This window comes from Bacillus sp. OV322 (genome assembly GCF_900112495.1).
GTDB lineage: Bacteria > Bacillota > Bacilli > Bacillales > DSM-1321 > Peribacillus.
The window spans coordinates 1-57,446 of the sequence record NZ_FOMA01000013.1 but is presented as its reverse complement, the minus strand read 5'-3'; the positions used below and the strand labels follow the sequence as shown (position 1 = coordinate 57,446).

Sequence of the window (57,446 nt, the reverse complement as noted above, 5' to 3'; positions counted from 1 at the left end):
CGAAGAAATGTTTGACTTGCTCATTTGCTTTTAGAGTGTGTGCTCACTATTTTAAAACGTTGGCGCTTAGTTTTGTTCAGTTTTCAAAGAGCAATTGTTTTTGAAACAACTCATTTATCTTATCACTAATCATTACATTAAGTCAACAACTTTTTTAATTTTTTTCAAAATCTTAAGGTGTTTGAAACTTGTTCGTAACAACAGATATAAATATAACACCATAATAAAAAGTGCGCAATACCTTTTCGTAAAAACTTTGCTAAAATAATAAAAAATATTCATTTCATGCTTTTTAAGCAATGTTTAGTGCCTATTATAAACAAAGAAAAAGACCAATTCCTTTATGTCTGCCTGACAAAACCCGCGGGCGGACTGTAAGAATTGGTCTTTTTTACGTTTTAACGGTGGCGCATAAGCGGGAACAGCAGCACATCACGGATGGAAGGAGAATTCGTCAATAGCATAACTAAACGGTCTACTCCTATTCCGAGTCCGCCCGTTGGCGGCATGCCATATTCAAGCGCTTCGATGAAGTCTTCATCCATTTCATGCGCTTCATCATTGCCCTCTTCGCGTTCTTTTAACTGAGCCTCAAAACGCTGGCGCTGATCAATCGGATCATTCAGTTCTGTAAATGCATTTGCATGCTCACGGCCGACTATGAATAATTCAAAACGGTCTGTAAATCTTGGATCTTTTTCATTTTTCTTTGCCAGAGGAGAAATCTCGACAGGATGGCCGAAAATAAATGTTGGCTGAATCAGCTTTTCTTCCACAACCTGCTCGAAGAATTCATTAACAATATGACCGAACTCCATATTAGCTTTCACTTCAATGCCGTGATCTTTGGCAAGCTGATGCGCTTCTTCTTTGGTCATTTCTTTCCAGAAGTCAACACCTGTGTATTCTTTAACAGCGTCGACCATGTGAAGTCTTTTCCATTCAGGCTTCAGGTCAATTTCATTTTCCCCATATTGAATGGTAGTAGAACCAAGTACATTCTCTGCGATATGTGCAATTAAGTTTTCAGTAAGGCTCATGATATCTTTATAGTCTGCGTATGCTTCATATAACTCAATCAAAGTAAACTCAGGGTTGTGTCTGGTGGAAACTCCTTCGTTTCTGAAAACACGGCCGATTTCATATACCTTTTCCAGGCCGCCGACAATAAGGCGCTTCAGATGCAATTCAATGGCAATCCTTAAATTCAAAGGCATATCAAGTGCATTGTGATGTGTCAGGAATGGACGGGCAGCCGCTCCGCCTGCAACAGAATGAAGCAGTGGGGTTTCTACTTCTAAATATCCGTGGTCATCAAGATAGCGGCGCATAGCTTGTACAATCTTACTGCGCATAATTAGCGTGCTTTTGCTTTCTTCGTTCGTAATTAAATCCACATATCTCTTGCGGTAGCGTTCTTCCACATCTTTAAGGCCATGGAATTTATCAGGAAGCGGGCGGAGTGCCTTGGTAAGGAAAACAAATTCCTTAGCTTTAATTGAAAGCTCGCCGACTTTTGTTTTAAATACCAATCCCTTAATACCGACTAAATCGCCAAGGTCGGTTTGTTCAAAAAGTTTATATTGCTCTTCCCCGACTGCATCAAGACGGACATAGATTTGAATCTGGCCGCTAATATCCTGAATATGAGCAAATCCCGCCTTGCCTTTTCCGCGCTTCGTCATGACACGCCCAGCAATAGTTACTTCTATATTTTTTTCGTCCAGATCTTCTTTGCTTTCTTCTCCAAATTCTTTCACGACTTCCTCAGTAAGGTGAGTGCGTTCGAATTTGCTTCCGAACGGGTCTTTTCCTTCATTGATTAAAGCCTGCATTTTTTCCCGTCTTACTTTGAGCTGGTCGTTTAATTCTTCGCTCATTTATAATCATCTCCATCTTGTTATTCAAAACTTATATATAAGTGAAATTTGCATCCTTACTTATTTTCACACAAAGTAAAGTAATCGAACAGTACTTTAGCCCAAAAATCTGACTCTTCCGCCTAAATAAAAACTGCCAGAGAAACCTGGCAGTGATTGTAAGCGTATTATAGGTAAAAAGAACAAGGCATGTCAACTTTTTATACAACCTGAACGTTTTGTTCAGCAGCTTCCACTTCACCGACAAGGGTGTATAAAAGTGTATGGACATCTTCCCGCGTGTTGCATTCATTAATGCCTTTTCTGGCTTTTCCATTTCCGCGCACGCCTTTTAGGTACCAGGCGGCATGCTTACGCATTTCGCGGACCGCAATATATTCATTTTTAAGTGCGATCAGGCGGTCCAGGTGCAGCATGCAGACATCCATCTTTTCGCGCACGGATGGCTCATCAACCGTCACTCCTGTTTCAAGGTACTTCACTGTACGGTAGATCATCCACGGATTTCCAAGTGCCGCGCGGCCTATCATGACTCCATCTGCTCCTGTTTCTTTAATCATTCTTTCCGCATCCTGAGGCGTTTCCACATCTCCGTTGCCAATTACAGGGATATTCACAGAGTTCTTCACTTCGCGGATTATATCCCAGTTTGCCTTTCCTTCATACATTTGCACACGGGTGCGACCATGAAGAGAAACGGCTTTTCCGCCAGCACGTTCGACAGCCTGGGCATTCCGCACCGCATAAATGTGGTCTTCATCCCAGCCCATACGCATTTTTACAGTAACCGGCTTATCAACAGCATCTGTTACAGCTGATACCATTTCGTATATTTTATCCGGATCCAGAAGCCATTTGGCGCCTGCATCACATTTTGTGATTTTCGGAACCGGGCAGCCCATATTAATATCAATGATATCTGCTGTTGTGTTTTTATCTACAAACTGTGCAGCTTCTACAAGGGTTTCTTTTTCTCCTCCGAAGATCTGCAGGCTCAGCGGTTTTTCTCTTTCGTCTATATATAGCATATTCATTGTTTTTGCATTTTGAAGTACGATTCCCTTATCACTGACCATCTCAGCACAGACCAGGCCTGCGCCGAATTCTTTAACTGTGAGACGAAAAGCGGAGTTGCAAACACCAGCCATTGGAGCAAGCACAACCCGGTTTTTCATTTCGATATCACCTATTTTAAACACCATAAAGCCTCCTTGAGCCTTAATTATTGCTTCTATCTATCTTCAGGCGGTTCTAATTCCTCCAAGGAAACATGGAGGTTATCGGCAACCTTCACTAAAAAGCTCTCAGTCGGTGTACGATTGCCCCTCTCCACTTCACCCAGCAAGGAAACTGACACACCTAGTTCTTTAGCAAATTCCTCTTGTGTAAAACCTTTCAGCTTTCGAAAAGCGCGAATACGCCTTCCCCATTTTTCTGCTTCCATAATCGAACTCCTTCTTTATCCTTATCCTGCATATTATCAAGAATAACTCTTAAAGGGGTCTCCATCTTCGGCAGAGTGATGTGCGGATCTATTTCCAGCAATGGAATGATGACAAAGGCTCTATCTAAAATCCGAGGATGAGGAATAATAAGATCCTCTGTTTCAATATTTTCGTGATTATACAGTAAAATGTCAAGGTCTAAAGTCCGCGGCCCCCACCTGATTACCCTTTTTCTTCCAAGTTGTTTTTCTATTTGCAGACAATAAGCCAATAATTCATCCGCTTTAAGAGAGGTTTCCGCTTTTATCACTGCGTTTAAAAAATCTTCCTGATCTAAAAATCCCACTGGATCAGTTTCATATAAAGAAGAACTGTCGATGACCTGTATCCCGCTGTGGTTTTGAAGAAGCCTCAAGGCGTCCGCAAAAATTTCCTTCCGATTTCCCATATTGGACCCTATAGAAATGTATACAATATTCTCCAAATCATCGGCTCCTTGTAATTTCTACAGCTACGGATTGGTAATGCCCGGGTATCGGCGGATCAGGCTTAATGACTTTGACCGTGACAGACTGGATTTTAGGAAACTTTGACAGCATTTCTTTTGCAATGTTTTCTGCGATCGACTCCACTAGCTTAAACGTCTTGCCCTCCACAATATCCTTGCACACCTGATAGATCTCTCCGTAGTTGACTGAATCCTCAAGGCTGTCGCTGTTTCCGGCAGCGGATAAATCCGTTTCAGCCACTACATCGACCGCAAAACGCTGGCCCAGCCTGTTTTCTTCAGGAAAAACACCATGATAACCGTAGAATTCCATTCTATTTAAATAAATCTTATCCACTATATTCACCCTTTCCAACCAGAACATCCATCATTCTTGCCATCCTCGCCATTTCTTTGACATCATGCACCCTCACCATGTGGCAGCCTTGCTGAATGCCTGAGCAGACTGTAGCGCCTGTGCCTTCAACACGCTCTTCAGGAGGCAGGTCCAAAACCTTGCCGATCATGGATTTCCTTGATGTAGCAAGCAGGACCGGATATCCAAACGATACAAGCTTATCGAGATTCTGCATCATTTCCAGATTAAGAGCGAAGTCCTTAGCAAATCCGATGCCGGGATCTAAAATAATTTTATCATCTCTGACACCTTCTTTTTTCACTAAGGCAATGCTTTCATAGAGGTCATTCCAGGCATCTCTCAGGAAATTCTTATACTCCATGTTCGGGCGGTTATGCATCAGGATTATCGGAACACCGGTTTCAGCAGCCGTCCTAGCCATTTCAGAGTCTGCCTTTGCTCCCCAGATATCATTAATGATATGTGCCCCTGCATTTACTGACTCCCTTGCTACCCTGGATTTATAGGTATCTATGGAAATGGGGATTTCGAGGTTCTTTGATATGGCTTCAATGACCGGAGCGACTCTTGCTATTTCTTCTTCATCAGTGATTTTTTTATAATTGGGCCTAGTGGATTCCCCGCCAATATCTATAATATCTGCACCATCCTCAATCATCTTTTCAGCATGGAATAATGCAGCATCAACCCGATTATACCTCCCTCCGTCCGAAAAAGAATCAGGCGTCACATTCAGAATGCCCATAATTAATGTTTTCTTGCTGTAGTCCAGTTTATAAGCGCCGCAATCAATGACAGTATTAAGATTCTTTTCCATGGTTCTCCTCCTGCATGCCTCTTAGCTGAGATTTACCAAATAGGTTTGTTTTGTAACGCTGATACTCTTTAAATAATACACGTGCCGCTTCCCCGTTTTGCCCCGGAAAAGTTTTTACGTTTTCAACATACGAAAAAGCCACGATTTCCTGTACCGAATTTGTATAAAAGAATTCATCTGCTTCCAATAGGTCCTCTGGGAGGAAGCGTCCCTCTGCAATAGGAAAGCCCATCTGTCCTGCAAGCTTGATTATCCACTGGCGGGTGATGCCATTAAGAATTCCTGTATTTATCTCAGGTGTATACAAAAAGCCCTCTTTAACCCAGAATAGGTTGGATGTAATCCCTTCTGCTATATACCCATTTTCTGTAAGAAAAATGCCTTCTATGTCTGTCTTGTTTCCTATTTCCAGTTTTGCTTTTACGTTATTTAGATAATGATGTGATTTTAAACGGATTGCCGTTTCGGGTGTATTTCGCCTTGTTTGCAGAATGACACCTTTTTTGGCCTGAAGTTCAACCGCTGATACGGCCGGAGTCATCAGCATAATCACATTGGGCGAGGTGTAGGGCACTGACTGCAGGCCAACAGGAGCCTCTCCTGCTGAAATATTAAGCCTCAATCTCGCGTTTCTGCACTCATTGGCATGCATCAATCGATCAATTATGAGCATGATTTCACCCCTTGTGCAGGAGAAATCAATATTCAGCTCATGCAGCCCTTCATTTATGCGACTTATATGGTCATCTAAAAGAAAAGGGTGGCCATCATATATGCGAAAGGTTTCAAAGAGGCCAAGCCCGTATAAAAAACCATGATCAAACGGAGAGATGGCCGCTTCTTTCTCATCTATTATTTCACCATTCATATACATATACATCAGCAGTTCACAGCTCCATTTCTTATTTTACAGGCTAACCCATTATTGTATTGTCATCCTGCTGCTTTTTATAATGATCCAAGAAATTGCGCAGCAGCTTCTTTCCATGCTCAGTCATAATGGATTCCGGGTGGAACTGTACTCCTTCTAACGGATAGGCAGTGTGGCGGATCCCCATAATTTCACCTTCCTCTGTTTCTGATGAAATAACAAAACAGTCAGGAAGCGTGCTTCGTTCCACAATGAGTGAATGGTAGCGTGTTGCCAAAAAGGAGTTTGGAATATCAGAAAAAATCGTTTTCCCATCATGGAGAATGGGAGATGTTTTTCCATGCATCAGCCGTTCTGCCCCCATAACCGTTCCTCCGAAAACCTGTGCGATGGACTGATGGCCAAGGCAGACGCCAAGGATAGGTATTTTGCCTGCAAAAAAACGGATAGCCTCCATACTGATGCCTGCTTCGTCAGGGCTGCAGGGCCCAGGGGAAATCATTAAAAAATCCGGGTCCAGTTCTTCTATTTCAGACAGGGTGATGCTGTCATTTCTTTTTACAATCAGGGTTTCACCAAGCTCCCCAAGGAATTGCACAAGGTTATATGTAAATGAATCATAGTTATCTATCATGAGAATCATCAATTAATCCGCCTTTGTTAGGTATAATTCTGCTGACTCTATCGCTTTCCAGAGTGCCGCGGCTTTTTTTAATGACTCATTATATTCATGCTTAGGGTTTGAATCAATGACAATTCCAGCCCCTGCCTGGATATGAGCCATGCCGTCCTGGACAAATACTGTCCTGATCACGATATTTAACTCCATATCTTCCGAATAGCCAATCCAGCCTATCGAACCTGTATAAACCCCTCTTCTAACAGGCTCTAATTCTTCGATAATTTCCATAGTCCTGACTTTTGGCGCTCCAGTTATTGTCCCGCCCGGAAAAACCGCCTCTATAACATCGAAAGAGCTTTTCCCCTCAGAGATTTCGCCTCTGACATTTGATACTATATGCATGACATGGGAGTATTTCTCTATCACCATAAACTCATCAACATGAATGGAGCCATATTTACATACGCGCCCCATATCATTTCTTTCTAAATCAACAAGCATCACATGCTCTGCCCGTTCTTTTTCATTCTCTATCAGTTCTTTGGCCAGCTTCTCGTCCTCTGCCTGATCTGCCCCTCTTGATCTCGTGCCGGCAATCGGTCTTGTACTAATTTCCTTACCTTTTCTTTTCACCAAAAGTTCCGGTGAACCGCATATAATCTGAAACTGGGGTGTGTGGATGTACGCCATGTAAGGTGATGGATTAATCCTTCGTAAATGTCCGTACACTTCAATAGCCGGAACAGGAAGTGCCCTAGACTGCCTGACAGACAAATTAACTTGAAAGATATCACCCTTGGCAATGTACTGGCGCACCTTTTCAACCGCCTCTCTGAACTGCCCTTCTTGTAGAGAAACCTTCAGCAAATCTGCTTCTGCGGCGCCTGCAAATCTTTCATTGGCAACCGGCTTTACGGCAGAGGTCCATTGCCTTTTCATTTCTTCAAGTCTTTTGTCAGCATCCAGACTTTCTTCCTCACATGTGTACATAAACCAGAGCCGGTTTTTTTTATGGTCAAATACTGCAACTTCATCAAACACCAAATAATACATATCCGGTGTGTTAAGGTCATCTTTTGCTAAATTTGGAAGATCCTCAATATAACGGGCATAATCATAGCTGATAAACCCCATGGCCCCGCCTTGAAAGTCGGGAAATTCTTTATTTTGCTCTGCCTCGCGTCCTGCCATCCAATTCTTTAGGGCATCAAGGGGCTTTCCGGCTGCTCTCTCACTCGATCCATCTCGATAAAAGATCTCTGTCATGTGATCTTTTCCTATTAATTCAGCCACATGATCAAGACCAGCCATGCTGAAGGATCCGCCTCTTCCGCTCTCAAGCAAGACATGCCTGTCCCTTCCAGAGGATAATGAAGTATATGCTTCAAAAAACTGATTATAAGAAAATGGTATGTATGTTGCATAAACCTTTCGTTTACCCATTTATTCATCTCCCATTTCAAGCATCCTGTCCGCCAAGTCATTTCATGTCTCAGTAACATTTTTATATTCTCATTAAGTGTAATCATTTCTACCTGAAAATTAAAGAACAAAAGCGGCGGGCAAGTGCCGGGAACTGGAACACAAACTATAAATGCCGTATAGCGAAGTAAATCCAAATGCAATGCCACAGTTAATATAGTCTATTGATTTCCTCTCCCCGCCCCCTGAGGCCAAATAATGAGGCTTTCACAGAGCAATAAAAAAAAGCCCCTAATGGAGCTTTGCTGTTGATGCGGAAATGATTAGCCCAGCCATACGGGCTATTACCCAATTTACTTATTCGAAATTATAAAGAGGTGTGCTTAAATAACGCTCGCCATTGCTCGGAATAATGGCAATGACTTTTTTTCCTTTTCCAAGCTTCTTTGCTGTTTCCAATGCAGCATAAATGGCTGCCCCAGAAGAAATGCCTCCCAGGATGCCTTCTTCTTTTGCCGCCCTGCGAGCATATTCAAATGCCTGATCATTAGTAACAGTGATAACTTCATCATATAGGCTGGTGTTTAAAATATCAGGAACAAACCCTGCTCCAATTCCCTGGATTTTATGAGGTCCTGGTTTTCCACCTGATAAAACAGGTGAATCTGTAGGCTCTACTGCATAAATCTTGATATCCGGGAATTTTTCCCTAAGCACCTCACCGGCACCAGTGATGGTTCCGCCTGTACCTACTGCCGAAATAAAGGCATCCAGCTGTCCGCCAGCTTGTTCAGCAATCTCTTTTCCTGTGGTATTTCTATGAATCTCCGGATTTGCAGCATTTTCAAATTGCTGAGGCATAAAGTATCCGTTTTCCCTGGCAAGTTCACTTGCTTTGCCAATTGCTCCCTTCATGCCATCTGGTCCAGGTGTCAGCACTAACTCAGCACCGTAGGCCCGAAGAAGATTACGGCGCTCAAGGCTCATTGTTTCGGGCATGACTAAAATCGCCCGGTATCCTTTGGCAGCTGCAACCATTGCCAAACCGATGCCGGTATTGCCGCTGGTAGGCTCAATAATCGTATCGCCTTCTTTAAGCTTGCCGCTTTGTTCCGCCGCTTCGATCATGGAAAGTGCAATCCGGTCCTTCACACTGCTTCCAGGATTCATATATTCCAATTTCAAATAAACATCTGCACTGTTTTCATCCGTCATTCTGTTTAGTTTCACTAATGGTGTCTGGCCAATTAAATCAATGATTGAATTTGCAACTCTTGTCATCTTCTCCACTCCTAATACCGACTGTTTTTATTGGTTTTATATAAAATTTACATCCTTCCAATATCAATGTCAATATTTTTGAACTATTCAGATGATTTTGAAGCGGCTAGTTTCATAACAATTTATTCTCTTGTTTACTTTTTATACTGCGTACATTATTTATTTTTACCATAATACCAATCTACCTTCATCTCATTCCAGAAGACCTTGCTTGATATCGGCATATTCAGCTGTTCTAGTGCTATTTGGCGCCTGATTTGCTTTTTAGATTCAGAGAAGCTGAATTGCTCACCTGAAATTTTTTCATGGAGATAGATAACAGCATAGCCATCCTTCAATTTAATTGGCTTACTCCAGCTGTTATTCTTTAATGCTGCAGCGGCCTTTAAATATTCTTTGGGAGCCTGTTCATTATCCGCTGATAAAAATCCCATATCTCCGCCCTGATTGGCTGTAAATTCATCCAGAGACTTCTCCATTGCTAATACAGCAAAAGTTGAACCGCCCTTCAGTTCTTTCCGTATTACGTTAGCCTGATGTTTAGAAGACACGATAATCTGCGAAAGATGATAGGCAGTTGGTATTTTATATAGTTCCTGGTTTTCCTCATAAAACTTCTTTTTTTCTTCTTCAGAAATTTTGACATCCCTTGTGAGCAGCTCCTCCAGCAGTAAATTCGACTTTATCTGCTGCTTCCACTGCTTGGCACTTTTATTGTTCTGTGCAGACGCTCCATACATTGTTTTCGTTACTTTATATTCTCTTTCGACATCATTATCCGTCACTTTTACCTTGTATTTCTCAGCAGCCTGCCGGATCACTTTATCGTCCACAAGATCGCTTAATACTTCTTTTCCATAGCGATCCTCAAGCGCTTTCATCCATACAGCCCGCGAGATCTGGGTATCCCCTACTTTGGCAACCGCCTCATCTCCGCCAAAACCAGCAGTTTTGGCAGAGTCAAGCGGCTTTATAACAAAGACGAGGATTGTCACAACATTCAACAAGATAAGCCCGGCAATTATGGACCACAGCTGTTTATGAGACAACTCTATCCCCCCGTCAGGAATTATTTGACCTGTTCTGCTAGTTCTTCTAATTCTTCTTTAGAAAAATGATATTTTTCATTGCAAAAATGGCATTGCGCCTCGGCTTGGCCGTCTGTATTGATGATATCCCGAATCTCTTCTGCACCCAGGCTGACCAGCGCATTTGAAATCCGCTCCCTTGAGCATTGGCACACAAATTGAACTGGCATGGTTTCAAGGATTTTTAAGTTATCTGCACCAAGAATTTTTTCGAGAATCTGTTCAGGTGAAAGACCTTGCTGTATCAATTTTGAAATAGGCGGAATGTTGTTCAGGCTTTCTTCAATTCGGGAAATGGTCTCTTCCTCTGCTCCCGGCATCAATTGAATGATAAAACCGCCTGATGCTAAAATGCTGTTGTCCGGATTCACCAGAACTCCTACCCCTACAGAAGAGGGAACCTGCTCTGAATTCAATAGATAGTAGGTAAAGTCCTCTCCAAGCTCTCCTGATACCAGCGGAACCTGTCCTGTAAAATGGTCTCTCAGGCCAATATCTTTTACTACAGTCAATAAGCCATCTGTACCAACAGCTCTTCTTACATCCAGCTTTCCTTTTTCATTTAAGTCGAAATGCGTCTGAGGATGTGTCACATATCCTCTCACTTCCCCATCGGCATTGCTGTCAACGAGAATGGCTCCTATAGGGCCTCCGCCTTCAATTTTTACAGTCAGTTTTTCCTCGCCTTTTAACATGGCTCCCATCATGACAGTCGCTGTCATGGCGCGTCCAAGTGCAGCTGAAGCTGTAGGCCAAGTATAATGGCGCCTTTGCGCTTCCCCAATCGTTTCTGTTGTTGAAGCTGCATAAGCGCGGATCTGGCCGTTAAATCCCAACGCCTTAACTAAGTAATCACCCATATTTAATTGCCTCCTTCGTTTATTGCTGTTTAAAATGATCTCTGTTTCTTTTATAAATAAGCTGAAGTCCTTTTAGCGTCAAAAATGGATCGACGATATCTATAACATCTGATTCAGAGGCAATAAGTCCTGCAAGCCCGCCGGTCGCAATAACTGTCGGGGAATTTGGGCTTTGCTCTTTGATTCGTGCTACAATGCCTTCAACTTGTCCTACATATCCAAACAGTATGCCGGCCTGCATGGCAGAAACTGTATTTTTGCCGATAATATCGTCTGGTCTTGCAATTTCAATTCTCGGAAGCTTAGCAGCCTTTGAATAAAGTGCTTCCGTTGAAATACCGATTCCAGGTGCTATGGCACCGCCCATATATTGTTTTTCTTCGTTAATATAACAATAAGTTGTAGCTGTTCCAAAATCCACGATAATCAGCGGGCTGCCATACTCCTGAATTCCTGCCACCGCATTAACGATACGGTCTGCTCCTACCTCACGCGGGTTTTCATACTTTATATCTAAACCTGTCTTCATCCCAGGACCCACTACTATAGGTTTAATCCGGAAATACTTTTTACACATTCTTTCCAGGGCAAACATGATCGGAGGCACGACAGAAGATATAATAATTCCGTCAAATTCCTCAAAAGATAACTCCTCATGTTCCAAAAGGGACTTAATGATCATTCCATATTCATCTTCAGTTTTATGGCGATTGGTTTCGATGCGCCAATGATGTTTTAATGTTTCGTCATCATAGACACCCAAGACCGTATTGGTATTTCCGACATCCAGTACAAAAATCATCGTTATCATCACTCCGGAAAATTATTCTCCAACATCATACCATAGAGTCTTTAGCTGCGCTATTAGTCCACCTTACTGATAGATCCCTGTAACTCAGTTTCCCCTAAATAGAGAAAAGGTATTTCCTCTGAAGGAAATACCTTTTCTTGAAAAATTAAAGTTTCTTTTCATCATCCTCATTCGGGAATGAGAATGGTTTATCCTGAGGATGTCCTTCTTCAATTGGCGGAGTTGGGATTTTATCATCCGTCACTTCATCTATATCGCCATTTGTCCGTTTATCCAAAGGTTTAAGAAGAGCTTCTTTTTCTTCTTTTTTCGGGTTGATTGTAACCTTTACATCATCATCAATGTTTCCATTAAGTGAGCTGTAATCCCGTTTAGGCAGCGTGCCATGATCATATAAATGCTTGATTTGCTCTGCATCTAATGTTTCGATATCAAGCAATGTCTTAGCAATAATATCCAGTTTATCGCGCTTATCTGTGATAATCTGCTTGGCACGGCTATAGGATTCTTTGATGATCCGCTGAATCTCAAGATCAATCTCATAAGCAATGGCATCAGAGTAATTCTGTTCATTATTAAAGTCACGCCCAAGGAAAACCTGTCCCTGTGACTGGCCAAACTGAAGAGGTCCAAGCTTATCGCTCATTCCATACTCAGTCACCATGCTCCTCGCAATGCCAGTCGCACGCTGAAAGTCATTATGGGCCCCTGTACTTACTTCGCCGAATACAACCTCTTCGGCAACACGGCCTCCGAGAAGACCTGTGATTTTATCCAGCAATTCAGGCTTAGTCATGAAGAAGCGGTCTTCCTTAGGAAGCATAACCGCATATCCGCCAGCCTGGCCGCGTGGAACAATCGTAACCTTATGGACAATTTCAGCATCATCCAGGACTAGCCCGATGATTGTATGTCCAGCTTCATGGAAGGCCACGATATTTCTTTCTTTCTTGGAAATGACCCTGCTTTTCTTGGCTGGACCGGCAATAACCCGGTCAGAGGCTTCATCAAGGTCGGACATGTCAATTTTCTTTTTGTTCTGGCGCGCTGCAACCAAAGCAGCTTCATTAAGAAGGTTTTCAAGATCTGCACCGGAGAAACCTGGAGTCCTCTGGGCAATTGCCTTCAAATCAACGTTTTCCTGTAATGGCTTATTGCGGGCATGCACCTTAAGTACCGCTTCCCGTCCTTTTACATCCGGGCGGCCGACTGTGATCTGGCGGTCAAAACGGCCAGGACGCAGCAATGCAGGATCCAGGATGTCTGCACGGTTTGTCGCTGCAATGATGATAATGCCTTCATTGCCGCCAAAGCCGTCCATTTCGACAAGGAGCTGATTCAGTGTCTGCTCGCGCTCATCGTGCCCTCCGCCTAAACCGGCTCCGCGCTGGCGTCCGACTGCATCAATTTCATCAATGAAAATGATACATGGAGAATTCTTTTTAGCGTTTTCAAATAAATCACGTACACGGGATGCACCGACACCAACAAACATTTCCACGAAATCAGAACCGCTTATTGAGAAGAAAGGCACTCCTGCTTCACCAGCAACCGCTCTCGCAAGCAAGGTTTTACCGGTTCCTGGAGGTCCTACTAAAAGTACCCCTTTAGGAATGCGGGCCCCAAGCTCTGCAAATTTACGGGGATCTTTCAGGAATTCGACAACTTCGACAAGTTCCTGTTTTTCTTCGTCAGCTCCTGCAACGTCATTAAAGCGAACTTTCTTTTTATCATCGTTGTACAGCTTCGCTTTGCTTTTCCCAAAGTTCATGACACGGCCTCCGCCGCCCTGAGCCTGATTAAGCAAGAAGAAGAACAGGATGAAGATAATGACAAACGGGATGATGGAAGTAAAGAAGGTAACCCAGCCGCTGGTTTCCTTTGCCGGCAGGACCTCAACCTTTACATCGCTTTTCTTTTCAGCCGCTTCAATGCGCGCCTGATTGTTCTCGCTGTCTGTTACATACGTTTGGAAGTAGGTGTTTTTATCATATCCGTCCAGCTGCCCTTTAACCTGGTATACATACCGTTCGGGCTGCATGGAAAATGATTTAACCTTTCCACTGTCCAAGTACTCAAAAAATTGATTTTGGGTTATATTCTTATTCGGCTCATTGTTATTATTAAAAATGCTTACAATACCAATAATGACCAAAAAGATAAGTAAATAAAATATGGTGTTACGGAAGATCCGATTCATCCCTTGCCTCCTCCCACAGGTAAACAAACTATAGTAAATACTATCATATTAAACAAATGTATTACAATTAATTTACACTGCTGTTTTATTCAGCCAAATTGCAGCACAGCCAAAGGCATGCATTACTTATTTTCGTATATTTCAGGCTTCAGCACCCCGATATACGGTAGGTTGCGATATCTTTCTGCGTAATCAAGACCGTAGCCGACAACAAATTCATCCGGAACGATAAATCCTGTATAATCCGGCTTCAGATCAGCTTTTCGTCCTGTAGGCTTATCCAGAAGAGTAACGATTTTAATGGTTTTTGCTTTTCTGTAACGGAATAATTCCACCAGATAGCTGAGCGTTAAACCGCTATCGATAATATCCTCGATAATAAGGATATCTCTTCCTTCAACAGAAGTGTCCAAATCTTTTATGATTTTGACTTCCCCTGAAGAAACCGTTGAATTCCCATAGCTCGAAACATCCATGAAATCCATTTCCAAATGTGCATCAATCCGCTTTAACAAGTCTGCCATAAAAGGCATGGCTCCTTTTAAAACACCAATGGCAAGCGGAAAGCTTTCGCTATATTCCTTTTCTAGCTGTGCCGCTAACTCTCTGATTTTCCCTTGGATTTCTTCCTCAGTAATTAGCACTTTTTCAATGTCATTTTGCATCGTCATTGTGATTGTTTGCCCCCCAGAAGATCTATGCTTTGTATATTCTAAATAAATTAAAGACATTTCATCAGTTGCACCATCAAACTCCCTGTTCGACTTTTTAAGTCCAGGCAGCCAGATAATTTCCCCCGCTTGATCTGTTACGACCGGCCACGCATTACGTTGTGACATCGGAATCTTTTCGTTAATGAAAATATCCTTCAGCTTTTTTGTGCCTCCTGATCCCTTGACTGCCATCCTGTCTCCATTGCTTCTTGTCCTGGCAATAAGAGGAAGGCGCAGCTTATCGGATTCGAAGATAAAAGAATGGTTTCCAATCGTTTTCGGAATTTCTTCTTCTATATATTGCGCTTTAATTTTATATCCATTCGGAAGAAAAGTATCACCGGGAATTTCCAGAACAACGGAATATTCAGGAGCCTGATTTGAAAAAAAACGAAAAAAGCAAGTGCCATAGGATTTTTCCGCAATCAGCCCTTCCGGAAGATGCAATTCAGCGGATGGGTGAGGATTTGAAAATAAAGCGAAAAGCTGGTCAATATGTAATGCTGAAAGCGATGAAGGTCTCTCTATATAAAGATAGTTTAATATTAGTTGAATCATCCTTCTTTGTAAAGGTTTAGGCACTGTGGAGAACTGCCTTATATCAACTGATGAAAAGTCCTGATTTTGTTCCAGCATTATCGTGCCTAATTTATCCCTGGCCATATCCAGAAGAAACTGTTCATCATCATAAATTTCTTCACTGAGCCGCTGGAAGTGCTCATGGACTTTTGGGTTTTCTCTTTTCAAAAAGGGCAGCATCGAGTGTCTGAAACGATTTCTTGTATAAATGTCCTGTTCGTTGCTCGGATCCACTCTTGGCTCGAGCCCATGACTTCTTGCATATTGCATAATTTCATCCTTAGAAACTGCAAGGAATGGCCTGACAAGCTTTGCTTTTCCAAAAGCTCTTATGACAGGTATGCCTCCCCTGGCCTTGCCTGTTGCTCCCCTAGCCATTCTCATCAGCATGGTTTCAATCTGGTCATCGGCGTGATGGCCTAGAACCAAAAGGTCCAGTTCTTTCCTTCTAATCACTTCATCAAAAAAAGCATACCGTACAGTTCTTGCTGCCAATTCAGTGCTTTCTCCAGTTTTTTGCATACGCACGGGAACATTGATCCTTTTACCCTCAAACGGAATGTTCCATGCTTGGCATATTTTCTTAACAAAGAGAAAATCCTGATAGGATTCTTCACCTCTAATCATATGGTCAATATGAGCTGCCGTTAATTCGATTTCCAGCAGTTCTCTGACAGATTTTAAAAAGTGAAGCAGAACCAATGAATCCGGCCCTCCGGAGATGCCAACCAGCAGTTTCGATTTTTTGGGAATCAGGCGATGCTTGCTGATAGCCCCGAGGATTTTTTTCTCAAACATAATGATCTTCCTTTTCAGACCCCATATATAGTTCAATATGAGCTGGTCCTTATAATACGAGTAAAAAGCAAAATGGTTTCAAAATAAATAAATATTAACTGTGAAAACATCTTTTAACTATATCATAAGAATTGTTCGTAAATATAAAGAACGTATAACAGTGAGACAACAGCAACCAGCAGGCACGTTTCAACAAAGCCGCCTTTCCCTTTTTTGTTAGCTGCCCGTTTTCTTTTCGTCCTGGAGGATGCAGACGGTTTACCGGATGCATTCACTTGTTTCTTTATTGCTGTGCCTGCAGCTTTTTCCCTTTGGCTAAGAATTCCGATCAGGCGGTCCCTCATTTCTGAAGCAGCAGAAAACCTGCCGTGCAAAGCATCTTCTAGAATTGGTTTGAATGGGCGCAATTCTTTTTTTTGCATGATTGCCTCGCTTAGCTGTTTATACCCTTCTCCATTTCTTGAAAAACGTGCAGGATATGCGGAATTGATGAAAATCATGGCCACAGCGAACAAATCATATTTGGGATCTGCTTTCCTCGACCCCAGCCCCCAATACCCGCGGTCAAAAAATTCGGTAAATTCTTTGATCGATCTCCCTTGTTTTGTTGTTCCTCCCACATCCACACAGCGTACTTTGCTCGAAGGAGAAGCTACAATCAGGTTTTCTGGTTTTAAGTCGCCAAACACCCAGCCTTGTTTATGTAAGGATTCTAAACTTGCAAGAAGCTGGAGCATGAGAATGCCGGTCCATGACGGGCCTTTCTTTTGAATGAATTCCAGAAATCCCTCCCCTTTAATATACTCCATAACATAAAAAGAAATCGGCTTTCCGTTCTTCACCCAATCATCCGCCTCCACGAAGGAAGGCCCTAGAGCAGAGCCCTGGGCCTTGGAAAACTCTTTGAGAATATTCATCTCTGAAATAATGGATGCACCGTTATCACTTATCTTTAAAGCAAATAAGGTTTTATTGTTTTCAGCCAGATAAACAATTCCATTAGCCCCATTCCCCAACTCCCTTACCACTTTGTATTGGTTTTTATTCCATTTTCCAGTGATAATGCTCCCGGGCGGTATATTACATTGATTCCTCAAAGTATTGTTCATCATCATGTGATAACAAACCCCTTAATGAACGTTTTTTATTAAAGTAATCCAACGCCTCCGCAATGGCTGGTCCTGTTGGTGTTATCCCTCCAGTTGTAAGCTTAGGGAATATTTTAGTCAGAACTTCTAATTTCGGAGTCCAATCCAGCAATTTTTCGACATCTTTCCTTTTCCCGGGAAATACGAAAACCGAAAACCGATTATCACCCATACGGGCATTCATGCTGAGGGATAGATCCAGAAGAGCATCCTTTACGGTCGGAAGCTTGTGCTTCATACTGGCACTAGTATCGACAAGAATCAGCACATCCAGCTTGCTCGTTTCTCCTAACTCATCGACTACTTCCATCACTTCGCCGCGCTTGTCCGGAGAAAGGTCCTCCATCGTGCTCGACTTCCCTAAGATTTGCTGAAGTTCTTTATTTACTACTCCCTGAATGGTTTGAGTCATTGCCTTTCTGGTCACCATCTGCACAGTTTGGGAAAGCTGCTGTGCATAGACGATTTGACTGACCCCGCCTCCGGAAGAAGCTATAGCTTCTATTTCCTGCAAGCCCTGCTCATTAATCGTATCGTTCTCCATGACTCCTATGACATTTACAGTAATCCCCTGCTCGCGTGCAAGGGCAGCCATAGCAGCGGGGTCTTGTCCCTGGTTCGAACATCCATCGGTAATAAGCAATATCTGGCGTAAAGTTCCTAGTTCCATATGATTCTCCCTTCCTATCCAAATGTGTTACCATCTTCGACGAAAAAGAGAGAATTTATACTTCTATATAAACACCCATAAAGGCGGCACCCTTCTTTTACTGTGCTTTTTTTCTGCGGGGCTGAACCGGAATCGTAGCCCACTTTGGTGTGTTATGCTTAATTTTTGCTGTTACAATCGTCATATCGTCATCAATCATTCCCTTTGCCCGAATCACTTCCTCCAGAATCAAATCAGATATCTCCTGAGGATCATCTGTTTGAAGCTCCTTGATTTTCCTCTTCATCCAGAACTCGAAGTTTTCCACTAGATTAGGGCCTTCAAAAACACCGTCACTCATCATGATCAGGATATCTCCTGCTTTCAGTTCTTCTGTCACCACATCCACATCGAAATCTTGTATAATGCCCATCGGCAAATTACTGGACTCTACCTTAATTAACTTATCACCTCTTTTAATATAGCTGGGAATGGAACAAATTTTTAAGAACCTGGCTTTGGCATCCTGCAGGTCAATCATCGCCAAATCTAATGTAGAAAAAATTTCATCTGTTGTGCGCAGTGATAATACAGAATTGACCGATTTTATGGCGATTTTCTCTTCAATTCCAGATACCAGGAATTTTTGGAGCAGTTTGAGGGTTTCCCTGCTTTCAAAGTGTGCACGTTCACCGTTCCCCATCCCATCACTGATGGCAATCGCATATTTTCCGCAGCCGATTTCCATTGTTGTGAAGCTGTCACCTGATACCAGGCCCCCGCCTTTAGCGGCATGTGCAACACCTGTTTCCACCGTGAATTTCTTGGCTGAACGGAAGGTCACTTCACATTGTCCATCAGGATATTCTGAGCATTCTTCCGTGTGGACAACAATTGTCTCGCCAAGGATGTCTGATAGCATGGGAGCAATCAATTTTTCAGCTTCTCCGCGGCCCTGGCAGTAAGGGATATTCATTTCTATATCTACATTTCCCTGTTCAAGACTATAAATTTCAATATTTCCTACATGGAGCCCAAAATCCTGTATCGCCTCCATTATCAGTTCTTCCTGCTGATGATGGTTCTGGCGCTCCCTTTGAATTTCTTTTGCAAAATCATCCATAACGGCAGATACACCTCGGAGCTGGTCAGCAACCAGTTTCCTGCTTTCATGCACCTGCTTCTTTAATTTCTGGTTTGCCTGGTAATACATCAGTTCTTGCGAAATAGCGGCAATAACCTGAGGGCTTTTGCTGCAGTATTTCCCCCATTCCCTTGCTGTATTCTGCGAGAGCTGGCCTTGGTTTTCGCTTAATTGCAGCATGATATCCTGCATTCCTTCATAGGTGGCATCAAAATTCTTTGTCCAGCATTGATCTTTTTTGAAGCATAGCTGGCACGTTTTTTCCGTCACGTTACTCAGGAAGTAATCCAGTTCCTTTTCATCTTCTTCATGACGGCCCCTTTCATCCATTTGCGTGAAGCTATTGGATAGCGCCTCAAAAACATTAGAAAACTGGGCAACCCGCTGAGCGGTTACATCCCTCACCTTCCTTGCATACTGCTGCTGTTCTGTGGAATGCTCTGCTGTTCCGGGAATATGCCTTGCGATGCCTGCAATAATCGCATAGGGAGTCAGCGTGAACAAAAGAACTGCGATAACAGATTCATATAATGTAACAGTGACATTATTTGTCCCTTCTCCATATAAACCAATCAGGAGAGTGGCAATCAGCAGGCCGAATGATACACCTATTCTTTTGCCATCCTTCAGCAGGCCGCCAAGAAGCCCGGAAAATGCAAGCAGGCTCATCTGATACAGGCTTGCTACACTTGCAAGACTGAATATCAGCCCTGTCACTACACCCACTGTTGAGCCGATGGCTGCGCCCCCTGCCATGCCGAAGAGGAGGACAAGGTACCTGGACAAAACGTGTTCAACAGATAAACCATGAATTTTCCATCCGATTGTACCTGTCATTACGGAGGCAAGCAGGATTATGATGCAGACAATTTCCTCCGTTTTAAATGATTGGGTTTTTTTTCTTACTGCCAGTAAGGGGATCGACTGTATAAAGATAAGGGTCAAAATCATGGCAAGTCCTGCTTCTACTCCTATCATCAGTCCATCATACAGTTGAATGCTGCGGTGTATGATATACTGCTCAGCTATGTTAACGAGCGAAAGGGAAATGAAAACGTATATGGACGTTGTTTTAAATTGTCCTTCCGTTCCCGGATTTTTCATTTTGATCATGAACATCAGCAAAAAGGACGATACTACTAATGTTACGCTATTTGATATGCCGACCGTAGCAGCACCTGCCAGTAATCCAATTAAAGCAAGCGGGGCACGGTCACGCCGCATTAAAAAAACGGCTGCAAAAAATGGAAGGCCAAATGGAGAAAGCTCTGAAAGAATAAGGGCCCGTCCCAGCAAAAAACCTAATATGGCCAAAGATATGCCTTTTTTCAGAAAAAAGTCTTCACTCTTCGCCTGCAGTTTATGGATCCAATTGATGGCCCCCGCCTTTGCTTCGTGTATATTTACATCAGCAATCGGCTCTATCATATTCCGTTCAATCTTTTCCATTTGTAACACTCCCCATTTCTTTTATTGTGTTTCATTATAAGTAAATAGTTTTTAATTTTTTGTCACAATTCTGAGTCCGCGAAAAAGAAATGTTCGACGTGATTCTCCCAGATGATTCATATCTATACATCATTCTGAAAGGAAAGAGCTGATTTCAAAACACCCGTTCCCAGATTTCTGCTTAAAACCAATCTTTTTATCTGATTTTTGCACAAAAAACCTGGAATAAATTGAAAACTATAAAATACCGACAAATTATATTTTTTTATTGACATTTAACCTGCAGGACGGTAAGATATAACTTGTGCTTTTAATAATATTATGGCGGCGTAGCTCAGCTGGCTAGAGCGTACGGTTCATACCCGTGAGGTCGGGGGTTCGATCCCCTCTGCCGCTATCCTTTTTGCGGCCCATTGGTCAAGCGGTTAAGACACCGCCCTTTCACGGCGGTAACACGGGTTCGAATCCCGTATGGGTCATCCTTAAAATATGAAAAGAAATCCCCGCTGTCTTACAGCGGGGATTTCTTTTTGAATCCATTAAAGAAGACTAGCCCATGAGCATGTCTCTATCTATAGGTAAATTATTCGCAGGAAAAATGCCATAATCATATTTTCAGCAGCAGATCAGCTCCGTCTTCCTCCTCTTCCTCCCCGCTTGGTTTCGGTGCTGCGTTTGAGGGAAGTTAAACGGTCTTCACTATCTTTTAAGAAACGAGCCATTTTTTGTTCAAAGTTTTCTTTAGGCACAAAATTTCCTTTTGAACGGAAGTCTTTGGAACGATTGTCATTCCCTCTGCCTTGGCGGGGGCGCGGATTATAGGAAGATTGGCCTTCCGGCTTATCTTTGGCTTTTTTAATGGAAAGTCCTATTTTTCCGTCTTTATCAACATTAATGACCTTAACTTCAACTTGATCGCCGACCTTAAGGTGATCATTGATATCTTTCACGTAATTATCGGCCACTTCGCTGATATGAACAAGCCCAGTAGTTCCTCCAGGTAATTCCACAAACGCTCCAAAATTAGTAATGCCTGTTACTTTACCTTGTAACTTGCTGCCTACTTCGATTGACATAAAAAAAATGCTCCTCCTTAGAAAAGTAAAAAATCAATATACATTATATTATAGCGAACAGAAAAAAACAGTGTCAATATTAGTCACTGTCCTGATTCTTTTTCTTTGGAAGATTAAAAATGATTTCCCCTTTATCAGATAGGAAGTAATCACGTCTTGCCAATTTGGCAATATAATCATCATCATTCAGTTTTACAATCTCTTCACGAAGATCAGATTCCCGGCTTTTGAGAGCCGTAAGCTTTTTATGGACCGCCGCTTTTTCCTGTTCCTTCTTATCTAATGCTGCAGCTTGGGTCAGGAGTGTAGTGATTGCCAGGACCGAAAGGATGGCTGCACAAACTGCATAAAAAGTAAGCCGGCGAATCAATCCTTTTCGCTTTCTCTCCACAGTTTGAACGTTCTTTTCTTGTTGGAAGACATACGGGGTTTCTAACTTAGCCACTTTCTTTTTCCTGAGGCTTCCCATTTTTATTACCACTCCTTATTCCTTTTTATTTCTCCATCGATGTAAAGTCCTAATTATAAACTTCTTTGTCCTGTCAGATAATCCTGTAACTATATTATAAGACTTCCCGACGTTATTTGTAACAAATTTCGGCAAAATATTCCATAATCCTTTCAATATCCATAAAAACGGCTTGAATATTATAAGCAAAATGAATAACACACTTTTGCAAAGCCCTTTTAAAAGTAAATAGACAGCTTTTCCAATTGCAAGGATCAAAAACAGAATGCTGGATAAAATCCATTTAATCGGCGAGATTATAAGTGCCTTAAAGGATTTCCCCGCGAACCGTGCCACTGAAACCACTGCAAAAATGAAAGCTTTGAGACCCCTCATGTACATACCCTTAAATAGACTTTGGTATGCAGCAAACCCGCACAAAAGCGCTAAAAATAAATATAGCCTAAGCTCACCCTCATTAACAGTAAAAAGAACATAAAATATGATAAGAGCCTGAACAATCCAGAAAAGAAAATCATTGATGAAGACTATCCAGCCCTGTCGCCTGGACCTTTTCAGAAAGAGATTGTAAGTATCCAGGGCAGCCCCAAAGCAGCTGCCCATTCCAATCATTGCAATAAGTGTATAGAATTGGGTGGAAAGTGTCATTTGAACAGTTTGCCAAAGAATCCTTTAGCTTTCTCCCCTGATTGCTCATCTAAATAAATCAAATCAAAGATCTTTCCCTTTATTGATACAATTCCCTTATCCACGTCCAGGTTTTTCATCTGCAGGTTTTGGCCCCTTATTGACAGAAAACCCATGGAAGTCTCCAGCAAAAATTCCTCATTATCGAAACTTTCCACATGTTTTACACCAGTAATCTCCAGTAAACGGCGGCCTCTCATAACTACATCATGTTCTGGTATGTTTCCTTTGGAGCTGTTTTGGGCTGGATCTAAATATTGGCTCATTTTCATCCCCCACATTAGCACAGTTTGTTCAAATATATGTGCACCTGCAGGAAATTAGAACAAGCCTCATCAGCCATGATTCAATCCTGGGAGAGGTTTTCCTCTTTTATTACAGTATACATATCCGCAGCATCTTCTTTGCGGGTAGTTTCCTGAATTTTTTCAATCCGGACCGTTACACGCTTTTGGCCAAATTGCACTGCAAGTTCATCGCCCATTTTAACATTGGAGCTGGCTTTTGCCTGCAGCCCATTAATGGATATTCTCCCTTTATCAGCTACTTCTTTTGCCAGTGTACGGCGCTTTATCAATCTTGAAACCTTTAGAAATTTATCCAATCTCATCGACATCTTTCCTCGCTCCTTTTATAGTCCTTTTGATTTCGCTTCATCCCAGTACTTGTCCAGCTCGGCAAGGGAGTAATCGGCGAATTGCTTATTATCGCGCGCCACACATTCTTCTATATATGAAAATCTGCGGTAGAATTTTTGATTTGCTGCATGCACCGCTTCTTCTGCCTGAATGCCATAAAATCTCGTAACGTTTACCAACGCAAAGAAGAGGTCGCCTAGTTCGTCTTTTATACGTTCCCTGTTATTAGCAACATGCAGTTCAGCTTCTACTTCCTGTACTTCTTCTTTAACCTTGTCCCATGCTTCAGAAACCTGATCCCAATCAAATCCGGCATTAGCAGCCCTGCGCTGGTATTCATTTGCTCTGATTAAGTTCGGCAGTGCTTTTCCTATGTCATCAAGCAGGGAATTAGTTTTCGGTGCACTTTCTTTTTCTGCTTCCTTTATATCCTGCCAGTTCGCCAGGACCTCTTCGACTCCATTGACTTCAACATCCCCAAATACATGCGGATGGCGGCGGACCATTTTTGAGGTCACCTCTTCAATCACGTCTTCGATAGAAAACAGGCCTTCATCTTCGCCAATCTGCGCATGAAGCATGACCTGAAGCAGCACATCGCCAAGTTCGCCTATCATTGCTTCGACATCATCCGAGTCAATGGCATCAATGAGCTCATAGACTTCTTCTATCAGGTAGGTTTTCAGGCTTTCATGGGTTTGTTTTTGATCCCATGGACATCCGCCGGGACCTCTGAGCCTGGCAATGATTTGCTTTAGCTTTGAAAACTCACGGAATTTCTTCTCTTCTTCCTTCACTGGAGGTACATATACACTTGTCAGGTTGTTTAACTCCAGATGCCGATCCAGTTCATACAAAACAGTCTTCCTGACTGATTCTTCTTTACTTCCCGCGGCCGTAACGATGAAAACCTCATGATCATCCGGCAATTTCTCCATCAGAGTCAATTTCACATCAGAAGCGACATATGCATCGTATACCTGGCCAATGATCATATGCTGCCCGATATGGATTTGTTCCACTTTTAATGCCGTTCCATCCAGCAGCTGGAACCCTTCAATCGGATCAATTTTAACAGACTGGAAAAGGGCATCCAGAAAACTCTGGCCTCCGGAAACTGTAATCTTGATGCCTTTTTCTTCTCCCTTTTCCAGAAGGAGCTGCACTGTCTTTTCGGCGACCATCGGATGGCCGGGAACCGCATATAATACTGCTTCACTTTTTGCTTTATCAAGCAGTATATCGGAAATTTCCTCATAAACCTCACTGAACCCATCGTGCTTTTCATATACAGCATCAAAGCTTTCAAATGCCATCCCTTCGGATTGCAGTTCACTTATAACAGGATGCTCAATCGTCCTGACATAGCACATTGAAGACTTCTTCAGTAATTTATAAACTCCTAAAGGAAGCTGATCAAGATCCCCCGCGCCTAATCCGATTATTACTATTTCATTTATCATAAAGACGTACTCCTTATTTCAGTTTTTCATGATGGTCCTGCATCACCTTGGCAAGCTTATCACCCATTGGCAGAATTCCCAGTTCTTCTTTATTGAACAGTTTTGCGCGCAGGATATAGGCTATGAATACAGCCCCTCCTATCCCGGCGCCTGCAAGCGCCTGGCACGCTGCGAGAACACGGCTGACCTGCAGGCCTTGAAAAAACAGATGAAATAATCCATTTACAGCCATTAAGCTAGCTGCCATTACTGCCAGACCTGTAAACACAATAAAAAGATGCCTTTTCTCCAATAGCGTGCTTTTAAGCTCTACTTTTAAAACAGCATAAAATAAAAGTGACATGAATGCAAAGGCTGCTACGGAAGCAAGAGCAGCACCGGTAATTCCATAACTCTTTACCAAAAGCAGATTGAACAGCCATTTAAAGGCGATACCAGCAAACACAATCCATACGGTCGCCCCAGTGCGCCCAAGATTTTGCAATACCGAAGCTTCCGCCATTATCAATGAAGTAAACAAGATTGAACAAGCCAGTATTCCTAAAGCGGCTGTTCCTCTTGTGTCGGTAAACAGCATATAATTGGCAGGCTTTATTATGAAAATCAGACCCGCCGATGCAGCTGCCCCGATTGTAACAGCCGACCTGAGAGAAAGATTAATTTTATTATACAATTCTTTTTTGTTTCCCATTTTCACACAGCGGGAAATGAGGGGAACCATAGAAAGTGAAATCGAATTCGAGATAACAGTGCCCAGCTGAATGAGCGGCTGCCCCCGGTCATAGACCCCTTTCCACTCTTTCGCCTCCATTTGCCCCATACCAGATTCCTTCAATAAGGAATAAAGGTGCAGCGAATCAACGAGCTGTACGAGAACCAGAATGAGACTTGTCAGGCAAAAAGAAAACCCCTGAAACAGAAGAGCCTTTGCGATTTTTAAAAAATAGCCCTTTGCAGCTCTTCCTCCCTGAAAAACAGCCCAATCACTGCGGAAAAATACAAAGCCTAAAAGTATTAAAAGGCTGACAAATCCGCCAAGAATCGAAGCGAACACTGCCCCTGTTCCTGCTGCATATAAAGACTTCCCCTGGTGAATGAGAATAAAAGACAGGATCAGAATGCCTGCCACTCTTATAATTTGTTCCAGGACCTGAGAAACGGCAGTGGGAATCATATCATGGCGCCCTTGATAAAATCCTCTAAAAACCGACAAAAAAGGCATAAGCAAAAAGTAGAAGGCTGTCATTCTTAAAAGCCCCGCAAGCCTATGATCATTCATAGAATCCGCTATCCAGTCTGAACCGAAATAAAGCCCGATAAATATCGATGCTCCAATCAGCCCGATTACAGCAAAAGATGTCTGTACAATCTCCTTTGCAGAATAATTATGTTCAGAGCTTTGAGATTCCGCAATCAGCTTAGATATCACGACAGGAAATCCCAATGTTGACAACGCTATCGCAATCCCATAAAAGGGATACACCTGCTGAAATATGTAAAACCCTATATCACCGGCAATATTCTGATAAGGAATACGATACGCCGCACTTAAAACCTTAATAAAAAGGGCAGCTGCGCTTAAAATTAAAGCTCCATGAAAAAAACTCTTAGATGCACCCAAAGGCTGACCAGCCATCCCAGAACCCCACTTCCAACATATGTGGTTGTATTATAACATAATTAGAAAAGCTGCTGTTGTACCCGTGAACCCCATCGTGAGGATCTCTTCTTTCAAGGGGGCAGGGTTTTCCCCTGGCGTCCAATGGCTCTATGTTTTCTCCAAAAAAAGAACAGCCAGAGGCTGTCCTTAGCAGGGGTATATATAAGATTGTCCGTATTATTGCTCCATTTGACGGGCAAGGAAGCTTGCGGCCGTTTCAACAGCTTTATGTTCAACTTCTCCGACTGTGCTCTCTTTAGAGTAGATGACAACTGCACCGATTGGATCTCCATTTGCAACAATAGGAGCAATGGTATAAGACTGTACATCTTCTTCATTGGAATCCGCTAATGTAATTTGGCCTTTTTCAGTGACAAGAATTGAATTGCGCTCATCCATTGTTTTTTCCACTAGTTCACTGACGCTTTTGTTTAAATAATCCTTCTTTGAACCTCCTGCAACCGCTATATATGTATCACGGTCACAGATCAAGATAGGATTGCCCAGGCTATCAAAAAGCGCTTCTGCATATTCTCTCGCAAAATCTCCAAGCTCACTGATAGGAGAATATTTCTTTAAAATAACTTCGCCATCTCTGTCCACAAAGATCTCAAGCGGATCTCCTTCTCTGATGCGAAGGGTTCTGCGAATTTCTTTCGGGATTACAACTCTTCCTAGATCATCAATTCGGCGAACTATACCAGTTGCTTTCATGTTGTGTTGCCTCGCTTTCGTTTAATTGATTTCTGATAATGACCTTTCCTTAATTGGCAGGAATCATTACCTCTGTGAAACTTAGTATTTTTCTAATGGAAAGTTCTATGCACTTTGAAAAAAATTTTCTTTATTTTAAAATATTTTCTCCGAATAGAATACCATCATATCTTTAAATAACAGCAGGAACTGTTATTTTTTTACTGTTTGATCTGCTTTCCTGACATGCTGCAAACCTTTTACAGTCTCAAATAATACATTCAGCCACTTATCCTGTACAGTGCCTTTGGTATGAAGGACTAATTTCATCCGGCTTCCATCCATGCCAAGACCTACCATGCGGCCAAATTTCGAACTTAACTGAAATACCTTCTGGCCATCTATATTGCTGCTTTCTTTTTGTGAAATTAAAATAGTGACATCCTGCTTGGATTGTTTAATGCTTTCAATACCCGCCTGTAAAGCATACACCTTTATTTCTGCAATTAAAAATAAATAGGCTACCTCATCAGGGTATTCACCAAATCGATCCAGCATTTCCTCTTGAAGCTCCTGGAATTCCTCTATGGAAGCGATTCCTCTGAACCTTTTATACATCTCAATCTTCTGGTGTCCATCAGAAATGTATGAATCCGGAATATAAGCATCAATTTCAAGGTCGATTTCGATAGACGCCCGTTCCTCAGCCGGCTTATCATTTTGTTTTGCTTCTACCGCTTCTTTTAGCATCTGAGAATACAAGTCAAAACCTACAGAATCGATGAACCCATGTTGTTCTGCTCCAAGCAGGTTGCCCGCTCCTCTAATGGAAAGGTCCCGCATGGCAATCTTGAAACCAGAACCCAATTCAGTGAATTCCTTAATGGATTGAAGCCTTTTTTCTGCGACCTCTGTCAGCACTTTGTCCTTGCGGTAGGTAAAGAAAGCATAAGCTACCCGGCTTGAGCGTCCTACACGGCCGCGCAGCTGATAAAGCTGTGAAAGGCCCATTCTATCAGCATCATGAACAATGAGGGTGTTAACATTCGGAATATCCACACCAGTTTCTATAATCGTGGTGCTTACCAGCACGTCATATTCTCCATCGAGAAATCCAACCATCACCGATTCAAGTTCCTGTTCAGTCATTTGCCCGTGAGCAAAGGCTACACGTGCTTCCGGCACCAGCATGGAAATTTCTTCTGCTTTTCTTGCTATATCTTCTACCCTGTTGTAAAGGAAGTAAACCTGCCCATCCCGCGCCAATTCCCTTTCTATCGCCTCTCTTACAAGGCCTCCGTTATACTCCATGACATAAGTCTGGATAGGGAACCGGTTCTCAGGCGGAGTCTCAATGACAGATAAGTCCCTGACGCCAAGCATGGACATATGCAGGGTTCTCGGGATTGGGGTGGCTGTTAAGGTCAGTACATCCACGTTTGTTTTCAGTTTTTTGATTTTCTCTTTATGTGTTACACCAAAGCGCTGCTCCTCATCAATGATCAGAAGACCAAGCTCGCGGTATTGAACATCCTTCGAAAGCAGGCGGTGTGTGCCGACTGCTATGTCAACAGTTCCAGCCTTTAGCCCCTTCGTAGTTTCAGTCTGCTGCTTTTTAGTGCGGAAACGGCTCAACAATCCGATAGTAATCGGGTAATCCTGGAATCTTTCCTGGAGGGTTTCAAAATGCTGCTGTGCAAGAATGGTTGTCGGAACTAAAAATGCGACTTGTTTTCCGTCCATAATGGCTTTAAATGCAGCCCGGATGGCAACTTCCGTTTTTCCGTAACCGACATCTCCGCATAGCAGGCGGTCCATTGGCCGTTCACGCTCCATGTCTTTTTTGATTTCAAGTATGGACCTTAGCTGATCATCTGTTTCGTTATAAGGGAAAGCAGTCTCAAACTCCCTCTGTAGATCCCCATCAGGTGAAAATGCATAGCCCTTTGCAGCTTCCCGCTCTGCATAAAGCTTGATTAAATCATCCGCAATATCCTCAACAGAAGACTGCACCTTGCTTTTGACTCTTTTCCAGTCCGAACCGCCAAGTTTATAAAGCTTGGGCTCTTTCCCTTCGGAGCCGACATATTTCTGCACTAAATCTATTTGGTCAACAGGCACATAAAGCTTATCGTTAGCCTGGTAGCGAATATGGAGATAATCCTTATGAACGCCATTGATACTCAAAGTCTCAATACCGAGATATTTTCCGATTCCATGGTTAACGTGAACAACATAATCGCCAGTCTTTAATTCTGAATAACTTTTTATTCTTTCGGCATTGGTAAGTTTTTGCCTTCTTGCCGTTTTCTTCACTTTTGTATTAAAAAGCTCCTGCTCTGTTATGACTGCGTATTTTTGCATAGGCAGTTCAAAGCCTGAATTCAGGCTTCCCTGGAGGATCTGCACCTTCCCCGGAAGGATTTCGCTGCCGCTTTTGAGCTCGGCTGCTTCAATCTCGTAGTCTTCTAGCACCCTGTGCAGTTTCTTGACCCTCTCTTCATCAGGGCCTAAAATAATCACTGCAAATTTCCCTTTTTTCCAGCGGTCGGTTTCCGCTTTAAACACATTCATTTGGCCATGAAAATTTTGCATCTGCTTACAGGTGAAATTAATAATATTCTGGGGATTCGTATGCGGCACATGGCGCAAGAAAAGGGATAAATAAATAAACGGCCGGTCAGAGCCTGCTATAAGCTCCGGCAAGCGGTGGGCCAGTTTGACATCATGGATGATTTGGCCTTCTGCAAGCAGATTGGTGTACCATTCTGCCTCTTCTTTTTCCAGGGAATCGCTTATTTCCTGAATACGGCTGATTTCATCAAGCATCACAATGCCGTCGCTGGGCATATAATCTATCAAACTAGCTGGTTTTTCATAGCCGAGGCTTAAGTATTTTGAGATCTGATCCGTCAGATTTCCTGTTTTAAATTGTTCTAACTCATACCCGATGGTCTGTACCAGCTGTTCCTTTGTCTTTTCATTTTTTATTTTTTTCAGGCTTTTGCTTAAGCCGCTTTCTAGCTTTTCAATAATAGAGTCAATATGTGCGGGCTCTAATAGCGTTTCAGTAACAGGACCAATGGAAACCGCCGGATGCCTCTCAATGGATCGCTGGTCTTCGAGTGAAAAAGTCCGTATGGAATCTATTTCGGTATCAAACAATTCTATCCTGACAGGATTATTTTCAGTAATCGGGTAAATATCAATGATACCGCCCCTGATGCTGAATTCACCTGGAGACGAAACCATTTCCGCCCTTGAATAGCCCATATGAACAAAAGTCTGGAGCGTGTTCTCCACTTCGATGTCTTCGCCAACCTTAAGGTCAAGCTGATACCTTTTCCAAAGCTCCTTAGGAGGAAGCAGTTTCCTTAATCCCGGAATCGGTACGATAATGACTCCTTTTTTGCCATGTGTCCAATGGTTCAGCGCTTCTACACGCTGCGCTCTTAATTCTGGACTTGAAACGCTAAGTTCTGCAGCAATCAGCTCATTTGCCGGATATATAAATAATTCTTCCTCAGAAATAAAGCCGGACAAATCCTCTTGAAGCTTCTGTGCCTGCAAAAGGTTATGTGTGACCACCAGGATAGATTTTTTTGTTTCCGCATAAACTGAAGCAATCAGCACTGATCTGGAAGAACCAGATAATCCAGAAACCAATTGCTCCCTTAACCCCTCATCTATTCCCGTTATTAATGAGCGGACATCCTCGTGTTTGGAAAACAGATTTTGCAATCCTTTCACACTCTGCCCCTCCCCTCTCAATAAATAAAATAATATGTCCCCAGGATTGCTCCCAGGTACGTTCTATAGTTTTAACGCATTTATATACCCATGGTATTTTTCAAAACCTCATAAAGGAAATAAACGAATCCAGCCTGGATGCGTCTTTAATTAGGCTGTGTTCGTAAACTTTGCTGCTACCTGAACAAGGGGGTGATTTCCGTTCCGGGATGCTCGCTCTCCGCGGGACGGACGTGAGCCTCTAAAGCAATGCTTGCGGGGTCTCACCTTCCCGTTAATCCCGCAGAAGTCTTGCACCTTACACACCAATCAACCAGGTTTAACAACAGGTTCACTTCACAGTACATATTAAAAAACAGCATTCTATAAGAAAAGAGCCTTTAACTAAATTGGAGCAAACGGAAAAATGCTTTGGATTTGTCCCAAAGCTGATTTCCATTAATGAATAATATAATCGTTTTGATGCAATCCAGGATTTTTTTGCAGTGATTCCTGGCAGTCTGCACATATGGATTTAACATATATATCTCCTGAAGAATCATAAACAATCATTTCCTGGCGTTCTTCATCATTAAGTTTATCAAAACCTAATTGTTCTATATCCAAAACCTGCTGGTGTATGCTTCCAAGCTTCATTCCGCAATGTCTACAATTATAATGGAGAGCCATATCGCTAACCCCCTAGTCTCTTTTTATGGTTAGTATTCACCAAAAAAAGGGGGATTTATTCATATGGCTAGCGGATACCTTCCAAATTGGATGGTTTTTGATCAGTTAAATTCATTCATTACCTGAAGAAACGGCTTTTTAACCCATTCTTCGCAAGCATTCACACTTTTATCGACTGCTTCGCTCATGACTGGCCACTCTTCCTTTGTAAATCTGCCGAGGACATAATCCGTAACAGGTATTCTTCCTTCTGGCCTGCCAATTCCAATCCGGATTCTGTTGAACTCCTGGGTGCCCATATGGGCAATGGTGGATTTTATTCCATTGTGTCCCCCTGCACTTCCTTTTTGCCGCAACCTGATTTTCCCTGCAGGCAAATCTAAATCATCATACAGGACGACAAGATCATTGACTTCCAGTTTAAAAAAGTCCATAACTGCCCCAATTGATTCTCCAGATAAGTTCATATATGTAAGAGGTTTAAGAAGTATGACCTTATCTCCATTTACACTTCCAGATCCATATATTCCTTTATGCTTAGCCTGATCCAAAGGGATTGACCATTTTCTCGATAATTCATCTATTGCTTCAAAGCCGATGTTATGCCTTGTTTTTTCATATTGTTTTCCCGGGTTGCCCAGTCCTGCAATTATCTTCATATTTCACTCTCCGTCACTGCTTTCCATACTTGAAGCGGTTCACGCTTTTTTTAACCTTATAAAAAGCGTAACCCATCTGCACTTTATCCCGCAAGCGGCTCCAGTCCTATTCTATTTTAAAAACATCCCAGCCATATGCAGCAGGAATATTTCAAAGCCGAAAATGCCAAGAAGTGCTGATTAATCTCACCTGATAAAAGGCGTAACCTGAGTAGGTTACGCCTATTATACCATGTTTTATCTTCTATCATGCATTATCATGACTCCGGTGATGGAGAGGTTTCACGGCCTTCTTCGTTGTCTGGAGTCCCGCCATCCTGCTGTTCGCCCGTACTGATTTCCGCTTCCTGTCTCGGAGCGAGTACAGAGGCAATGACTTCTTCCTCATCCTGGTCAATCGTAATTCCTTTCGCGCTTTTCACATCTGCAATCGAAACTGTATCGCCAACTTCCAGGTTCGTAACATCCACATCAATCGATTCCGGAATGTCATTTGGTTTAGCCGTTACAGTGACTTCGTGAATGGATTGCTGGAGAACGCCGCCATCTTTCACACCTTTAGAATCGCCGACCAGGTTGATACGGACTTGTGCCTGACGCTCCTCTGACATGTTAACAATCAGGAAATCCGCATGAAAGATTTCGTTTTTCAGCGGATCTTTCTGAAAGTCAGACAGCATAACATTATGTTTACTTCCTTGTACATCCAAAGAAATAATTCCATTGCGGCCGACTTCCTTGATGACCCTCTGGAAATCCCCATTGCTTACAGAAATAGCAGTGCTTGCATTTTTATTGCCATAAACAATAGCAGGAATGTTGCCGCTGTCCCTTAATTGTTTTAAGTTAGTATTTTCCCGTTCTTTTGCCGCTAATACGTTACTCATGAATCCTCCGCCTTTCCGAATGAAATAAATTAATGCTTCTCTTACTTAAAAATTGCCCTAAAAAGAAAGATTCTAAACATTTTTCTGCAAGGCCTGGGCTGGTGAGTCTGCCGGAACCGGCAGGGTGAAAGGCTTTGAAGGCATTTTTTCGCAAAAAAAAAGACGATGAAAAAATTATCATCGTCTCTTTTAATAGTAGTAAACCTGGCTGTCATTACCTGACAGGCATCCGGAATTATGTTCCCGGCTGAACAGGCTTCTGAGCTTTTTAATTAATGGCTGTTTCCTAAACTTTGTTGCTATGGAACAAGAGGGTTGATTTCCGCTCAGGATGCTCGCTTTCCGCGGGGCGGACAGGTGAGCCTGCAGGAGTCTCGCACCTTACACTCCAATCAACCTGGCTTAACTACGGGATTGCCTCGCAGAACTTATTAAAAAACAGCAATCTTTTAAAAAAGAGCCTATTTAATCAAATAATGTGCTTACTGATTGCTCTTCATGGACACGGATAATTGCTTCGCCGATTAAAGTAGCTACAGAAAGCTCCACAATCTTATCGATTTTCTTTTCCTCCGGAAGAGAAATTGTATTCGTTACTACAAGCTCTTTAATAGTTGAGTTTTGAATACGCTCGATAGCCGGGCCGGAAAGAACAGGATGTGTACAGCAAGCGTACACTTCTGTTGCCCCGTTCTCCATAAGGGCATTTGCTGCTAATGTAATAGTCCCGGCGGTGTCAATAATATCATCAATTAAAATGGCCGTTTTTCCTTCAATGTTTCCGACAATGTTCATTACCTCTGCAACATTCGGGCGCGGACGGCGTTTATCTATGATGGCAATCGGCGCTTTTAAGCGGTCTGCCATTTTCCGGGCACGGGTAACTCCGCCATGATCAGGAGACACAATTACGATATCCTGCAAATTCTTTTCTCTGAAATAATCAGCAAGAATCGGCACACCCATTAAATGGTCGATTAAAATGTCAAAGAATCCTTGTATTTGAGGTGCATGTAGATCCAGTGTGATGACACGGTCTGCGCCTGCAGTTTCCAAAAGATTAGCAACAAGCTTGGCAGTGATTGGCTCCCTGGCACGCGCTTTCCGATCCTGCCGCGCATATCCGTAATAAGGCATAACAATATTGATGGTTTTAGCGGAAGCACGCTTTAATGCATCAATCATAATCAGCAGTTCCATCAAATGCTCATTAACAGGCTGGCTTGTTGATTGAATAACAAACACGTCACAGCCGCGGATGCTTTCCTCAATATTGATTTGCACTTCACCATCACTGAAATGAGTCACTGAACATTTTCCAAGCTCTACACCGATGGCTTTAGCAATTTCTTGAGCTAATGCATGATTGGAATTTAGAGAAAAGACTTTTAAGTTAGGATCTAAATACTGGTTTGACATGATGAACCTCCATTGGGTTATTTATTGAACTTCAGGTTTTTTACGTAGTCTTCTTTATTAACCTGGCGTGCGCGGGCTATTGATAAAGCTTCGCCTGGAACATCTTCCGTTATTGTTGAACCTGCCGCTACGTATGCTCCTTTTCCAATGGTAACAGGAGCAACCAGATTGGAATTGCAGCCAACAAAAACCCCATCTTCTATTTTAGTCAAGAATTTATTTTTTCCGTCATAATTTACAGTAATGGATCCGCAGCCGATATTAACATCTTTTCCAACTTCAGCATCACCAATGTAACTTAAATGAGAAGCTTTGCTTCCCGTGCCAAAGACTGCTTTTTTAATTTCAACAAAATTCCCGATTTTCACTTCATCCATAATTTCAGATTGAGGACGGATATGGGCAAACGGCCCAATCTTCACTTCTGCCCCAATCGAGCTGTCATGTGCAACAGATTGGCGAAGTACGGTATGATCGCCAATTTTGCAGTCTTTAATTTCTGTATGAGGACCGATCAGGCATTCCCGGCCAATATGGGTGCTGCCCATAATCATGGTGCCAGGATAAATGACTGTATCCTGTTCGATGGTTACGTCAGCTTCAATATAGGTGGATGCCGGATCTGTAATGGTTACTCCATTCCTCATATGCTTTTCGTTAATCCTGGTTCGCATGATGGCTTCTGCCTGGGATAAAGCGACTCTATCGTTCACTCCCATTGTTTCGCCAAAATCATTCGTTTCATAGGCTGTAATAATTTCTCCCTCAGCCTTCAGGATTTCAATAACATCAGGCAGGTAATACTCGCCCTGCACATTGTCATTCGAAACTTTTTTAAGGGCAGAAAATAGGGCCATGTTATCAAAGCAATAGGTTCCAGTATTGATTTCCTTTACCTTAAGCTCGGATTCATTCGCATCTTTGTGTTCTACAATTTTTTCAACTTCTCCATCGCTATTGCGGATGACCCGTCCATAACCAGCAGGATTTTGGGCTGAAGCTGTCAATATGGTTGCCTTAGCCTGTTTTTCTTCGTGCAGGTCGATTAATGCCTGCATGGTCTCTGATTTAATTAAGGGAGTATCCCCGCAAATCACAAGAGTGGTTCCTTCTTTGCCGGCAAGCGCTGTTTCTGCCTGCATCACTGCATGGGCAGTTCCCAATTGCTCCGTTTGAAGGGCATACTGGCTTAAATTGCCCACTTGATCCTGCACTTTTTCAGCTCCATGGCCAATAATCGTGACTATATCTTCTATTTTAAGTTCATTAACGTGGTCTATAACATGCTGTACCATTGGTTTTCCGCAAACAGGGTGTAAAACCTTGTAAAGCTTAGATTTCATTCTGGTACCTTGTCCTGCGGCCAATATTATTGCATAACGATTCGTCATAACAGGCCTCCAATTTTACCTTTTTATCCATTAAAAATATTATCTCAAATAAACCTTCTTTTCAACATTTCTGAGAAAAGTACAAATTATTGTCAATAAGAAAACCTGCATCTGCTCTCTGTTTAATTAAAAAGCAGGCCGCTTTCCTTGCTGGCTGCCTATGGCAAGTGTATTATCATTCTTTATTTGTGAAGAAAATCACATCTTGTCAATTATATACCTTTCAAGGAGTCAAATTAAGAGTTTCTGAATTTTTTTGAGGAGTTTTTTTAAATTGGGGCTAAAAAAGGTTTACTTGTAAATAATCGGGGGAATTGGAATATAACAATAAAGCCTGTTTTTTTCAATGGCTGTTTTCGTAAACTTTGTTGCTACGGAACAAAGTTGGTTGATTTCCGCTCCAGGATGCTCCCTTTCCGCGGGGCGGGCGGTGAGCCTCCTCGGCTTGCCTGCGGGGTCCCACCTGTTCCGCTAATCCCGCGGCGTCTTGCACCTTACACTCCAATCAACCTGACTTAACAATGGGATGGCTTTAAAGAACATATAAAAAAACAACAATCTTTAAGAAAAGAGCCTTTTCAATAAAAAGAGCCTTACTTTTGAAGTAGGCTCCTGATGCATATTTATTTCAAATTTTATGAAGCTCCAGCTCCTGCTTCTTCTAACTCGACTTCCATTTCTCCTAAACGATGATATTCAGCAAGCACAGCATCCTGAATTTTACCGCGTGTTGAAGAATTAATCGGGTGTGCAATATCACGGAATTCTCCATCAGGAGTGCGTTTACTCGGCATAGCAACGAATAAACCATTATTTCCGTCGATTACACGGATATCATGTACCACAAACTCATTATCCAATGTAATTGATGCAATTGCTCTCATGCGCCCATCTGTATTTACGCGGCGTAATCTTACGTCAGTTACTTCCATTCTGTTCACCACCTTTTTTCATGATAGAAACTTAAAATACATATTCTACAAGCGCTTTCTAAACTCCTTCTAATTATTGTAAATTTTTTTAAAAAACTATGCATATTTCTTGAATTTTTAAATTTCATGTTATGATTGTGGCTAAACCCTTGGTGTGAAAGCGTTTTAAAAACCTTCTATGCAAATAGCCTGCATAGAAAATACTTATCCTCCTGCCAATAATAAACTTCAAAGCTCTATAATTTTTTTATCCAAACTGGTTTTTACTAAATGGCCAAATAAAAAAAACGCCCGTCTTAAATTACTTAACGAGCGCGATTACTTCTATTTCCACTAATGCATCTTTTGGAAGGCGTGCCACTTCTACACAAGAACGGGCAGGTTTATGATCTGAGAAGTAAGTTCCGTATACTTCATTGATCTCGGCAAAGTCGTCCATGCTTTTAATAAACACTGTCGCTTTAACAACGGTTTCCAGAGAAGCGCCTGCTTCAGCTAAAACGGCTTTCAGATTTTTAAAAACCTGATGAGTCTGCTTCATGACATCGCCAGTCACCATTGTTCCTTCTGCTGTAAGGGGAATCTGGCCTGAGCTAAAGAATAGGTTATTTACCGTAATTCCTTGTGAATAGGGTCCAATTGCGGCCGGGGCCTCATTAGTATGAACGATTTTCATAGTACTGCTCCTCCTTATGGCTTAATGCATGTTTATTCTGCTGCAAAATAGTTTCCTTGTGCTACATTGATACTCTTATCTTTTTCGTCCACTCCGGAAAGCTTGATGAGGGAGGTATAATCATCCACCAGGCGTTCATCCGCTTTTTCTGATTCTACCAGAACGGCTATGCCAGCTAATGTAGCTTTAAACTCTTCAAGCAGCGAAACCATGCCGTTTACCGTTCCGCCAGCCTTCATGAAATCATCTACAATCAGTACATTTGAGCCTTCTGCAAGACTCCTTTTTGAAAGCACCATAGTCTGGATTCTTTTTAGAGATCCAGAAACATAATTAATGCTGACCGTCGACCCCTCGGTCACTTTATTGTCTCTTCTCGCGATTACAACCGGGACATTTAAATAATGGGCAACGGAATATGCAAGGGGTATCCCTTTTGTTGCCATAGTCATAATGACATCCACACGCTTTTTTGCATAAGCGGCTGCTATTATTCTCCCTACTGTATTGACAGTCTGGGGATCGCCCAGTATATCTGTCATATACAGATAACCGCCAGGCAAAAGCCTTTCAGGGCTCGCGATGACCCTGCATAATTCATCAATGAAGCCTTTCGCTTCACCGCGGTTTACATTTACGATATATTTCACACCGCCTGCTGCCCCCGGAACGGTATTCAATGATCCGATCCCGCGCTGTTCGAAGGTTTCCTTGATGATCGTTAAATCTTCGCTAATAGAAGATTTAGCAGAACTATAACGTTCCGCAAAGAATGTAAGCGAGACGAGCTGGCCAGGATGTTCCAAAAGGTAATTTGTCATGTCCACCAGTCTCTCACTGCGCCTAAATTTCACTTTTTTCCACCCCCAATCCATTTTCCGAATATTTTTATAATATTATAGCATTAATGTACGTGTTTACTCAAGAATGTTTATATCTCCAAGCATGCGGACCGCATATACCTGATCACAAAAGCCGCGCAGTCCATTATATACTCTTTGCATTCGGGAATCATGCTCAGCAAGGCCAAAAACAGTCGGGCCGCTTCCGCTCATAAGCACGGCATCTGCTCCAAAGGTTTTCATCTGATCCTTAATATTAGCCACTTCAGGGTAAAGAGGCAGAGTGACGCTTTCCAGCACATTGCCAAGTCCGCTGCAAACCTTTTCGTAACTATTTTCCTCGATGGCAGAAATCATTCCGGGTACATCCGGGTGTGACATTTTAGATAGCTGCAATCGTTTATAAACATCTGCCGTCGAGACTCCTAGCGTTGGCTTAGCCAGGATCACCCAGCATTTTGGAGGAACGGGCAGGTGAGTGATTTTCTCTCCTCTTCCTTTTGCGAGTGCTGTTCCGCCGTATACGCAAAAGGAAACATCCGAACCGATTTCCGCACCCAGTTCTGCCAATTCATCCAGGGATAGACCAAGCTGCCATAGCTTATTCAATCCTCTTAAAGTGGCCGCTGCATCACTGCTTCCTCCAGCGAGACCGGCTGCCACCGGTATGTTTTTTTCTATGGCAATTGAAACTCCCTTATTAATGCCGTAACGTTCTTTTAATAAAAAAGCTGCCTGATATGCCAAATTTCTCTGGTCATCCGGAACAAACCTGTTATGCGAAAGGATTTCAATTTCATTATGTCTGATTTCCTTTAATTCAATTCTATCCGCAAGATCAACCGTAGTCATAATCATTTCGACTTCATGGTATCCATCCGGCCGCTTATTAAGCACATCCAGCGCTAAGTTTATCTTAGCTGGCGCCTTCTCCATAAGCTTCAAATTTCCCACCTACTTTTAACGTTCTAGAAAGTTCTTGTCCTATTTTATCATATTTGTTTCCATTCTAAAGGTTTTTTAAGGGTAATTTCAATGCAGCAGAGGAATTTCGCATATTATAAAGAATATACATGGTTTTTATCGGGGTTTAGTGCGGTGCTTTGCCGGTATAGCAGAAGGGGAAGCTTATGTGAGCTTCCCCTTCTGCGGTGTAATGTGTGCTGCTTTAAGTCAGAATACGCGGCAGATAAACATCAGTTTCTATTCGCAAGCTGACTTTGAGCCTTTTCAATGGCCAGCTTAACCATATTTCCCGCATCACGGGCACGTATTCCTCCCCAGCCTTCTTTTTGGACCACATCATAAAATCCAAGTTCTTTTGCCAGTTCTTCTTTAAAATGCTCTGACATAATCCCTTTATTTCTGCCCAAAATGAACATCCCCTTTCACAGCTGACACATAGTTAGCATCTGCATAGGGTGATTTTTCATAACCGGCTCTTTTATCCTTTTTTGTTATAAATCAACACAGACAGGGATTTTGGACAAATTAAAAAGCAGCAAACTGTGTTTACTGCCTACTCAAAGCTACATTTCCTGCTGCTTATTCAAAAATGTTAGTTGTACGGTTTCCGTTAATACGTCTGCATAGCTGTAAGATACTCTTTCGAATGCATTTTCATCTTGATCGAGTTCGATTACAAAAACAGCTGGATAAGTTTCTGCTAACGTACCAAAACGTTCTACAGTTTTTCTTCTTCCGCCATTTGCTTTCAATAGCAGCCTTTTTCCAAGATTGGAGTCCAGCGCATGTTTAATATCAGCTAAAGTTTTTGGCATTTTCGGTCCACCTCACTAAGTGTAGTATATCACAAACACCAACCAAGGTCAAACAAAATAATAAATTATAGCAGTAGTTAAATTTGTTTGTCAATGGTTTTTTATCGCATGTTCCTTCAAAATTCGCATCCTTCTGTACCCCACTAGTATCCTCCGCAATTGAAAAATTATGTAATCTTTTTATGAAACCAGCCATTATAGCTATTTTATTTCCAAATAAACCAGCTTGCTCTGCAAAAATTGTCCGATACCCCCGAAATGTATTCAAATTTCTGATTGGTGTGAGATAAACAAAAACAAGCTGCATGTATTATACATGCAGCGGTTATTCTTCAGTTGTAAGGTTATAGGGCATACCTGTTCTTAAAACTCCGCGGGTTTCAATGCCGCCGAGCCCTTTTTCGCCTGTTAATGTATTTCTCAGTACATCCCATACACGGATATGCTCCATGAAAGGTGTGTAGCTGATTTTCGCAACAATATAAACCGGATCCAGCGCATGAATATTCACCCTTGATGGAGAGCTTGCGAAATTGGCTCCAGCCCGAATGAGTGATTCAAAATGGGATTGGCAGGCACCGGCAAAAATAACAAGCTGATCCAAGTGAGATACCCTTTTTCTTGCCTCCATAACAGTTTGGACAAAATGCCTGGAATGCCGGTATGCACTCAAATCTTCAGGATTTCCTTTGGTTTTCGAGTATGAATCATGGCCTGTGATCACCAGGATATCTGGGCGATAATGATCAAGAAGCTGGCCGATTTTCTCTGGCATTTCCTTTTCATTGCAATAAACTCCGTTCACAGGAATCCCGATTTTTTCATATAAATCCAGGCATTTTCTCAAATAGGAAGCATCACCGTCTACATGCAGAACCCTTCCAGGCATCTGAAAATAGTTGCCGCTATACCTGTAGCCGCTGCTTGCTTCATAATCGCTTTTTTGTTTTTGCAGCTCCTGCTCCTGCGTAAAAAGGCGGAATGATTGATCCTGCTTTTCCAAATCACTTCTGTGGCGCTGATTCCTCTCATTTTCATCGATTTTCAACAAATCGGAAAATGGTGCATCAGCAATAAGCCGGACATCCTCTCCGTACAAAACAGCTTCCTTGATTCCTTTTTTCTCTTTGATATCTATAACACGGAAAAGGACATCCCCTTCATATGACTTCCTGGCTACAATATCATGAATTTTAATACTCATGGCCTCACCCCGTAACAAGATCACCTATGGCCCTGTCAAAATTATGTTCTTTCTTAAGTTATGCAACCAGCCGAAAATGGTGAAATGCAACGGCACCAAGGCCATCAGCCAAAGTCTTTTTCGCCGTTAATGATCATTATAAAAATAGCCAGGAACCCGGTAATTTCCGGTCCTGGCTATTATCAGCTCAATACACTACCTGTAAAATCAGGAAACAGCTCATCGCTCAATTTCCCAAATTCCTCAATAGAAAGAGTTTCTCCCCTTCGTGCAGGGTCAATATTGGATTTCTCGAGTGCAGCTAAAATAATATCTTTCTTGGCCTTTCCATCTGGAAGCTGGCTTGTAAGGTTATTCAAGATGGTTTTACGCCGCTGTGCGAAGCTTGAACGTGTCAGCGTAAAGAAAAAGTCCTCATCCTTTACCTCCACAACCGGCCGCTCCCTTACCGTAAGTCTAATGACAGCTGAATCTACATTAGGCTGAGGCATAAAAACAGTTTTTGGAACAACCATGACTGTTTCCGCCTCCGTATAATACTGTATAGCAATGGATAATGAACCATATTCCTTTGTACCAGGCTTTGCGGCAATCCGATCAGCAACCTCCTTTTGAAGCATCACGACAATGCCACGGATCGGCAGTTTTTCAGTCAGCAATTTAAGAATGATCGGAGTTGTGACATAGTAAGGGAGATTGGCTACAACCATTACATCCGGGATATCTGCAAACTCTTCTTCTATCACCTTTTTCACATCTGCCTTCAAGACATCCTCATGTATTACTTTTACATTATTATAAGGTGACAAGGTATCCTTCAATATCGGCAATAACCTCTGATCTATCTCAAATGCCGTTACCTTTTTGCTGCTTTTTGCCAACTGTTCTGTCAAAGCCCCGATTCCCGGGCCAATTTCAATGGCACCGCTTTGTTCGGTCAGATTAGCATGCTCGACGATATTCTTTAAAATATTGGTATCAATCAAGAAATTCTGTCCAAGGCTTTTTTTAAAGGAAAAGCCATATTTTTTCAGTATCTCTTTGGTTCTGAGGGGAGTTGCAATATCCTTATGCATGATTTTCCTCCTGCTTGATTTGCTTTAATGCTTCAATAAAATCTTCTTTCGATATTTGGAACATTTTTAAGCGCTTATACAGCTGTTTGCCATTTGTAAAACCGATCTTTAACAGCTGGCCTAGCCGTTCCCTTCTTTGCCTGGAACCTTCGCCGCCGATCAAACCGGCATCTGCAAGATCCTCCTTTGAGATTTCCTCTTTCGCTTCTTCATCCATAGTCTGGGCATCTCTCAGCGCATTTCTGATGGATTCAGGGGAGGCATGCTCCACACCGAGACCTCTTCCTGACTTAGGAAGTGCTTCGTTTTTTGTTAAAAATGCATGCTTGCATCCTTTAACCTGTTCTGTAATCGTATTCCTTATTTTCTGTCCCGGAAAATCAGGATCCGTAAAAATAATGACACCCCTCGTTTGCTGGGCAAGCCTCACCTGTTCAATTACAGACTCATTTACTGCAGAACCATTCGTCTCGATGGTATCGGCATTCACAGACCTTTTTATGGCTACGGTGTCGTCTTTTCCTTCCACCACGATAATTTCTTTAATTTTTTTCATGTGTTCCTCCAAATTGATGAAACCTTCTTCACTTTATATTCGCCTAAACATAATGAATCGAATACAGCAAGCAATAGCTGAATTCTGCTTTATTATTATAACGTAAAAAAGCAGGAGATATAAAATCTCCTGCAAAAGTTTATCCCGTATTAAAGAAAGCCATATCCGCCGCCTCCACGGATAATCACTGATGAAGACAGCCATGAAGAGGCTGTGCCGCCTTCCCGCACGCGTAAGTTTCATGTTAACTACTGGATAATCCGCACTTTTACCCTTTTCACTCCCCAGCGGTAGGCGTCTGATTGTGAAGAAAAGAATACATCGATACGGTTTCCTTTGATGGCAGAGCCCTTATCCGCTGCAATTGCATATCCATATCCCTCAACAAACACTTTGGAGCCGAGCGGGATGACGCTCGGGTCAACAGCGATGACTCTTGCTCCCGGGTTTTCCTTCAAATTAATGCCAGTTGCTGTTCTTCCTGAACATCCATTGCAGCTTGCCGTATAAGCGGTCGAGGAAACATAGACTTCCCTTCCGCCGGACTCCTGAGCCTTGCGTGAAGCCTGCACTATGTATTGCCGGGTTCCAATGGCGGTAACCCTGTCGCGCTTTTCCGTAATAACTTGTTTGGAAAGAAGTTTTTTTGCCACGACTTTTCCATTTTCTTTTGTAATTTCATAATGCTTAGCAAGAAGCCCCTTGCTCCCGGGAGTAATGACTTTTTCTTTTCCCTTCAGGAGGCTATTATCTTTTTTTGTAATAACTGCATAATTAACCGGTTCTTCCACTACATCGGTGACTTTTTCAACTCGTATGACGTTTACTCTGTTCTTGGCTTGAACTTTTTCTCCTAATTTTGGCTCAACGCGGTCTAAATGATTGAGCGTTACACCTTGTTGTCTTAAAAAGTCAGCGACCGTAGTCGAAGTTGACCAGACTTGCTTTTCGTTTTTGCCAACAGCCAATGTAAGCGGAAAGGCCTTTTCGATTGCAATGTCCATTTTTTCCTGAAGCCTGGTGTCGGGTGCCGGAGAAATCCGATCCTTTTCCTTTAATTCGAGATTTTGTTCCTTCAGCAGCCCGCTGACCGTTTCAGCCGTTGTCCATACCATTTTCTTTTTGCCATCCACAGTGATTCCAATGTGCATGGCCGGCTCCCACACGACATTCGTGTGATCCCCCACTTTGCTCTTGCCTGATGGTGATAAATAATCCTGGGCCTTCACGTCAATCTCAAAGTCTTTTAATATATCACGAATCGTTTCAGCATGTGTCCTTACTACTTTTTTCTCGCCATCCAGCGAGAGTGAAACCGTTTGTTTTGTCCCCTGATAATATAGCAATCCCAATACGGCAATACCGGCTATGGCCGCTCCTGCCCCAAAGGCCACTCTCTTTTTCCCAAAAGACTTGGGAATCAAGTTTTTCATATTTTTAAAAGAAATGAAAAACTCCTCCTTCCTCTCGGTGATTGTATAGTAATCCCTGCCGGACTCCCATCCGATTTATAGAAAGCCTTGAAAGTTAATTTCTATTATGCATACTCTCTATCTAATTGAAAAGGGAGACTTATCGACATGGACATACCATAAAGTGACGAAGATTTGCATTACTTTCTTGAATTCAGTTTTTCTGCAGACACGCTTAGAAACAAACCGACAAAAAGTGCTATCATTTTATGCCGAATAATTTCTTTGCATTCTGTGTAGTCATAGCTGCTATTTCCTCAGGTGCAACCCCTTTTATCTCAGCAATTTGTTCAGCTACTAACTTTACATATGCCGGTTCATTCCGTTTCCCCCTGTATGGATGCGGAGCTAGATATGGGCAGTCCGTTTCAATCAGCAGGCGGTCCAAAGGAACCTCAGCCGCTACTTCCTTAGGTTTCTTGGCATTCTTAAATGTAACAGGCCCCCCTAGTGAAATGTAAAAATTCATATCAATGCATTCCTTTGCCGTCTCGGCACTTCCGCTGAAGCAATGCATAATGCCGCCAACCTCTGATGCATGCTCTTCTTTTAAAATGTCCACAATGTCTGCCGTTGCTTCCCGGTTATGGATAATGATCGGGAGCTTAACCTTCCTCGCCAGCCTGATTTGTTTCCTGAACACTTCTTTTTGGACATCCTTCGGAGACTTATCCCAATGGTAGTCCAGGCCCATTTCCCCGATTGCCACTACTTTAGGATGACTTGAGAGTTCTTCAATCCACTCCAGATCGCCATCCGTCATATCAATGGCGTCTACAGGATGCCAGCCCACAGCCGCATACATGAATTCGTATGTCTCCACAAGCTTCATGGCCCTTGTGATGGTAGGCCGGTCAAATCCCACAACAACCACATTGGATACTCCTGCTTCTTTCATTCTATCTATTACTTCTTCCAAATCCTCCGAAAATTGTAGATCATTCAAATGAACATGTGTATCAAATAACATTATTTTCTCCCTTTCTAGCAATAGTCTATTGTTGAATAAAAGTTTTCATGCCTCACAATTATGTAACAAAATGATGACAAATGCCCTCAAGTGCCCCGCATTTGTATTATCTGCTTTTACTTCTTGCATTATCCTCCTGCAAGTCCCCCGCTGATTTTCTATATATTTTACGAAATAAGTATGTACATTGGAAAATGATTTGCCTGCACTCATTTATGGATTTTTACACCATACCCAAAAATGCACAAAAAATAACATAAAAATGTTCCATGTGAAACATTTTTATGTTATTAATTGGTAATTATTTAACTTTAGAACCGTTCGGCAGCGAATCATTAACAGTAGCCACAGACAAAACTCCATCGCTGCTTCCTGCCAATATCATTCCTTGTGATAATTCTCCGCGCAGTTTGACAGGCTTTAAATTAGTTACACAAATAACTTTTTTCCCTATCAATTCCTCAGGCTTATAGTATTGAGCAATTCCAGAAACAACCTGTCTTTTTTCATAGCCAAGATCCAGCTGCAGTTTAAGAAGCTTGTCTGCTTTTTTCACAGGTTCCGCCTCAAGTACCTGAGCAACCCGCAATTCCACTTTCATAAAATCATCAATCGTGATTTCTTCCACTTCAGGTATCTCTTGCTCTTCAGGCTTCTTTTCTTCTTCCTGAGGCAAGCTTCCCTGCATTTGCAATTTGATATATTCTATTTCATCCTTCATCTCCAAGCGCGGGAAAATTGGCTCCCCTTTACTCACTTTGGTCATCGCAGGGATTTTCCCAAACTCTTCAAGGCTTTCCCATGACTTAAGAGATTCATCTTCAATATTCAACTGAGAAAAGATTTTACCCGGAGTTTGAGTTAAAAATGGCGTAAGGAGAATTGCTGTTCTTCTTAAAGATTCAGCCAAGTGGCTCATCACACTGCCAAGTTCTTCTTTTTTCTCCTCGTCTTTAGCCAGAATCCACGGCTTTGTTTCATCGATATATTTATTTGTTCTGCTGACAAGCTGCCAAATGGTAGATAAAGCAACTGAAAACTCCATCTTCTCCATTGCTTCTTCATACTTGGAAACCGTTTCTCTGTTCTTCGCCTCCAGGGATTCATCAAACTCCCCTAGTGCGCCTTTATATTCAGGAATAACCCCATCGAAATATTTATCAATCATAGCAACAGTCCGGTTCAAAAGGTTACCAAGATCGTTAGCCAAGTCGAAGTTAATTCTCTCCACAAACCCTTCAGGAGTAAAGACGCCATCAGAACCAAATGGTACCTCCCGCAGCAGGTAGTAGCGCAATGTATCAAGACCATAACGGTCGATTAAAGTAACAGGGTCAACAACATTCCCCTTTGATTTGGACATTTTTCCGTCCTTCATTAACAGCCAGCCATGGGCGAAGACCTTTTTAGGAAGAGGAAGGTCAAGCGCCATCAGCATGATTGGCCAATAAATGGTATGAAAACGGACAATTTCCTTACTCATCAAGTGGACATCAGCTGGCCAGTAGTTTAAATACTTGGCGTCATCTTCATTTCCATATCCAAGAGCCGTAATATAATTTGATAAAGCATCAATCCAGACATAAATTACATGCTTCGGATCTCCAGGCACCTTGATGCCCCAGTCAAAAGTTGTTCTTGACACAGCCAGATCTTCAAGTCCCGGTTTAATGAAATTATTAATCATTTCATTTTTCCTGGACTCAGGCTGAATGAATTCCGGATTTTCTTCATAAAACTTCAGCAGCCTGTCTGCATATTTGCCCATCCTGAAAAAGTAGGATTCTTCCTTGACAAGCTCAACCGGATGGCCGCTGTCAGGACTCTTGCCTCCAACTATTTTTCCATTCTCATAAACTGGGTCTGCCAATTGAAGCTCGGTATAATAGGTTTCATCAGAAACAGAATACCAGCCTTCATATTCATCCAGATAAATATCTCCCTGGTCCAGCAGCTGCTTAAACATCTTTGTTAATGCTGTTTTATGCCTTACGTCTGTTGTGCGGATAAAGTCATCATATGAGATGTCCATCTTCTTCCACAAGTCCTTGATTCCAGATACTATGCCGTCCACATATTCCTGCGGAGTGATGCCAGCTTCTTCAGCCTTTCTCTGGATTTTTTGTCCATGCTCATCTGTACCCGTCAGATACATAACATCGAATCCCCGCATCCTCTTATAACGGGCCATAGCATCACCGGCTACAGTCGTGTAGGCATGGCCAATATGTAAATTTCCGCTCGGATAATAAATCGGCGTTGTGATATAAAAAGTTTTCAGTTTTTCTTTCATTTTTTTCCCTCCTTAAAAATAACAGACAGCAATTATCATTTGCCTTGCATACCTGCTTCCATTTTACTCTTATATAAACAGAAGAGCGATAAAAAACTCACGCCCAACAGGACGCGAGCTAAATAAAGTGAAGCTTCCCTCCACAAAAGGCCTTCCCCGGGATGGTTAGCTGAAAATATCAGTCTTTCACTGGCAGCCAGCTCCTGCTTAAACTGCTCGATGGCTGTACAACGTTGAGACGGGTCCTTAGAAGCTGCTCAGTTAACATGCTCTATAAAGAGAAAAGCAGCAATCCTGAATTTTTAACACTTCTATGATGTCAGCATTACCTCATATATGAACAAAATATACCTAAAAAAATTAAATTGTGCAATAAAAAAAGTAAGGCCTTACTCTAATTCCCCAATTCCTTCTTTTAACTAGAAACATTCCTTTTTCCTTAATCCCAAAATATGTCTCTTTACTTATTTTCCCTTCAACATAAAGATAGGATTATGTTGGCTTTTGTTTGTTTTTGTCGAATTTAGTCGAATTTATTAGGGATTTATTCTTATTTTTATTATCGTAATAAAACAAAACAGGTCCAATATCATACAAAAAAGGATTTATCCTACTTATTGAAACAGCTGAAAGCCTTGAGGATAAAGGGTTTTACGTTTTTCTTCTGAATTTATCTTAAGTTAAAAATAAAATGATTGACGTATTTGGGAATGGCTGGTATTATTAAATTTATAAAAAAAATTGTCGAATAATGACGAAAATAGATAAAGAGAAAAAGGTACTAGTATAGTCTGAGAGGAGATTTACAGAATGAAATCTACAGGAATTGTTCGTAAGGTTGATGAATTAGGACGGGTGGTTATTCCAATCGAACTTCGCCGTACGCTTGGAATTGCAGAAAAAGATGCACTTGAAATTTATGTGGATGACGAACGCATCATCCTAAAAAAATACAAGCCAAATATGACTTGCCAAGTAACTGGTGAAGTTTCTGATGAAAACTTGACTCTTGCTGGCGGCAAGCTTATCCTAAGCCGCGAAGGTGCTGAAATGCTGATTAAAGAAATTCAGCAAAGCTTCGAAACATCAAAATAAGCATAAAAAAGGCTTCCTATCCGGAAGCCTTTTTTATGCTTATTTATTCTTCATCTACATGATACGATTGATATACTTCGCGTTTCTGTATGCCTCTATCCTTAGCGGTCTGCTTGATGGCTTCCTTGGAAGACAGGCCTTGTTCCTGGATGTAGGCCTCTACATGAGCAGAAACCTCCATGTTGTCCCACCACTTCTTCTCCTCAGTATCTTCACTTTCCTGAGACCCTTCAATGACAAGACAAAATTCGCCACGGATTTCTGATTCTTCCGCCCATGCTAGAGCTTCTTCAATGGTGCCTCTGATAAATTCCTCGAATTTCTTTGTAAGCTCACGGCAAAGCACGATTTTTCTGTTACCAAGTACCCCAAGCATGCTTTTTAGCGTTTCCTTCAAGCGATGGGGGGATTCATAAACAATCCAGGTCGACGTCATTTTTTTCAATCTTTCCAGTTCTGCCTTCTTTTCTTTATTGCTTCTTTGCAGAAAACCATGGAAATAAAAGGGCTGCGGGATAAGGCCTGAGCCAATCAATGCAGTTAACGCAGCATTTGCGCCAGGAAGCGGGACTACAGTGATATTTTCTGCTAGTGCCTCTATCACAAGTTCATACCCGGGATCGGAAATCGTGGGCATTCCTGCGTCACTGACAAGGGCGATCAATTGTCCGGAAAGGAGGCGATCAATCATCTGCTTGCCGCTTTTTTGCTTGTTATGTTCATGATAGCTGACAATCGGAGTTTCGATTTCAAAGTAATTGCAAAGTTTTTTAGTATTACGTGTATCCTCAGCAGCTATCACATCTGCCTCTTTTAATATTCTCAGAGCCCTGAAGCTCATATCTTCCAAATTTCCAATAGGAGTAGGCACCAAGTACAGCGCCGGTTCTAGTCCTTCTTTTTCATAGCTTTTCTGCTGCTGCATGAACGGATTTCTCCTTTTTATTAATAATTTGTTCTTTTTGTGCCCTATTCAGCTGTTTAAAGTTGTACTCGGCACGCATTGCTTCCGTTTTCGTTGCAAAGACCTCATAATGGATCAGCTCGACCGGTCCCCTGCCTCTTGTGTACTTGGCCCCTTTTCCTTCATTATGCATGCTTATCCGCTTTTTTAAATCATTTGTATAGCCTGCATAAAAACTGCCATCCCTGCATCTCAGCACATAAAAGAAATGCTCATTCTTCTCCATATAAAATCCTTCTGACTTCCGGATTATACTCATGATTCTCATTATAAACTACTAGCGGAGGAAGTAGTTTTAAATCAGGCTTTCCATCCTTGATTCCTTCAATAAGAATGGTGTTGGCCTCCTTGCCCGCCTTCGGATAAACAAACTGTAATCGTTTTGGTTCAATCCGGTATTTTCTCATCAGGCTCAGTATGTCCATCAGTCTTCCAGGCCTATGTACAAAGGCAGCCTTGCCTCCCTGGCGCAGCAGCTGGCTGCTCGTGCGCACCACATCATCAAGGGTACAGTATATTTCATGCCTGGCAATTGCAAAATGTTCGTTTTGATTGATTTCTTCTTTTGATGGAGTTGGAAAGTATGGAGGATTGCAGGTTACCACATCAAACTTTGAGTGGCCAAGCTGTCCGGGGATTTCCTTAATGTCTCCATGCATCATATGTATTTGCCCGGAAAGCCCATTATAATCAATGCTTCTTTTCGCCATATCATATAACCTTTCCTGAATTTCCACACCAATCATGCTTCCTTTAGTCCTCGTGCTTAATAACAGCGGCACAACTCCATTTCCTGAACACATATCAATCAGCTTGCCTTTTTGAATCGGCACACTGACGAACTTCGATAGCAGAACAGCATCTAGTGAAAACGAAAAAACAGAAGGACTTTGGATTATTCTTAAACGTTCAGCCAAAAGATAATCCAGCCGTTCATCACCTTTTAATTCCAGCAACTCTCTTACCTCCTCTGGATGCATTTCCCTCGGTTATTAAAAAAGCCTTCCCTTGACAGGAAAGGCTTGAGATTATTTTTTATTCAAAAATGATAAGCAAAACAGGCAGTCTCCATCTTTTCTTAAACTTCCAAAATGAAGGTTGCAAATATGAAAGCCTTCTTGATATAAACGGGCAAGATTATCGTAGCCTTCCCCTATATCAAGCATCTTCTCTTCCTGGGCTGTTTGCTTATTTTTTGCTTTATTTTTTTCCTTCACGCTGGCTCCTGCTGTTTCCAGCTGATCTAACCGCCGCCTAAGATGGCTGTTTTCAAGCTTCAGCGAATTATTCTCTTCAAGAACCTCCGCCAAATGCTGTTTCATCTCACCAAGCTGCTTGTATAGATGGCCGATTTGGGTTTCCATATTAGTGACCGATTCAAAAATTTCTTTTTTATCCACGCTCTCCACCACCTTAATAATCTGTGGCTTGAATAGAAACGGCTCCCTCTTTTAGAATCTCATCTAACGTATATTCCAAAACTCTTTCTTGTTCGACAAATTCAATCTGAAGTACTCGTTCTAGAATATTAAGCCCAACTACCTTGCCTTTTCCATGAGGGGTTTTAATGATTTCACCCAAATCCGGAAGCATTTCCTTCGCACTCTCATACTCATCGTTTTCATATTTAAGACAGCACATCAGCCGGCCGCACAGACCAGAAATTTTGGTCGGATTCAGCGATAGATTTTGATCCTTGGCCATTTTAATGGAAACTGGTTCAAAATCACCCAGGAATGTCGAGCAGCAAAGCATTCTTCCGCATGGCCCTATGCCTCCAAGCATCTTGGCTTCATCCCTGACGCCTATCTGGCGCAATTCAATCCTGGTTCTAAAAATCGCCGCCAAATCCTTGACTAAATCACGGAAATCAATTCGTCCATCTGCAGTAAAGTAAAACACTACTTTATTTCTGTCAAAAGTGTATTCAACATCAACGAGCTTCATATCAAGCTTGTGTTCCTCTACTTTTTGGCAGCAGGTTCCATAAGCTTCAGATGCCGCCGATTTATTTTCCTCAACAATCAGCCTGTCCTTTGCATCTGCAATCCTGAGAACCTTTTTCAGCGGCAGCACAACATCATTATCATCTACTTGTTTCCGGGCGGTTACAACCTTGCCGAATTCAACTCCGCGGACAGTTTCCACTATAACAAACTCATCCTTCGGAATGGCAAGCTCTCCCGGGTCAAAGTAGTATATTTTACCCGCTTTTTTAAAGCGGACGCCTACTACATCATACAAATGATGATCCCTCCTGCAAATTCAGCACAAGCTGTTCCATCAACAGCTGTGGATTTGTATTGGACAGCAGTTTCCTTTTCGCTTCTAAAATATAGCCCATGCAGTCTGCAAGGCGCCTCTGGGAAAGATGAAGAGCGTGTGTTTCAAATTCCCCGGTTTTATTTTGAAAAACGGCAAGTTCACGCTTGTCCAACTGAATATATAATAAATCTTTATAGATAAGAAATAACAAATCAAGACTTCTGTCCATTTGCTCCCTTTCTTTAAAGTGCACAAACCACTCTTCCTGAAGATATAATAATGCCTTCATGGGATTTTGGTTTAGCACTTCATATAATTTTACCACTATTTTTTGGGCTTGTGCAAACCATTCCTCATTACTTATTCTTATTCCTTCTTCAAAATTGTGGGTTAAGTGGGGGATTATAGATGAGTCTTGGATGTTCACCCCTTTATTTATCAGCTTTTCCTTAAGAATTGCAGGAGAAAGAGGCTTAAAAGACAATACCTGGCAGCGTGACAGGATGGTAGGCAGGATCCGCTGTATTTGCTCTGTAACCAAAATGGCAACTGTGTCTGAAGAAGGTTCCTCGAGGAATTTAAGCAAGCTGTTTGCTGCCTGCACGGACATTTTGTCTGCATTGAAAATCATATAAATTTTACGATTGGCCTCAACGCTTTTCTTTGAAAATTCCTCTTGAAGACTTTTAATCTGTTCCTTTTTGATAGACAAGCCGTCTGGTTCAATCAGATGCACATCAGGATGGTTCCCGCTGTTTATGCGTCTGCAGTTTTTGCAATTTTCACATGGCATATACCCGTCAATCTGCTGCTCACACAACAGGCTCTTGGCGAAAATTATGCTTGCCTCTCTTTTTCCGACACCTTTTTCACCTTCGAAAAGATAGGCGTGAGCAACCCGGTTTTTTAGCATGCCATTTTTCAGCATTCCCATGATTGTCGGCTGAATATCAGCTATTTCGTTCCATGTTTCCGTCATAACCAATCAACTCTCTTAAGTAAGTCCATTTCATCATATAAACACTATATTAAAAATATGACTCTTTTTTTATTTACTGGCTTAAATAGGGTAACATTCGCCTATTATCTGCAGTTTCAGAAAAAAGGACGGTGATATTTTACGTGTATAAATTAATCAATAGGCCTTTAATTTCACCTATTTTTTCCAAAACATCCACAGAGGTCTTTTCTTTGGACAATACAGCTTCAGTTAGCTCTACCAATTTATCATCGATTGTTTCGACAATTTTCAGCGGGCGGCTCTGCCCAAATTGATTCCAGCTGTTCGAATGCTTCAGATCCATCCCAAAGTCAACAGCTTCTTTTACAAACCGCTTGACCAGCGTTTTGAATTTTGCGATATCCTTGAAGGTGCGGGATTTACCCAGTCTGCCGCCGGCTCCCTCAATATCGCTCAGCAGCCGGTTCAGTGAGGCATACTGCAGTTTTTGATCCTGCTTTTGCACCAGCTGCTGAAATTTTCCATTACCAGTTTGAACCTGCTTACTGTCTTGCCTGGCTTTATCCAGGCTTAAAGGAAGGTCCTGGTTAATTTTCATTCATACCACACTGCTTTCGTACGTTAAAATTGCATAAAAGTTTCGATTGGCAATACAAATACTGCCGCTCCGCCAACCTGGATTTCAACTGGATATGGAACATATGAATCAGCATTTCCTCCCATTGGGGATACAGGCGCTACCAGCTGCTGCCGGGACTCGCAATTATTTTTAATAATATCAAGGGCTTTTTCAACGCGAATGTCATCGGTACCTATCATAAAGGTGGTATTGCCGGATTTTAAAAACCCTCCGGTGCTGGCAAGCTTGGTCGCCCGGAAATTATGTTCAACAAGTTCATTCAGCAATCTATGGCTATCTTTATCCTGTACAACTGCAATAATCATTTTCATATCTATCATCCTCCGCTTGAACACCAAATGTGTTCTGCTTTGTTTAATTTATATTATAACAATTATCTATACCCCAAAAAGGAGGTTTACAGGCATTTTACGATAAATATTATCGTGAGGCCGCCTCCCTGCCAATAACCTGGTACACCTTGGATGCAGTTTGCTCCAATACCTGTTCAGGTGATTGGGATGCATCTACAATAAAAAATCTTTCTTTCCACTTCTCTATAATAAGCATATATCCTTCTTTTACTTTTTCATGAAACTGCAGAGCTTCCATATCCAGGCGGTTTACTTCCCTCTCCCCGTTGGACGCAATTCGTTCCAGGCCAACAGCCGGGTCAATATCGAAGTAAATCGTAAGATCCGGCATAACTCCATTGATGGCAAATTGATTGATCGAATAGACTTCATCCATTCCCAGGCCCCTTGCATATCCCTGATAAGCCAGAGAGCTGTCAATAAAGCGGTCGCACAGTACAATTTTCCCCTCACTTAAAGCGGGCAGCACCTTTTCAGCAAGGTGCTGCCTCCTTGCTGCAGCATACAGCAGGGCTTCTGTTCTGCTGTCCATAGCTGTATTTTCTTTATTTAAAATGACTTCCCTGATTTGTTCTGAAATAGGGATGCCTCCGGGTTCTCTAGTAATGAGCACACTGTGCCCCATATCTGTAAGAAGTTCTCCAAGCATATGCAGAATGGTTGTTTTCCCTGCACCCTCAGGTCCTTCCATGGTTATAAATATTCCTTGATTCATACATGACCTCCAACTATCACTTTGCGGTTTAAGTATACTATTTTCTAATTCAAAAAGGAAAACTTATTCGTAGATCCACAGCTGCCCGCTTTCAAGCTCAGGGCCCCCATGGAACCTTCCCCCTTTTCTCAGCAGCTCCTCCATACTTTTTATTTTCCCTGCCGTTATTTTTTCACCAGGCATTATTAATGGAATGCCTGGCGGGTAAGGAGTGATCATTTCAGCCGAGATTTCTCCTAAACAGTCATTTAATGCCGTAAGCTTTTTCTGTCCTTTTTTCATTTGCTGATAAGTCAGGGCAAGCGGCTGAATGGTCTGTTCCTGAAAATGGGAACCAGACGAAACATGACCCTCCGCCTCTTCGCTATTCTTTACGGCACGTTCAACTCTCATTAGCGTTTCACGAAATGGAAAATCACTGTCCTTCTTTATTAGCGGAAGCACCATAAGGACATTTCTTACATCGGCAAGCTCCGTAAAAATCCCTTCACTTTCAAGTATCTGCTGCAATTGAAAGCCAGAATGCCCCTTCTCAGACCGGATTATAAGCTTAAGGAGATCACTGTTGCCTGATTTGCTCTCTGCCACATGTATTCCTGAAATGCTGTTTAGTTCCCCCTTGAAGCCGTCCACTGCTTGTTTCAATGCTTCTATATCGTCCTGGCTATAAGTAGCCAGATATGCCCTCGAAAGATCCAATGATGCCATAATCGGGTAAGATGGACTGCTTGACTGCAGCATTTGCAAGCAGAACTCCAGCTTGCTGGAATCGATTAATTCACTGCTGTAATGCAAAAATGATCCCATCGTCATGGCAGGAAGTGTCTTATGCGCAGAATGAACCACCACATCTGCACCTGCTGCCAGGGCAGATTCCGGAAAAGGGGCACCAAGGCAAAAATGGGCCCCATGAGCTTCATCCACAAGCACAGGAATGCTGTGCTGATGAGCCAATGATATAATCTCTGAAACTGCACTGCCTGTTCCATAATAGGTTGGATAGGTTAAAACAATGGCCTTGGTTTCTGGATAAAGGCCGATTGCCTCCTTTACAGCCGATACCGTTACACTGCCCGCAATCTCCAGCTGTTCATCGATGTCAGGAGATATGAAAACTGGCTTAACATTCGCAAGCATCAGGCCGTGCAAAACAGATTTATGGCAATTCCTTTGTACAAGCACTGTATCTCCCTCCTCACAGGCAGCGAGAATCATCGCAATATTTCCCGAGGTAGAACCGTTCACAAGAAAATAACTTTTTTGTGAGCCATACAAATCAGCCAAAAGCTGTTCCGCCTCCAAAATAGGCCCGCCTGGGTCATGTAAGTCATCAAGACCGGTGAGCTCTGTCAGATCGATGGACAGCACAGGATCAAAGATATGTTTGCCCCAATGATTAAATATACGGCCGTTTTTATGGCCGGGAACATGGAAAGAAAAACTTTCCTTTTCTCTATGCTTTATAAGAGCATCAAATAATGGCGTTTTCTCTTTTGATTTCATGATATACATCCTTTTAATTATTCTTTGTTTATTTTATCAGACAAATGCAAGTGCAGACTCCAGCTTGTCCAATTTTAATATTGGAAATAAAAAAATCAGAAACCATAAAAAACCTTAAAGCGGTTCTTCATAGTCTCTGATTCTTATAAATGCCTATTCCTCTTCTTCTTACGAACAAATTTCTGGAACATTTACTTTCTTTAGCTGTTTTAAATAATAATGGTACATCGGATTGTCCGTTCCTGTATTTATGATATCATGTTCACATTCTTCGCATAAAAATGATGTATAAAGATGTATGCCAACCGATTTTGTCTTTTCACAAACCACGCATGTTTCCGCTGGTGCTTTATTGGCTGCTGCTGAACTCAATATCCCCACCTCCATACCTGCATTCTCTCCAAAATCTAAATGTTGTATACAATTTTTAGAATAGTTCATGTCAGCTGCTGTTTAATTTCTATATCAATATATGAGGCCACTGGGCTATGAGTGTATGTCTATGCCTGAAAAAATCAAATATAGGAAAATTCCATACTCGAAAGAGTCAGGATAAACGTTATTACAAAGCATTTACCGACGTGAAGAGTCTTTTAAACTGTAAAATAGACAGGCTGCAAGAGTATTTGATGTAGATCTGGGGAAATCTCAATTCACTATTGCCTTAAAGAGCTGCTAGTCTTTCGTCTGTCTGGAAGCTTTGAGCATGCACAGGACGCGGCAGGTTTAGCAGAAGCCTCTTGTCTTGCCGTCATCAGCGTGCGAGCTTAACTGCCTTGTTCGAACTCCTGAACGGCGATAACTGGTGGATCTCTTCGTCAGCTTCAGTCCTTCCGCTCCTCGACCTCCTTGGTTCTCCCCATTCAGGTTTGGGCTTACTTGACTCTTTTCCTCTTTATATTCTCGTTTCTGCACACAAAAAAGACCAGCATCTCTGCTGGCCTTCCGTTTGCTTGGCGGCGTCCTACTCTCACAGGGGGAGAACCCCCAACTACCATCGGCGCTGAAGAGCTTAACTGCCGTGTTCGGAATGGGAACGGGTGT

Annotated in this window: 56 protein-coding genes, 2 tRNA genes, 1 rRNA gene and 1 pseudogene; 3 read left to right on the top strand and 57 right to left on the bottom strand. The window is 42.2% G+C overall.

Going from position 1 to position 57,446, the window contains the following annotated elements; all coding sequences use genetic code 11:
• Positions 1 to 398: 398 nt before the first annotated feature.
• The 19 genes and pseudogenes from lysS to spoIIE form a co-directional block, all read right to left on the bottom strand.
• A complete protein-coding gene (gene lysS / locus BM126_RS21315; RefSeq protein ID WP_090991342.1) occupies positions 399 to 1,880 on the bottom strand; it encodes a lysine--tRNA ligase in 1,482 nt (493 codons plus the stop codon).
• Positions 1,881 to 2,080: 200 nt separating this feature from the next.
• Complete coding sequence (gene dusB / locus BM126_RS21310; RefSeq protein WP_090991341.1) at positions 2,081 to 3,079, bottom strand: tRNA dihydrouridine synthase DusB; 999 nt, start codon at positions 3,077 to 3,079, stop codon at positions 2,081 to 2,083.
• A gap of 32 nt (positions 3,080 to 3,111) precedes the next feature.
• Positions 3,112 to 3,324: a helix-turn-helix domain-containing protein gene (locus BM126_RS21305; protein WP_071352997.1), complete on the bottom strand. Its 213-nt coding sequence runs from the start codon at positions 3,322 to 3,324 to the stop codon at positions 3,112 to 3,114.
• Positions 3,276 to 3,809 carry a 2-amino-4-hydroxy-6-hydroxymethyldihydropteridine diphosphokinase gene (folK, locus tag BM126_RS21300; protein ID WP_090991340.1) on the bottom strand — a complete coding sequence of 178 codons (534 nt, stop codon included), beginning with the start codon at positions 3,807 to 3,809 and terminating at the stop codon, positions 3,276 to 3,278. The genes BM126_RS21305 and folK overlap by 49 nt, the downstream gene beginning before the upstream one ends.
• 1 nt (position 3,810) lies before the next feature.
• Complete coding sequence (folB, locus tag BM126_RS21295; protein ID WP_090991339.1) at positions 3,811 to 4,170, bottom strand: dihydroneopterin aldolase; 360 nt, start codon at positions 4,168 to 4,170, stop codon at positions 3,811 to 3,813.
• Positions 4,163 to 5,008, bottom strand: coding sequence for a dihydropteroate synthase (folP, locus tag BM126_RS21290; protein ID WP_090991338.1), 846 nt, complete (start codon positions 5,006 to 5,008; stop codon positions 4,163 to 4,165). The genes folB and folP overlap by 8 nt, the downstream gene beginning before the upstream one ends.
• Positions 4,992 to 5,888 carry an aminodeoxychorismate lyase gene (gene pabC / locus BM126_RS21285; RefSeq protein ID WP_090991337.1) on the bottom strand — a complete coding sequence of 299 codons (897 nt, stop codon included), beginning with the start codon at positions 5,886 to 5,888 and terminating at the stop codon, positions 4,992 to 4,994. The genes folP and pabC overlap by 17 nt, the downstream gene beginning before the upstream one ends.
• 34 nt (positions 5,889 to 5,922) lie before the next feature.
• On the bottom strand, positions 5,923 to 6,522 hold the full coding sequence (pabA, locus tag BM126_RS21280; protein WP_090991336.1) for an aminodeoxychorismate/anthranilate synthase component II: 600 nt from the start codon (positions 6,520 to 6,522) through the stop codon (positions 5,923 to 5,925).
• A gap of 3 nt (positions 6,523 to 6,525) precedes the next feature.
• Positions 6,526 to 7,944: an anthranilate synthase component I family protein gene (locus BM126_RS21275; RefSeq protein WP_090991335.1), complete on the bottom strand. Its 1,419-nt coding sequence runs from the start codon at positions 7,942 to 7,944 to the stop codon at positions 6,526 to 6,528.
• Positions 7,945 to 8,280: 336 nt separating this feature from the next.
• A complete protein-coding gene (gene cysK / locus BM126_RS21270; RefSeq protein ID WP_071353004.1) occupies positions 8,281 to 9,204 on the bottom strand; it encodes a cysteine synthase A in 924 nt (307 codons plus the stop codon).
• A 155-nt stretch (positions 9,205 to 9,359) separates the two neighbouring features.
• On the bottom strand, positions 9,360 to 10,253 hold the full coding sequence (locus BM126_RS21265; RefSeq protein ID WP_090991334.1) for a peptidyl-prolyl cis-trans isomerase: 894 nt from the start codon (positions 10,251 to 10,253) through the stop codon (positions 9,360 to 9,362).
• 20 nt (positions 10,254 to 10,273) lie between these two features.
• Positions 10,274 to 11,152: an Hsp33 family molecular chaperone HslO gene (gene hslO, locus BM126_RS21260; protein WP_090991333.1), complete on the bottom strand. Its 879-nt coding sequence runs from the start codon at positions 11,150 to 11,152 to the stop codon at positions 10,274 to 10,276.
• A 19-nt stretch (positions 11,153 to 11,171) separates the two neighbouring features.
• Positions 11,172 to 11,954 (bottom strand): type III pantothenate kinase, encoded by a 783-nt coding sequence (locus BM126_RS21255; RefSeq protein WP_090991332.1) that lies wholly within the window; start codon positions 11,952 to 11,954, stop codon positions 11,172 to 11,174.
• A gap of 154 nt (positions 11,955 to 12,108) precedes the next feature.
• A complete protein-coding gene (gene ftsH, locus BM126_RS21250) occupies positions 12,109 to 14,163 on the bottom strand; it encodes an ATP-dependent zinc metalloprotease FtsH (RefSeq protein WP_090991331.1) in 2,055 nt (684 codons plus the stop codon).
• A 122-nt stretch (positions 14,164 to 14,285) separates the two neighbouring features.
• Entirely contained in the window at positions 14,286 to 14,828 is a 543-nt protein-coding gene (hpt, locus tag BM126_RS23110) for a hypoxanthine phosphoribosyltransferase (RefSeq protein WP_256213215.1), read from the bottom strand.
• A 96-nt stretch (positions 14,829 to 14,924) separates the two neighbouring features.
• A pseudogene (gene tilS, locus BM126_RS21245) lies at positions 14,925 to 16,253 on the bottom strand (tRNA lysidine(34) synthetase TilS); the annotation flags it as partial.
• A gap of 122 nt (positions 16,254 to 16,375) precedes the next feature.
• Complete coding sequence (locus tag BM126_RS21240; protein ID WP_090991344.1) at positions 16,376 to 17,365, bottom strand: protein kinase domain-containing protein; 990 nt, start codon at positions 17,363 to 17,365, stop codon at positions 16,376 to 16,378.
• Positions 17,334 to 18,071: a vWA domain-containing protein gene (locus BM126_RS21235; protein ID WP_071353009.1), complete on the bottom strand. Its 738-nt coding sequence runs from the start codon at positions 18,069 to 18,071 to the stop codon at positions 17,334 to 17,336. Before BM126_RS21235 ends, BM126_RS21240 begins: the two co-directional genes overlap by 32 nt.
• Before the next feature lie 97 nt (positions 18,072 to 18,168).
• Positions 18,169 to 20,643, bottom strand: coding sequence for a stage II sporulation protein E (gene spoIIE / locus BM126_RS21230; RefSeq protein ID WP_090991329.1), 2,475 nt, complete (start codon positions 20,641 to 20,643; stop codon positions 18,169 to 18,171).
• A gap of 323 nt (positions 20,644 to 20,966) precedes the next feature.
• Between spoIIE and BM126_RS21225 the strand changes: the two genes are divergently transcribed.
• Together BM126_RS21225 and BM126_RS21220 are read left to right on the top strand one after the other, a co-directional pair.
• A tRNA-Met gene (locus tag BM126_RS21225) sits at positions 20,967 to 21,040 on the top strand.
• A 10-nt stretch (positions 21,041 to 21,050) separates the two neighbouring features.
• Positions 21,051 to 21,122, top strand: a tRNA-Glu gene (locus BM126_RS21220).
• A 147-nt stretch (positions 21,123 to 21,269) separates the two neighbouring features.
• Here the strand turns inward: BM126_RS21220 and BM126_RS21215 are convergent.
• From BM126_RS21215 to metG, 26 genes are all read right to left on the bottom strand, one after another.
• Positions 21,270 to 21,719, bottom strand: coding sequence for a S1 domain-containing RNA-binding protein (locus BM126_RS21215; RefSeq protein ID WP_090991328.1), 450 nt, complete (start codon positions 21,717 to 21,719; stop codon positions 21,270 to 21,272).
• 79 nt (positions 21,720 to 21,798) lie between these two features.
• Complete coding sequence (locus BM126_RS21210) at positions 21,799 to 22,164, bottom strand: FtsB family cell division protein (RefSeq protein ID WP_371261483.1); 366 nt, start codon at positions 22,162 to 22,164, stop codon at positions 21,799 to 21,801.
• A gap of 39 nt (positions 22,165 to 22,203) precedes the next feature.
• Positions 22,204 to 22,791, bottom strand: coding sequence for a spore cortex biosynthesis protein YabQ (gene yabQ, locus BM126_RS21205; protein ID WP_371261484.1), 588 nt, complete (start codon positions 22,789 to 22,791; stop codon positions 22,204 to 22,206).
• 41 nt (positions 22,792 to 22,832) lie between these two features.
• Positions 22,833 to 23,141, bottom strand: coding sequence for a sporulation protein YabP (gene yabP / locus BM126_RS21200; RefSeq protein WP_071353014.1), 309 nt, complete (start codon positions 23,139 to 23,141; stop codon positions 22,833 to 22,835).
• Between the two features lie 80 nt (positions 23,142 to 23,221).
• Positions 23,222 to 23,485: an RNA-binding S4 domain-containing protein gene (locus BM126_RS21195; RefSeq protein ID WP_090991343.1), complete on the bottom strand. Its 264-nt coding sequence runs from the start codon at positions 23,483 to 23,485 to the stop codon at positions 23,222 to 23,224.
• Between the two features lie 21 nt (positions 23,486 to 23,506).
• Positions 23,507 to 24,976: a bifunctional methyltransferase/pyrophosphohydrolase YabN gene (gene mazG / locus BM126_RS21190; RefSeq protein WP_090991325.1), complete on the bottom strand. Its 1,470-nt coding sequence runs from the start codon at positions 24,974 to 24,976 to the stop codon at positions 23,507 to 23,509.
• A gap of 13 nt (positions 24,977 to 24,989) precedes the next feature.
• Positions 24,990 to 26,612 carry a putative polysaccharide biosynthesis protein gene (locus tag BM126_RS21185; protein WP_090991324.1) on the bottom strand — a complete coding sequence of 541 codons (1,623 nt, stop codon included), beginning with the start codon at positions 26,610 to 26,612 and terminating at the stop codon, positions 24,990 to 24,992.
• A 201-nt stretch (positions 26,613 to 26,813) separates the two neighbouring features.
• Complete coding sequence (gene spoVT / locus BM126_RS21180) at positions 26,814 to 27,350, bottom strand: stage V sporulation protein T (RefSeq protein WP_090991323.1); 537 nt, start codon at positions 27,348 to 27,350, stop codon at positions 26,814 to 26,816.
• Positions 27,351 to 27,542: 192 nt separating this feature from the next.
• The gene (gene mfd, locus BM126_RS21175) at positions 27,543 to 31,079 is read right to left on the bottom strand and encodes a transcription-repair coupling factor (RefSeq protein ID WP_090991322.1); all 3,537 of its coding nucleotides are present in this window, start codon (positions 31,077 to 31,079) and stop codon (positions 27,543 to 27,545) included.
• Between the two features lie 438 nt (positions 31,080 to 31,517).
• Positions 31,518 to 31,748: an anti-sigma-F factor Fin gene (locus BM126_RS21170; RefSeq protein ID WP_090991321.1), complete on the bottom strand. Its 231-nt coding sequence runs from the start codon at positions 31,746 to 31,748 to the stop codon at positions 31,518 to 31,520.
• A 101-nt stretch (positions 31,749 to 31,849) separates the two neighbouring features.
• On the bottom strand, positions 31,850 to 32,407 hold the full coding sequence (gene pth, locus BM126_RS21165; RefSeq protein ID WP_090991320.1) for an aminoacyl-tRNA hydrolase: 558 nt from the start codon (positions 32,405 to 32,407) through the stop codon (positions 31,850 to 31,852).
• Between the two features lie 257 nt (positions 32,408 to 32,664).
• A complete protein-coding gene (locus BM126_RS21160) occupies positions 32,665 to 33,294 on the bottom strand; it encodes a 50S ribosomal protein L25/general stress protein Ctc (RefSeq protein WP_090991319.1) in 630 nt (209 codons plus the stop codon).
• 465 nt (positions 33,295 to 33,759) lie between these two features.
• On the bottom strand, positions 33,760 to 34,713 hold the full coding sequence (locus tag BM126_RS21150; protein WP_090991317.1) for a ribose-phosphate diphosphokinase: 954 nt from the start codon (positions 34,711 to 34,713) through the stop codon (positions 33,760 to 33,762).
• 17 nt (positions 34,714 to 34,730) lie between these two features.
• Positions 34,731 to 36,104 (bottom strand): bifunctional UDP-N-acetylglucosamine diphosphorylase/glucosamine-1-phosphate N-acetyltransferase GlmU, encoded by a 1,374-nt coding sequence (gene glmU / locus BM126_RS21145; RefSeq protein ID WP_090991316.1) that lies wholly within the window; start codon positions 36,102 to 36,104, stop codon positions 34,731 to 34,733.
• A 635-nt stretch (positions 36,105 to 36,739) separates the two neighbouring features.
• Entirely contained in the window at positions 36,740 to 37,036 is a 297-nt protein-coding gene (spoVG, locus tag BM126_RS21140; RefSeq protein ID WP_071353024.1) for a septation regulator SpoVG, read from the bottom strand.
• A gap of 301 nt (positions 37,037 to 37,337) precedes the next feature.
• The gene (gene ridA, locus BM126_RS21135; protein WP_090991315.1) at positions 37,338 to 37,712 is read right to left on the bottom strand and encodes a 2-iminobutanoate/2-iminopropanoate deaminase; all 375 of its coding nucleotides are present in this window, start codon (positions 37,710 to 37,712) and stop codon (positions 37,338 to 37,340) included.
• A 32-nt stretch (positions 37,713 to 37,744) separates the two neighbouring features.
• Entirely contained in the window at positions 37,745 to 38,566 is an 822-nt protein-coding gene (purR, locus tag BM126_RS21130; RefSeq protein WP_090991314.1) for a pur operon repressor, read from the bottom strand.
• Positions 38,567 to 38,629: 63 nt separating this feature from the next.
• Positions 38,630 to 39,499, bottom strand: a complete 870-nt coding sequence (gene ispE / locus BM126_RS21125) for a 4-(cytidine 5'-diphospho)-2-C-methyl-D-erythritol kinase (protein ID WP_090991313.1) — start codon at positions 39,497 to 39,499, stop codon at positions 38,630 to 38,632.
• Positions 39,500 to 39,750: 251 nt separating this feature from the next.
• On the bottom strand, positions 39,751 to 39,927 hold the full coding sequence (locus BM126_RS21120; protein WP_071353028.1) for a small, acid-soluble spore protein, alpha/beta type: 177 nt from the start codon (positions 39,925 to 39,927) through the stop codon (positions 39,751 to 39,753).
• Between the two features lie 156 nt (positions 39,928 to 40,083).
• Positions 40,084 to 40,335 carry a biofilm formation stimulator Veg gene (gene veg, locus BM126_RS21115; RefSeq protein WP_071353029.1) on the bottom strand — a complete coding sequence of 84 codons (252 nt, stop codon included), beginning with the start codon at positions 40,333 to 40,335 and terminating at the stop codon, positions 40,084 to 40,086.
• Positions 40,336 to 40,660: 325 nt separating this feature from the next.
• The gene (gene yabG / locus BM126_RS21105) at positions 40,661 to 41,539 is read right to left on the bottom strand and encodes a sporulation peptidase YabG (protein WP_090991311.1); all 879 of its coding nucleotides are present in this window, start codon (positions 41,537 to 41,539) and stop codon (positions 40,661 to 40,663) included.
• Positions 41,540 to 41,721: 182 nt separating this feature from the next.
• Positions 41,722 to 42,615 carry a 16S rRNA (adenine(1518)-N(6)/adenine(1519)-N(6))-dimethyltransferase RsmA gene (gene rsmA, locus BM126_RS21100; RefSeq protein WP_090991310.1) on the bottom strand — a complete coding sequence of 298 codons (894 nt, stop codon included), beginning with the start codon at positions 42,613 to 42,615 and terminating at the stop codon, positions 41,722 to 41,724.
• Complete coding sequence (gene rnmV / locus BM126_RS21095; protein WP_090991309.1) at positions 42,608 to 43,171, bottom strand: ribonuclease M5; 564 nt, start codon at positions 43,169 to 43,171, stop codon at positions 42,608 to 42,610. The genes rsmA and rnmV overlap by 8 nt, the downstream gene beginning before the upstream one ends.
• A gap of 248 nt (positions 43,172 to 43,419) precedes the next feature.
• On the bottom strand, positions 43,420 to 44,604 hold the full coding sequence (locus BM126_RS21090; RefSeq protein WP_090991308.1) for a G5 and 3D domain-containing protein: 1,185 nt from the start codon (positions 44,602 to 44,604) through the stop codon (positions 43,420 to 43,422).
• A gap of 241 nt (positions 44,605 to 44,845) precedes the next feature.
• Positions 44,846 to 45,613: a TatD family hydrolase gene (locus tag BM126_RS21085; RefSeq protein WP_090991307.1), complete on the bottom strand. Its 768-nt coding sequence runs from the start codon at positions 45,611 to 45,613 to the stop codon at positions 44,846 to 44,848.
• Positions 45,614 to 45,914: 301 nt separating this feature from the next.
• Positions 45,915 to 47,906 carry a methionine--tRNA ligase gene (metG, locus tag BM126_RS21080; protein WP_090991306.1) on the bottom strand — a complete coding sequence of 664 codons (1,992 nt, stop codon included), beginning with the start codon at positions 47,904 to 47,906 and terminating at the stop codon, positions 45,915 to 45,917.
• A gap of 810 nt (positions 47,907 to 48,716) precedes the next feature.
• Between metG and BM126_RS21075 the strand changes: the two genes are divergently transcribed.
• Complete coding sequence (locus tag BM126_RS21075) at positions 48,717 to 49,001, top strand: AbrB/MazE/SpoVT family DNA-binding domain-containing protein (protein WP_071353037.1); 285 nt, start codon at positions 48,717 to 48,719, stop codon at positions 48,999 to 49,001.
• A gap of 43 nt (positions 49,002 to 49,044) precedes the next feature.
• On the opposite strand, the gene rsmI is transcribed toward BM126_RS21075, so the two are convergent.
• The 12 genes from rsmI to rrf form a co-directional block, all read right to left on the bottom strand.
• A complete protein-coding gene (gene rsmI, locus BM126_RS21070; RefSeq protein ID WP_090991305.1) occupies positions 49,045 to 49,926 on the bottom strand; it encodes a 16S rRNA (cytidine(1402)-2'-O)-methyltransferase in 882 nt (293 codons plus the stop codon).
• A complete protein-coding gene (locus BM126_RS21065) occupies positions 49,904 to 50,191 on the bottom strand; it encodes a GIY-YIG nuclease family protein (protein ID WP_090991304.1) in 288 nt (95 codons plus the stop codon). Before BM126_RS21065 ends, rsmI begins: the two co-directional genes overlap by 23 nt.
• On the bottom strand, positions 50,178 to 50,921 hold the full coding sequence (locus tag BM126_RS21060) for a tRNA1(Val) (adenine(37)-N6)-methyltransferase (protein ID WP_090991303.1): 744 nt from the start codon (positions 50,919 to 50,921) through the stop codon (positions 50,178 to 50,180). The genes BM126_RS21065 and BM126_RS21060 overlap by 14 nt, the downstream gene beginning before the upstream one ends.
• A gap of 72 nt (positions 50,922 to 50,993) precedes the next feature.
• On the bottom strand, positions 50,994 to 51,365 hold the full coding sequence (gene yabA / locus BM126_RS21055) for a DNA replication initiation control protein YabA (RefSeq protein ID WP_090991302.1): 372 nt from the start codon (positions 51,363 to 51,365) through the stop codon (positions 50,994 to 50,996).
• Between the two features lie 13 nt (positions 51,366 to 51,378).
• Positions 51,379 to 52,209: a PSP1 domain-containing protein gene (locus BM126_RS21050; RefSeq protein ID WP_071353042.1), complete on the bottom strand. Its 831-nt coding sequence runs from the start codon at positions 52,207 to 52,209 to the stop codon at positions 51,379 to 51,381.
• Positions 52,202 to 53,209, bottom strand: a complete 1,008-nt coding sequence (gene holB, locus BM126_RS21045) for a DNA polymerase III subunit delta' (RefSeq protein WP_090991301.1) — start codon at positions 53,207 to 53,209, stop codon at positions 52,202 to 52,204. The genes BM126_RS21050 and holB overlap by 8 nt, the downstream gene beginning before the upstream one ends.
• 139 nt (positions 53,210 to 53,348) lie before the next feature.
• On the bottom strand, positions 53,349 to 53,789 hold the full coding sequence (locus BM126_RS21040) for a YaaR family protein (protein WP_071353044.1): 441 nt from the start codon (positions 53,787 to 53,789) through the stop codon (positions 53,349 to 53,351).
• A 23-nt stretch (positions 53,790 to 53,812) separates the two neighbouring features.
• Entirely contained in the window at positions 53,813 to 54,142 is a 330-nt protein-coding gene (locus BM126_RS21035) for a cyclic-di-AMP receptor (protein ID WP_071353045.1), read from the bottom strand.
• A gap of 109 nt (positions 54,143 to 54,251) precedes the next feature.
• A complete protein-coding gene (gene tmk / locus BM126_RS21030) occupies positions 54,252 to 54,899 on the bottom strand; it encodes a dTMP kinase (protein WP_090991300.1) in 648 nt (215 codons plus the stop codon).
• A 63-nt stretch (positions 54,900 to 54,962) separates the two neighbouring features.
• Complete coding sequence (locus BM126_RS21025) at positions 54,963 to 56,402, bottom strand: aminotransferase class I/II-fold pyridoxal phosphate-dependent enzyme (RefSeq protein WP_256213213.1); 1,440 nt, start codon at positions 56,400 to 56,402, stop codon at positions 54,963 to 54,965.
• Between the two features lie 168 nt (positions 56,403 to 56,570).
• Complete coding sequence (locus BM126_RS21020; protein ID WP_371261482.1) at positions 56,571 to 56,774, bottom strand: sigma factor G inhibitor Gin; 204 nt, start codon at positions 56,772 to 56,774, stop codon at positions 56,571 to 56,573.
• Positions 56,775 to 57,353: 579 nt separating this feature from the next.
• Positions 57,354 to 57,446 (bottom strand): 5S ribosomal RNA (gene rrf, locus BM126_RS21015); the annotation flags it as partial.

What these genes read in the sequence shown, in the direction of transcription:
- BM126_RS21025 (WP_256213213.1), bottom strand. Translation starts at nt 56,402, where the DNA reads ATGAAATCAAAAGAGAAAACGCCATTATTTGATGCTCTTATAAAGCAT.
- veg (WP_071353029.1), bottom strand. Translation starts at nt 40,335, where the DNA reads ATGCCAAAAACTTTAGCTGATATTAAACATGCGCTGGACTCCAATCTT.
- pabA (WP_090991336.1), bottom strand. Translation starts at nt 6,522, where the DNA reads ATGATTCTCATGATAGATAACTATGATTCATTTACATATAACCTTGTG.
- spoVT (WP_090991323.1), bottom strand. Translation starts at nt 27,350, where the DNA reads ATGAAAGCAACTGGTATAGTTCGCCGAATTGATGATCTAGGAAGAGTT.
- holB (WP_090991301.1), bottom strand. Translation starts at nt 53,209, where the DNA reads ATGACGGAAACATGGAACGAAATAGCTGATATTCAGCCGACAATCATG.
- BM126_RS21275 (WP_090991335.1), bottom strand. Translation starts at nt 7,944, where the DNA reads ATGGGTAAACGAAAGGTTTATGCAACATACATACCATTTTCTTATAAT.
- hslO (WP_090991333.1), bottom strand. Translation starts at nt 11,152, where the DNA reads ATGGGTGATTACTTAGTTAAGGCGTTGGGATTTAACGGCCAGATCCGC.
- ridA (WP_090991315.1), bottom strand. Translation starts at nt 37,712, where the DNA reads ATGAAAATCGTTCATACTAATGAGGCCCCGGCCGCAATTGGACCCTAT.
- BM126_RS21215 (WP_090991328.1), bottom strand. Translation starts at nt 21,719, where the DNA reads ATGTCAATCGAAGTAGGCAGCAAGTTACAAGGTAAAGTAACAGGCATT.
- ftsH (WP_090991331.1), bottom strand. Translation starts at nt 14,163, where the DNA reads ATGAATCGGATCTTCCGTAACACCATATTTTATTTACTTATCTTTTTG.
- BM126_RS21185 (WP_090991324.1), bottom strand. Translation starts at nt 26,612, where the DNA reads ATGGCTGGTCAGCCTTTGGGTGCATCTAAGAGTTTTTTTCATGGAGCT.
- BM126_RS21170 (WP_090991321.1), bottom strand. Translation starts at nt 31,748, where the DNA reads ATGGCTCTCCATTATAATTGTAGACATTGCGGAATGAAGCTTGGAAGC.
- metG (WP_090991306.1), bottom strand. Translation starts at nt 47,906, where the DNA reads ATGAAAGAAAAACTGAAAACTTTTTATATCACAACGCCGATTTATTAT.
- BM126_RS21085 (WP_090991307.1), bottom strand. Translation starts at nt 45,613, where the DNA reads ATGTTATTTGATACACATGTTCATTTGAATGATCTACAATTTTCGGAG.
- BM126_RS21255 (WP_090991332.1), bottom strand. Translation starts at nt 11,954, where the DNA reads ATGATTTTTGTACTGGATGTCGGAAATACCAATACGGTCTTGGGTGTC.
- spoVG (WP_071353024.1), bottom strand. Translation starts at nt 37,036, where the DNA reads ATGGAAGTAACTGACGTAAGATTACGCCGCGTAAATACAGATGGGCGC.
- rnmV (WP_090991309.1), bottom strand. Translation starts at nt 43,171, where the DNA reads ATGAAAAAAATTAAAGAAATTATCGTGGTGGAAGGAAAAGACGACACC.
- cysK (WP_071353004.1), bottom strand. Translation starts at nt 9,204, where the DNA reads ATGACAAGAGTTGCAAATTCAATCATTGATTTAATTGGCCAGACACCA.
- BM126_RS21305 (WP_071352997.1), bottom strand. Translation starts at nt 3,324, where the DNA reads ATGGAAGCAGAAAAATGGGGAAGGCGTATTCGCGCTTTTCGAAAGCTG.
- BM126_RS21240 (WP_090991344.1), bottom strand. Translation starts at nt 17,365, where the DNA reads ATGATGAACAATACTTTGAGGAATCAATGTAATATACCGCCCGGGAGC.
- BM126_RS21035 (WP_071353045.1), bottom strand. Translation starts at nt 54,142, where the DNA reads ATGAAAATGATTATTGCAGTTGTACAGGATAAAGATAGCCATAGATTG.
- glmU (WP_090991316.1), bottom strand. Translation starts at nt 36,104, where the DNA reads ATGACGAATCGTTATGCAATAATATTGGCCGCAGGACAAGGTACCAGA.
- BM126_RS21040 (WP_071353044.1), bottom strand. Translation starts at nt 53,789, where the DNA reads ATGAAAATTAACCAGGACCTTCCTTTAAGCCTGGATAAAGCCAGGCAA.
- yabG (WP_090991311.1), bottom strand. Translation starts at nt 41,539, where the DNA reads ATGAGTATTAAAATTCATGATATTGTAGCCAGGAAGTCATATGAAGGG.
- pth (WP_090991320.1), bottom strand. Translation starts at nt 32,407, where the DNA reads ATGAAGATAATTGCAGGACTGGGCAACCCGGGAAAACAATATGAAAAA.
- rsmI (WP_090991305.1), bottom strand. Translation starts at nt 49,926, where the DNA reads ATGCAGCAGCAGAAAAGCTATGAAAAAGAAGGACTAGAACCGGCGCTG.
- yabP (WP_071353014.1), bottom strand. Translation starts at nt 23,141, where the DNA reads ATGAGCCAATATTTAGATCCAGCCCAAAACAGCTCCAAAGGAAACATA.
- spoIIE (WP_090991329.1), bottom strand. Translation starts at nt 20,643, where the DNA reads ATGGAAAAGATTGAACGGAATATGATAGAGCCGATTGCTGATGTAAAT.
- BM126_RS21075 (WP_071353037.1), top strand. Translation starts at nt 48,717, where the DNA reads ATGAAATCTACAGGAATTGTTCGTAAGGTTGATGAATTAGGACGGGTG.
- pabC (WP_090991337.1), bottom strand. Translation starts at nt 5,888, where the DNA reads ATGTATATGTATATGAATGGTGAAATAATAGATGAGAAAGAAGCGGCC.
- BM126_RS21090 (WP_090991308.1), bottom strand. Translation starts at nt 44,604, where the DNA reads ATGAAAAACTTGATTCCCAAGTCTTTTGGGAAAAAGAGAGTGGCCTTT.
- mazG (WP_090991325.1), bottom strand. Translation starts at nt 24,976, where the DNA reads ATGATAAATGAAATAGTAATAATCGGATTAGGCGCGGGGGATCTTGAT.
- yabQ (WP_371261484.1), bottom strand. Translation starts at nt 22,791, where the DNA reads ATGGGCAGCTGCTTTGGGGCTGCCCTGGATACTTACAATCTCTTTCTG.
- folP (WP_090991338.1), bottom strand. Translation starts at nt 5,008, where the DNA reads ATGGAAAAGAATCTTAATACTGTCATTGATTGCGGCGCTTATAAACTG.
- BM126_RS21160 (WP_090991319.1), bottom strand. Translation starts at nt 33,294, where the DNA reads ATGAGTAACGTATTAGCGGCAAAAGAACGGGAAAATACTAACTTAAAA.
- BM126_RS21065 (WP_090991304.1), bottom strand. Translation starts at nt 50,191, where the DNA reads ATGGAGAAGAATGAGCATTTCTTTTATGTGCTGAGATGCAGGGATGGC.
- BM126_RS21235 (WP_071353009.1), bottom strand. Translation starts at nt 18,071, where the DNA reads ATGGAACTAGGAACTTTACGCCAGATATTGCTTATTACCGATGGATGT.
- BM126_RS21150 (WP_090991317.1), bottom strand. Translation starts at nt 34,713, where the DNA reads ATGTCAAACCAGTATTTAGATCCTAACTTAAAAGTCTTTTCTCTAAAT.
- tmk (WP_090991300.1), bottom strand. Translation starts at nt 54,899, where the DNA reads ATGAATCAAGGAATATTTATAACCATGGAAGGACCTGAGGGTGCAGGG.
- lysS (WP_090991342.1), bottom strand. Translation starts at nt 1,880, where the DNA reads ATGAGCGAAGAATTAAACGACCAGCTCAAAGTAAGACGGGAAAAAATG.
- hpt (WP_256213215.1), bottom strand. Translation starts at nt 14,828, where the DNA reads ATGCAAAATGACATTGAAAAAGTGCTAATTACTGAGGAAGAAATCCAA.
- rsmA (WP_090991310.1), bottom strand. Translation starts at nt 42,615, where the DNA reads ATGCATAAGGATATTGCAACTCCCCTCAGAACCAAAGAGATACTGAAA.
- BM126_RS21195 (WP_090991343.1), bottom strand. Translation starts at nt 23,485, where the DNA reads ATGAGATTGGATAAATTTCTAAAGGTTTCAAGATTGATAAAGCGCCGT.